Origin of the sequence: Streptomyces sp. SPB162, from assembly GCF_029504575.1 — a bacterium.
In the GTDB taxonomy this organism is placed as follows: domain Bacteria; phylum Actinomycetota; class Actinomycetes; order Streptomycetales; family Streptomycetaceae; genus Actinacidiphila.
Genome location: NZ_JAQFII010000001.1, coordinates 2,745,470 through 2,803,140 on the forward strand (window position 1 = coordinate 2,745,470; position 57,671 = coordinate 2,803,140).

The following is a 57,671-nucleotide window of genomic DNA, read 5'->3' on the forward strand; positions in this document are numbered from 1 at the left end:
CCGAGGTGGCCGGGAGGCGGCCGATGCCGCGGAACCAGAGCCAGTACGCGGCGGCGGTGTTGGCGACGGCCAGATACGCGTAGCCGGTGACCGCGCGGGCGTCGAGCGCGGGCGGGAGGCCCTCGACGAGGAGGGCGACCGGGGCGATCAGCAGGCCGCCCGCGGTGAGCTGCCATCCGGTGAAGGCCAGCGGGCCGACGCCCTCCGGGCGGCCCCAGCGCTTGGTCAGGACGGTCCCGGCCGACATGCTCGCCGAGCCGGCGACGCCGGCGAGCAGGCCGAGGCCGTCGAATCCGGCGCCCGCCCGCAGCACGACGAGGCCCACGCCGATCGCGCCGATGACCGCCGCCGTGAGCGTACGGGCGCTGGGCCGCTCGCTGAGCAGGGCCGCCGCCAGGCCGGCCACGAACAGCGGGCCCACCGAGCCGACGACGGAGGCGACGCCGCCCGGCAGCCGGTAGGCGGCGAGGAACAGCAGCGGGAAGAAGGCGCCGATGTTGAGGGTTCCGAGCACCGCCGACTTCCACCACCAGGCGCCGCGCGGCAGCGCCCGCGTCGCGGCGAGGAGCACGAGGCCCGCGGGCAGCGCACGCATCAGACCGGCGAAGAGCGGGCGGTCCGGCGGGAGGAGCTGGGTGGTGACCGCGTAGGTGGAACCCCAGGCGAGCGGGGCGAGAGCGGTGAGCGCGACGGTGGACAGGCGGGACATCTGCGGGCTCCTCACAGGATCAGCGATCAGGAAGGGGGGATTCACGCCGCCCGGACGAGGTCCGGCTTCGGGGAGGCGGCCACCGGGCCCGGCGTGGCCGGGTGGACGGCGTCCGCCGACAGGTGCGGCTCCAGCCGGACCAGCAGGAGCGCGGCCCCCAGCGTGGTGCCGATGAGGAGCAGCCACGGGAGGCGGCCGTCGACGGCCATCAGGCCGGTGAAGAGCGACGGGGCGAGGGCCCGCACCAGTTGCCAGGAGAACTGGTAGGCGGCCATGTACCGGCCGCGTACCGCGTCCGGGGCGGCGGCGATGGCCAGCGCGCCGGCCGACGGGTTGTGCACCATCTCGCCGACCGTGTGCACCGTGATGATCACGGCGAGCCCGGCGCCGATCGCCCAGCCGGCCTGCGGCCGTACCGTGCCGAGCACGATCTGTCCGGCGAAGGGCCGCCGCGAAGAGCACCGCGCCGAGCGCCGCGGACCGGTTGCGGCGGGCGCCGCGGCGGCGCACGAAGGAGGCGACCAGGACGCCGCCCACCGCGCACAGCACGGTGTTGACGGTGAAGGCGGCGCCGGTCAGGGACTCGGGGCCGTGCAGCCAGGTGGAGATGTAGAGCGGGTACAGGACGGGCAGGGCGGTGTAGCCCAGGGCGATCAGGAAGTTGGCGGCGGTGAGCCCGAGGAACGGGCGGTCGCGGAGCACCAGCCGGTATCCGGCCTTCTGGCGGGCGACGGCGGCCGCGTCCCGGACCACCACGGCCGGGCGGACCCGCCACATCAGCATCGCGGAGAAGACGAAGCTGGCCGCGTTGAGCCAGGCCGCCGCGGTGAAGCCGGCGTCCCCGCCGAAGCCGACGACCAGTGAGGCGAGCAGCGCGCCCGCGCCCATGCCGCCGTTGCTGAGCGCCCGGGAAGCGGCCTGCAGCCGGTCCCGGTCGGCGCCGCGGGCAATCTCGCCGAGGAAGGACTGCTGGACGGCGGGGAAGGCACCGTCTCCGATGATCGTGACCAGGGCGACGACGGCGAAGGCGGGCACCGACTGCGCGAACGGGTAGAGCGCGAAGCCCACTCCCCGTACCCCGAAGAGCGCCAGTTGCACCCGGCGCGCTCCCCAGCGGTCGACGGCCGTGCCCGCCAGCGGCAGCGTGGTGAGCCCGATCAACCCGGCCACCGTGAGCACCGCGCCGACGGCGGCGAACGACAGGCCCGTGACGTGGTGGAAGAAGATCAGGGTGAAAGGGAGGTACATCCCGGAGCCGACCGCGTTGACGGTCATCGCGGCGAGCATGGACCGCTCGCCCGGTATCCGTGAGGTGCTGGGCATGACTGGCTCCTGGGAGATCGTCGCTGAAGTAGCTCGATGGTGATTAGCTTACTACTAAGCGACTTACCGTCAAGCTACTTTCTTGCAAGCGATCGTTCTTCGTCCGATACTTCTCCGTATGACCACGCCCCCGGACCCGCGCGACGCACCGGACCTCCTCGACGCCCCGGATCCGCTGGACCGGATCACCGCGCAGTGGAACGCCGTCCGCCCCGACCTCGACACCGTGCCGATGGCGATCTTCGGCCGCATCTACCGCATCGCGAAGGCGGTCGGCGACCGGATGGAGAAGGAGTACGGCCGGTTCGGCATCAGCCGCGGCGAGTTCGACGTGCTGGCGACGCTGCGCAGGGCGGGTGAGCCGTACACCCTGTCACCGCGCGAACTGTCCTCGGCCCTGCTGCTCACCACCGGCGGCATGACGGGACGGCTGGACAAACTGGAACGTGCGGGGCTCGTCGAGCGCAGCCCGGACCCGCACGATCGGCGCGGTCTGCGGGTGACCCTCACCGAGCAGGGCCTCACGTTGCTGCACGAGGCGGTGGGCGCCGGGCTCGCCGTGCAGAAGGCGGCTCTCGGCCCGATGGACGACGAGCAGGCGGCGCGGCTGTCCGATCTGCTGCGTCAGCTGCTCGGCTCGTCGGAACAGCACTGAGTTACAGCACTGAGTCCCCCCAAAGCCGAGTCCCCACCGCACACGGAACCGCGTCCGCACAGCACTGAGCCCCCTGCCGCGCACGCGGTGCAGGGGGCCGGGCGGAGAAACGCGTCAGGCGCGCTCTCGCTGCTGCTTACGGGTCTTGTCGGTCGCCATCACCACGCCCGCGATGATCGCGAACAGCGCGATCGGCGCGAGCACGAACAGTCCGAGGGTCTGTACGACACTCAGGCCGGATCCCGGGTCGTCGCCGTCGTCGCGGGTGAGCGCGAACGCGGGGGACGACATCAGCAGCATCAGCGTCGTTCCGGCGGTGATGACCCCGGCGCGCAAGGCGTTCTTGTTGAGCTTCTTGTCCACGCCCTCAATGTAGTGAACGACCTCCGGGCCCGCACGCCCGGGGTGTCCTTATGGGTGTCCTTGGCCGCGGCTCTACCGGCCCATGCCCGCGACCTGCGGTGACACCCGACGGCGGGGCGCCTTCAGGGCAGCAGCCGTTCGGGGTCGGGCGCCAGCGCGGCCCGTACCTCGTCCAGCAGGGCGTACAGCCGCGGCGATCCGGCCAGCTGCTCCAGGGTGACCGGCCGGCCCGCGGCGTCGGCCACCGGCAGCCGCCAGTTCGGGTACTGGTCCCAGGTGCCCGGCAGGTTCTGCGGGCGGCGGTCGCCGACCGCGTCCGGCAGCCAGACGCCGACCATCGCCGCCGGGGTACGCGCCAGGAACCGGTGGACGGCCTTGACGACGGCCTCCTCGTCCGCCGCCCCCTCCGGCAGCAGCCCCAGCCGGCCGAGCAGCGCGACCCACTCCGCGACCTCCGCCGTGTCCTCCGCCTGCTCCTGTGCCAACGGCCGGGTCAGCAGCCCCAGCCGGTAGCGCAACTCGACGTGCTCGCCGGTCAGCCGGGCCGCCGTGCTGGGCAGGTCGTGCGTGGTGACGGTGGCCAGGCAGGCGGGCCGCCAGTCCTCCGGCGCCAGCGGCTTCCCGTCCCCGTCGTGGTCCCGCTCGAACCACAGCACCGACGTGCCGAGGACGCCGCGGGCCGCCAGTTCCTCCCTGACGCCGGGCTCCACCGTCCCGAGGTCCTCGCCGATCACCACCGCGCCGGCCCGGTGCGCCTCCAGGGCGAGCACCCCGAGCATCGCCTCCGCGTCGTACCTGACGTAGGCGCCCTCGGTCGGCGGGCGGCCCTCCGGCACCCACCACAGCCGGAACAGCCCCATCACGTGGTCGATCCGCAGCGCGCCCGCGTGCCGCAGCAGCCGGCTCAGCAGATCGCGGTACGGGGTGTACCCGGTGGCCGCCAGCGCGTCCGGCCGCCAGGGCGGCAGGCCCCAGTCCTGGCCGCGCGAGTTGAACGCGTCCGGCGGCGCGCCGACCGACATGCCCCGTGCCAGGGCGTCCTGCATCGCCCACGCGTCGGAGCCCGACGGGTGCACTCCGACGGCCAGGTCGTGCACGATCCCGACCGGCATCCCCGCCGCCCGCGCGGCACGCTGCGCCGCGCCCAGTTGATCGTCCGTCAGCCACGTGAGCCAGCAGTAGAAGTCCACCCGGTCGAGCAGTTCGCCGCGCGCCCGCGCGACCTGCGGGGAGCGCGGATCGCGCAGCCCGGCGGGCCACGCGTGCCAGTCCGGGCCGTGCGCCTCCGCGAGCGCGCACCAGGTGGCGTGATCGTCGAGCGACTGCCCCTGCTCGGCCAGGAAGTCGGCGTACTCGGCCCTGCGCCCCGGCTGCAGCGGCACCTTCCGCACCAGCCGCAGCGCCTCCAGTTTCAGCTCCCACACCGCGTCCCGGTCGATCAGCGCGTCCTTGTGCAGCACGGCCGCGCGCAGGGCTGCGGCCCGGCCGGTCAGCTCCGCGGCCCGCGCCCGGTCGTCGACGGCGAGATACGCGTACTCCGGCACGTCCTCGACCCGCAGATAGACCGGATCGGGAAACCGCCGGGACGACGGGCGGTACGGCGACGGGTCCGTCGGCCGCCCCGGCACCGCGATGTGCAGCGGGTTGATCTGCAGGAACCCGGCCCCCAGCGCCCGCCCGGACCACGCGGCCAGATCCGCGAGATCGCCCAGATCGCCCATTCCCCAGGAGCGGTCCGACAGCGTCGAGTAGAGCTGCGCCATGAACCCGAACGTGCGGCCCGGCGGACCGGGCAGCCGCTCGGGCGCGATCACCAGGTCGGCCCGCGCCGTCCGGCCGTCCGGCGCGGTCGCCCGCACCACATGCCGGCCGAGCGGAATGCGCTGCCAGTCGCCGTCGTCGAACACCTCGCCGGACTCCGCCTCGATCAGCACGCGGGTGCCGTCCGGCAGGCCGAGCGGCAGCGGGCGGCCCTGGCGCACGACCGTGCAGGGCGCCAGCAGCCGCTGCCGGTCGCGGTGCTCGTACGCGGCCAGCGCGTCCCGCACCGCCTGCGGCGTCGAGGCGTCCACGCCCAGCGCGGCCAGCACGGCCACCACCGTCTCCTCCGGCACCCGGACCTCCCGGTCGGGCCCAGGGCGGTACGTCGTGTCCACGCCGTGCAGCGCGGCCAGCCGCTCCCGGTCCATCGAGCCTCCAAGATCACAGTGCGAGGTGGGGATCATTCGAGCCTTACCCCGCCGGACGCCCCGTCAGACGCCGCCGCCACGCCGGGGGCCCGCCGCCGGCACCGCTACCAGCCCGACGGCCGGCGCTCCCGCCACGGGGCCGCGGCCTCGACCTGAGCCGCGAGCGCCAGCAGCGGGCCCTCGGCGCCGTGGGCGGCGCCGAGCATCATCCCGATCGGCAGCCCGCCGTCCGTCCACTCCACCGGCAGCGACACCGCGGGCAGACCCGCGATGTTCCATGCGCCCGTGAACGGCGTGAACGCGTACTGCGCCGCGAAATCGCCCACCGGGTCCGCGTCGTCGCGCAGCGCGCCCACCGGCTGCGGCAACTGGGCCAGCGTCGGCGTCAGCACCGCGTCGAACGGCGCCACGGCCGCCGCGAACTTCCGTCCCACCGCCTGCATCGCCCCCAGCGCCCTCGCGAACCGCTCTCCCGAGGCCGCCCGGCCACGCTCGCGCAGCCACCGGGTCAGGGGCATCAACTCCCCCTCCCGCCCGGCGGGCACCGGCGCCAGCAGCGCCATCACCTCCCACACCGGATCGAACGAGCCGTGGTCCCCCGGCCCCAGCGGCTGCTCGACGTCCACCACCTCATGACCCAACCCCGCCAGCAGCACGGACGTCCGCTCGTACGCCGCCAGCACCACCGGATCCACCGGCACGTCGACGTCGGGCCGCGCCCACCGCCCGATCCGCAGCCGCCGTGGCTCCCGCTCGCACCACTCCAGGAAGGACGTCTCCGACGCCGCCACCGACACCGGCTCCCCCGGCACCGGCCCCGCCATCACATCCAGCAGCGCCGCCGTGTCCCGCACGTTCCGCGCGATCGGCCCCGCCACCGCCAGCCCCGTCGGATCGCCGAACGGCGCCGGGCTCACCCGCCCCCGGCTCGGCTTCAGCCCGACGACTCCGCAGCAGCTCGCGGGGATACGGATCGACCCTCCCCCGTCATTGCCGTGCGCGGCGGGCGCCAGTCCGGCGGCCACGGCCGCCGCCGCTCCGCCGCTCGAACCGCCGGCCATCAGCTCCATGTCGAACGGGCTCCTCGCCGGAGGGGCGATCCGGCCCTCGGTGTACGCGGGCAGCCCGAACTCGGGCGTATTGGTCTTCCCGAGCAGCACGGTCCCGGCGGCCCGCAGCAGGTCCACGACGTGCGTCCCCGACTCGGCGATCCGGTCGGCGAACACCGCGGATCCCGCCGTCCACCGCACGCCCGCGACCGGCGTCAGATCCTTCACCGGCACCGGCACGCCCAGCAGCGGCGGCAACACCCCGCCCGCCGCCAACCGCCGCTCCGCCCGCCGCGCGTCCTCCGCCGCCCGCTCGGGCGTCACGGTCACATACGCCCCCACGGCGTCGTTCAACCGCTCGATCCGCCCGAGATAGTGCCGAGCCAACTCGGTCGGCGACAGCGACCCGTCCCGAACAGCGGCGGCCTGCTCCAGCATCGTCAACTCATGAGGTTCGCCCATCCGGGCAGGTTAGTTCGCGTGGGGCGGGAGCGCGGGTACGCGGGCGCCCGCGGGGTCGTCGTGCCTGCGGCGCACGACGTGTCCGGGCACGTCGACACGGGGCGTCGACACCGTGCTGGGCTCGGCGCTCAGCACCGCGTGCCGCGAGGAGGATGCGTACCACCCCTGCGCGGCAGATCAGCCGTGGCCTTCCTCGCCGACTCCCAGCGTCACCCTCGCCGCCGCCCCGGTCGTGCCGGTGCGCGTGTCGGTGCCGCCCGGCTCGGCGCCGGGTCCGTACTCCATCCCGGTACGTTTCACGGTGGAGGGCCGTTCGGCCGAACAGTGGATCGCCGTACGGGCCCGGCCGTGGAGGCGTACGCGGTCGTGCCGTGACCGGGAGCGGCGAGCGACACGGCGAGGTGCCGGCCGGGCCGCGGCCCGGCCGGCACCACCCGTACCGCGTCCGCGGTAGCCGTCTCCGCAGACACGAAAGCCCGGATATCAGGCAGAGATGCCGTCAATCCGGGCCAGGGCGTCGTCCGCGCCGAATGGTTGCAGGTACGGCAGCCAGCGCGGGTCTCTGTGTCCCGTCCCGATGATCCGCCAGGCCAGGCCCGCCGGTGGTGCGGGCGTATGGCGCAGCCGCCACCCCAGCTCCGCGACGTGGCGGTCCGCTTTGACGTGGTTGCAGCGTCTGCACGCGGCGACGACGTTCTCCCAGGCGTGCTGACCGCCGCGGCTGCGCGGGATCACGTGGTCGACGCTGGTTGCGGCGGCTCCGCAGTACGCGCACCTGCCGCCGTCGCGGGCGAACAGCGCCCTACGGGTCAGCGGGACGGTGCCTCGAAAGGGGACTCGCACGAATTTGGTGAGTTTGACGACACTGGGCGCCGGAAGAGCGCAGGACTCGCTGTGCAGATAGGCGCCGGTTTCCTCGAGGCACACGGCCTTCTTGTTCAGTACGAGGACCAACGCACGGCGGAGCGGTACGACGCCGAGCGGCTCGTACGACGCGTTGAGGACCAGGACATGCGGCACGGGTGCCTCCTTATACGCCGGCGGCGCGTGGCTCGCGCCGGGACGATCTGCCCTCAGTCTCTCCGGAAGCCGGGTGGCTGCGCCACCATGACCAGGTAACGGACTCAGGGTGTTTTCGACCACACTCCTTTACTTCCCCACCTTTCGGGCCGTTGGCCCTCGAACAGCGCAACGAGGCATATCCCTTAGCCCGTTAGTGTGGAGGGTCTGCCCCACACCGGAGGTCTTCCACCGTGTCCACCCCCGCACCGTCACCGAGTGCTCCCGTCACCAGCTTCGACGACGCCCAGAAATCCGCGACCGAGGCCGCGGGCTGGGTCGAGGCCAACTGGGCGGACTGGCTCGGCGCGGGCCTGCGCATTCTGCTGATCATCGTCATCGCGCTGGTGCTGCGCGCTTTGGTCCGGCGGACGATCAGCAAACTGATCGACCGGATGAACCGCGGCGTGGAGGTCGCGCAGGGCACCACGCTGGGCGGCCTGCTGGTCGTCAACGCGGAGCGGCGCAAGCAGCGCAGCGAGGCGATCGGGTCCGTGCTGCGCAGCATCGCCTCGTTCACGATCCTGGGCACCGCCGCGCTGACCGTGCTGTCGGTGCTGCAGATCAACCTGGCGCCGCTGCTGGCGAGCGCCGGGGTCGCCGGCGTCGCCATCGGTTTCGGCGCCAGGAACCTGGTGACGGACTTCCTGTCCGGCGTCTTCATGATCCTGGAGGACCAGTACGGCGTGGGTGACGTCATCGACGCCGGCGTGGCCAGCGGCACGGTGATCGAGGTCGGGCTGCGGGTGACGAAGCTGCGTGGCGACAACGGTGAGATCTGGTACGTCCGCAACGGCGAGGTCAAGCGGATCGGCAACCTGAGCCAGGGCTGGGCGACGGCCGTGGTGGACGTACAGGTCGGATACGCGCAGGATCTGGACCGGGCGCGCGCGGTGATCGAGGCCGCCGCCGAGGACATGGCGAAGACCTCCCCCTGGGACGAGGCGCTGTGGGAGCCGGTGCAGGTGCTGGGCCTGGAGTCGGTGAGCGCGGACTCGGTGGTCATCCAGGCGCAGGCCAAGACGATGCCGGGCAAGGCCACGGCGGTCGCGCGGGAGCTGCGCTGGCGGATCAAGCGGGCCTTCGACGAGGCGGGCATCACGATCGTGGGCGGCACGCCGACCGCGGCCGTGGACGACTCGGGGGTGCCGGCCGACCCGATGGTGGCGGTGGCGGCCCCGTCGGCGCTCGCCAACCCGGATTCTCCGCAGGCGCTGGCGACCCGTCCGGTGCCCCAGCAGGGCGCGGAGAGCGCCAAGTAGCACACCGCCGCTCGGCCGCGTGGCCAAGCGCCCCTTGGCATCCGCCGCTCGGCGGTCTTGACGGACACGGCCTCCGGCCCCTGGCGCACCGCGCCGGGGGCCGCTTTCATGAGGTAACGCTTTGGTCCACCTGTGGGCGGCACCCCTTGACGCTCCGCCGACAGCGGGCCTACCTTTCGTTTCACCAATAGGAAAGTTTCCTAACAGTGAACTGAGGGAGGATGGCGCGCATGGCTGGCACCCCTGGAACCCCGCGCGTACTGCGCGCCATGAACGACCGCGCGGCACTCGACCTCCTCCTGGAGCACGGACCGCTGTCGCGCACCCGGATCGGCAAGCTCACCGGCCTGTCCAAGCCCACCGCCTCCCAGCTCCTGGCCCGGCTCGAAGCGGCGGGACTCGTCCTCGCCACCGGCACCACGGCCGGCCGCCCCGGACCCAACGCCCAGCTGTACTCGGTGAACCCGGCCGCGGCGTACGTCGCCGGACTGGACGTGACGCCGATACGGATCAGGGCCGCCGTCGCGGACATCACCGGCCGCACCGTCGGCGAGTTCGAACTGCCGACCCCCGGCCGCCGCGCGCAGGGCACCGTCGAACAGGTCGTCCAGGCGGTGGACGAGGCCGCCAAGGCGGCCGGGCTGAACCGCTCGGACCTGCACCGCGTCGTGATCGGCACCCCCGGCGCCTTCGACCCGAGCACCGGCCGGCTGCGCTACGCCAGCCACCTCCCCGGCTGGCACTCCAGTACGGTGCTCGACGAACTGGCCGCCGCCCTCGCCGTACCGCTGGAGTACGACAACGACGTGAACCTCGCGGCCGTGGCCGAGCAGCGCGTCGGCGCCGCCCGTGACCACGAGGACTTCGTCCTGCTGTGGAACGAGGAGGGCATCGGCGCCGCCATCGTCATCGGCGGCCGGTTGCACCGCGGCTGGACCGGCGGCGCCGGCGAGGTCGGCTTCCTGCCCGTGCCCGGCACGCCCCTGGTCCGGCAGGTGGCCAAGGCCAACAACGGCGGCTTCCAGGAACTGGCCGGCTGCAACGCGGTGCTGCGCGTCGCCCGGGAACTCGGCCTCACGATCCCCGGCGGCGGCCCGCTCCAGGACCAGGCCGCCGCGGTGCTCGCCACCGCCGCGCGGATCGCGGAGGCGTCCGAGGCGTCGGAGGCGGACGGCGCACCCGGCACCGGGCAGCACGCCGAACTGCTGGCGCAGATCGCCACCGGGCTCGCCGTCGGCCTGGCCTCGATGGTCGCCGTCCTCGACCCCGAACTCATCGTCCTCACCGGCAGCGTGATCGTCGCCGGCGGGGAGCCGCTGCGCGCCCTCATCCAGGCCGAACTGGCGGACCTCGCCGTCCCCAGACCCCGCCTGGTGATCGGCGCGGTACAGGAACACCCCGTCCTGTGCGGGGCGCTGCAGAGCGCCCTCGCCACCACACGCGACGAGGTGTTCGACACCTCGCGCTGACCCCCGCTCCCCCGCCGACCACACGACGCACCACACACCAGAGCGTCACACCCCGTTCCGGACCGGCCCCGACGGCCGGCCCGTCGGCCCCGCACACCCTTCTCCTGCCTCTCCCGCTCCGCCCCGACCCCTCTCATCCCCCGGAGGAAGCGCAGTGTCCCGTACCAAGAAGGTGGCCGCCGCCGTCGCGGCCACGGCCGCGATCACCCTGCTGGCCGGCGCCTGTACCGGCCAGAGCACCACCCAGGCGAACGATGACGCCACCAAGGACGTCAGCATCACCTTCTGGCACGGGTGGACCGCGCCCAACGAGCTCAAGGCGATCAACGACAACGTCGCCCGCTTCGAGAAGGCGCACCCGAACATCCACGTCAAGGTGCAGGCGAACATCACCGACGACAAGATCAACCAGGCGCTGCGGGCCGGTGGCGCCACCGCCCCCGACGTCGTGTCGTCGTTCACCACCGACAACGTCGGCAAGTTCTGCTCCTCGGGCGCGTTCGCCGACCTGGCGCCGTTCCTGAAGAAGGACGACATCGACCCGGCGAAGGTCTTCCCGAAGCCGATGCTCGAGTACACCCAGTTCCAGGGCAAGCGCTGCACGTTGCCGCTGCTCGGCGACGTCTACGGCCTCTACTACAACCAGAAGGCCTTCAAGGAGGCCGGTATCGCCGGCCCGCCGAAGACCCTCTCGGAGTTCAAGGCCGACGCGATCGCGCTGACGAAGTCCACCGGTGCCTCGTACTCCCAGCTGGGCTTCATGCCCAACTTCCACGGCTACGAGTCCACCCCCGGCCACTTCGCCGCCCAGTGGGGCGCCCAGTACTTCGACGCCGACGGCAAGGCCCAGCTGTCCAAGGACAAGGGCTTCGCACAGATGCTCACCTGGCAGCAGGACATGGTGAAGTCCCTCGGCGGCTTCGACAAGCTGGAGAAGTACCGCAACACCTTCGGTGACGAGTTCGGCGCCAAGAACCCGCTGCACACCGGCCAGGTCGCCATGGGCATCGACGGCGAGTGGCGCCTCGGCATGGCCAAGGACGCCAACGCCACCGCCGACCTCGCCGTCGCGCCGTTCCCGGTCCCGGACGACCAGAAGGACACCTACGGCCGCGGCTACCTCTCCGGCACCATCGTCGGCGTCTCCAACACCAGCACCAAGAAGAACGCCTCGTGGGAGCTGGTCAAGTTCATGACCACCGACACCCAGGCCGTCGTCTCCTTCGCCAACGCGATCCACAACGTGCCGTCCACGTTCGAGGCGCAGAAGTCGCCCGAACTGACCGGCGTGCCGAAGGTCTTCCTCGACATCGCCCAGAACCAGTACAGCAACACCACCCCGGCCAGCGTCAACGGCGGCGCATACCAGGTGACGCTGCAGGACTTCGGCTACGCCTTCGAGTCCGGCAAGAAGACGGATGTCCAGGCCGGTCTGCAGGGTGTCGACGCTCAGGTCGACAAGGACATCGCGCAGGCCAAGTGATGACCGCCATCCACCCCCTGCTCAAGGCGAAGCGCAGGAAATCAACGCTCAGGACCCTCGGCTTCATCTCGCCGTGGCTCATCGGCTTCAGCGTCTTCTTCGTCTACCCGCTGCTGTCGACCCTCTACTTCTCCTTCATGAACTACGACGGGTTCAACGCGCCGACGTTCGCCGGCGCCAAGAACTGGTCGTACGTCTTCAACGACTACCCGCTGTTCTGGCCGGCGCTGCGCAACACCCTGTGGCTGGTCATCGTCATGGTGACGCTGCGGGTGGTCTTCGGACTCGGCATCGGCCTGCTGATCACCAAGATCAAGACGGGTGCGGGCTTCTTCCGTACGGCGTTCTACCTGCCGTACCTGGCCCCGCCGGTCGCCGCGACCATGGCGTTCGTCTTCCTGCTCAACCCCGGCACCGGCCCGGTCAACCACATCCTGGAGTCGGTGGGCATCCCGACACCCGGCTGGTTCACCGACCCGACGTGGTCCAAGCCGGCGCTGACCGTCCTGGCCGTGTGGGGCATCGGCGACCTCATGGTCATCTTCATGGCGGCGCTGCTCGACGTCCCCAGGGACCAGTACGAGGCGGCCGAGCTGGACGGCGCCGGCCCATGGGCGCGGTTCCGCTTCGTGACGCTGCCCAACATCTCGCCGATCATCACGTTCGCGGTGGTCACCGGCGTCATCCAGACCATGCAGTACTACACACAGCCGCTGGTCGCGGGGAAGGTCGCCTCCGGCATCATCGGCAACTCGGGACAGCAGTTCGAGCCCGGCTACCCGGACAAGTCGACCCTGACCCTGCCCCAGCTCGTCTACAACCTGGGCTTCCAGCGCTTCGACTACGGCTCCGCCTGCGTGATCGCACTGGTGCTCTTCGTCCTGGCGATGGCGTTCACGGCGCTGCTCATGCGACGCCGCAACGGCTTCCTGTCGGCGGAGGACTGATCCACCATGACCCAAGCGACTCTCGCCCCGCCGGCCCAGGCGCCGGCCCCGCACCACTCGGCGGCCGCGGCCAGAAAGACCGCCAAGCGCAAGGACGCACTGCACTGGATCGCCGTGCACTCGCTCGGCATCGCCGCGGCGCTGTTCTTCGTCCTGCCGTTCGTCTTCGTCTTCCTGACGGCCGTGATGAGCGACAACCAGGCGCTCAGCCGCGACCTGTGGCCGCGCGACTGGCAGTGGAGCAACTTCCGACAGGTCTGGGACACCCCGGGCTTCCTGACCTGGTGGCGCAACACCCTGGTGTACGCGGTCTCCGGCACGGTGCTGACCATCGTCTCCAGCCTGCCCGTCGCCTACGCGCTCGCGAAGTTCCGCTTCCGCGGCCGCAACCTGATGATGGTGCTGGTCATCTCGACGATGATGCTGCCGCCGCAGGTCGTCATCATTCCGATGTACCTGTTCTGGACCCGGCAGATGGGCATGGACGGGACCCTGTACCCGCTCATCATCCCGATGGCGTTCGGTGACGCGTTCACCATCTTCCTGCTGCGCCAGTTCCTGCTGACGATCCCGAAGGAGTACACGGAGGCCGCCAAGGTCGACGGTTGCGGCGAACTGCGCACGCTCCTCACGGTGATCGTGCCGATGATCAAGCCGGCCATCGCCGCCGTGGCGCTGTTCCAGTTCTTCTACTGCTGGAACGACTACTTCGGCCCGCAGATCTACGCCAGCTCCAACTCGGCCGCCTGGACCCTCAGCTACGGCCTGGAATCGTTCAAGGGCGCACACCACACCAACTGGAATCTCACGATGGCAGCCACCGTTCTGGTGATGGCGCCCGTGATCGTGGTCTTCTTCTTCGCCCAAAAGGCCTTCATCGAAGGCGTGACCCTGACTGGAGTCAAGGGATGAAACTGGCAGTTGTCGGCGGTGGGTCGACCTACACCCCCGAACTGATCGACGGGTTCGCGCGGTTGCGCGACACGCTGCCGATCGAGGAGCTGGTGCTGGTCGATCCGGCCGCCGAGCGCCTCGAGCTCGTCGGCGGACTCGCCCGGCGGATCTTCGCCAAGCAGGGACATCCCGGAAAGATCACCACCACCGCGAACCTGGAGGCCGGCGTCGCCGGCGCCGACGCGGTACTGCTCCAGCTGCGCATCGGCGGACAGGCAGCGCGCAACCAGGACGAGACGTGGCCCCTGGAGTGCGGCTGCGTCGGCCAGGAGACCACCGGGGCCGGCGGCCTCGCGAAGGCGCTGCGCACCGTCCCGGTCGTGCTCGACATCGCCGAGCGGGTGCGCAGGGCGGCACCCGACGCCTGGATCATCGACTTCACCAACCCCGTCGGCATCGTGACCCGCGCCCTGCTGCAGGCCGGCCACAAGGCCGTCGGCCTGTGCAACGTCGCGATCGGTTTCCAGCGGAAGTTCGCCGCGTTCCTCGACGTGGCCCCCGACCAGGTCCACCTGGACCACGTCGGCCTGAACCACCTCACCTGGGAGCGCGGGGTGCGCCTCGGCGGGCCGGGCGGCGAGGACCTGCTGCCCAAGCTGCTCGCCGAGCACGGCGACGCCATCGCCGAGGACATCCGCCTGCCCCGGGTGATTCTGGACCGGCTCGGCGTCGTCCCCTCGTACTACCTGCGCTACTTCTACGCGCACGACGAGGTGGTGCGCGAGCAGAAGATCAAGCCGTCGCGGGCCTCCGAGGTCGCGGCGATGGAGAAGCAGTTGCTGGCGATGTACGGCGACCCGACGCTGGACGAGAAGCCCGAGCTGCTCTCGAAGCGCGGCGGCGCCTTCTACTCCGAGGCGGCGGTGGCCCTGGCCTCGTCCCTGCTGCGGAACACCGGCGACATCCAGGTCGTCAACACGTACAACAACGGGACCCTGCCGTTCCTCCCGGACGACGCGGTGATCGAGGTCCCGGCGACGGTGGACGGAACCGGCACCACGCCGCTGCCCGTCGCCCCGTTGGACCCGCTGTACGCGGGCCTGATCGCCAACGTCACCGCCTACGAGGACCTGGCGCTCCAGGCCGCCGTCCACGGCGGCCGGGACCGGGTGTTCAAGGCGCTCCTGTCGCACCCGCTCATCGGCCAGTACGAGTACGCCGAGGCGCTCACCGACCGTCTCGTCGCGCACAACCGGGAGCACCTGGCGTGGGCCTGAACGAACCGCTCGTGCCGGGTGGCGTCCTCGCCATCGACGCGGGCAACAGCAAGACCGACGTGGCGATCGTGGCCGCCGACGGGACGGTGCTCGGCACCGCCCGCGGCGGCGGCTTCCAGCCGCCGGTCGTCGGTATCGACTCCGCGGTCGCGTCGCTGGCGGCGATCGTCGCCAGTGCCGCGGCCGCCGCCGGCCTGGCCTTCGGCGACCGCCCGCTGACCGAGCACACCTCGGCCTGTCTGGCCAACGCCGATCTGCCGGTGGAGGAGCAGCAACTGGAGCTGGCGGTGCACGCCCGGGGCTGGAGCCTGAGCACCCGGGTCGCCAACGACACGTTCGCGATACTGCGGGCCGGGGTCGACGAGCCGCGGGGGGTGGCGGTGGTGTGCGGCGCGGGGATCAACTGCGTCGGCATGCTGCCGGACGGCAGGACCGCCCGCTTCCCGGCGATCGGCAAGATCTCCGGCGACTGGGGAGGCGGATCGGGTCTTGCGGAGGAGGCCCTGTTCCACGCCGCCAGAGCCGAGGACGGCCGGGGCGGCCCCACCGAGCTGGCCGCCGCGCTGCCCGCGCACTTCGGTCTCACCTCGATGTACGCGCTGATCGAGGCGCTGCACCTGGAGCACATCGCTCCGGCGCGCAAGTACGAGCTGACGCCGGTGCTGTTCCGCACCGCGGACGCGGGGGACGCGGTGGCGCGGGAGATCGTCAGCCGGCAGGCCGACGAGATCGTCGCGCTGGCGAGCGTGGCGTTGGGGCGGCTGGGGCTACTGGACGAGGAGGTCGACGTGGTGCTCGGCGGGGGTGTCATGGCGGCGGGGAATCCGACGCTGATGGACGCCATCGCCGCCCGTCTCGCCGGCCGCGCGCCGAAGGCGGTGACGCGTGTGGTGAGCGCGGCCCCGGTGCTGGGCGCGGCGCTCCTGGGCCTGGACCACGTCGGCGCGGAGTCCGAGATGCACGCCAAGGTGCGCGCGCACTACGCGTAGCGCCGTCCCGAGACGCCGGACGGGCCCGTTGAGCGGGCCCGTCCGGCGTTTCGGCGGGCGCCCCGGAACCGAACAGGGGTCCGCGGCGTGATGGGATACGGGTGACGTTCGTACGGCAGGGCCGCATAGCGGGCAGTTCGCGCAAGATCCACGCAATCCCTAGGTGGATGACACCGCCTACGGCCATACTGCTGGCCATGAGCTCGACTGCCGTGCGCAGGGGAGTTGTTCCGGGGGAGGATCAGTGACACACACGCCGACGGGGAGCGGAACCCCGGCCGCGCTGGGCTACGGCGCCCCGCCCGCGCCGCACGTTCCCGCACCGCCCGTGAGGCTGCCGGCCGTACCGCCTCCCCCGCTCCCGCCGCCGCCGCGGCGGCGGGCCTGGAGCGAAGGCGTGGACCGGCTGCGCGCGGCCGCGACGACGGAGCCCGGCCGGCTGCGGATCATCGGCGCGGCGCTGGCCCTGCTGGTGGTGGCGTTCGGCGCGGTGACGGCGTGGCAGATCACCGACCGCGCGTCGGCGGCGAGCGACGTGGTCAACCACAGCGCACCGCTGAGTGCCAAGGCCGCGGAGATCTACCGGTCGCTGGCGGACGCGGACACCACGGCGTCGGGCGGCTTCCTCATCGGCGGGCAGCAGCCGAAGTCCGTCACGGACCGGTACGACACGGATCTGCGGACGGCGTCCCGGCTGATCGCGGAAGCGGCGGGCAACGCGCAGGGGTCCGCGAAGACCCTGGAGCAGATCTCGCTGCTCAACCAGCAGCTCAAGGGGTACACGGAGGAAGTGGCGCGGGCCGGCGTCAACAACCGGCAGGGGTTCCCGGTGGGCGGCGCCCATCTGCGGTACGCCAACGAGCTGATGCGGCAGGACGGCGGCCTGCTGGACACCGCCGACAAGCTGTACAAGGCGGAGACGGCGCGCCTGGGTGAGGACTACGCCGCCGCGAAGCAACTGCCCTGGGGGGCCTGGGCGCTGGGGGTGGTCGCGCTCGGCGCGCTGCTGTGGGCGCAGCGCCGCTCGTACCGCCGTACCAACCGGGTCTTCAACCAGGGGATGCTGGCGGCGAGCGCCGCTTCCGTGGTGGTCCTGCTGTGGTCGGTGGTGGGCCACACGGTCGCGGCCTCGCAGCTCGACGCCTCGTACGATCACGGGGCGAAGTCCCTGCAGGTGCTCAACACCCGCCCGGATCGGCGTCCTGCAGGCGCGCGGGGACGAGAACCTGACGCTGGTGGCCCGCGGTTCGGGCGCGTCGTACGAGACCAACTTCCAGGGCGGCATGTCGACCCTGGCGGGCCAGGACCCCCAAGGGGTCGGCGGCGAGATGGCGCAGGCCCTGGCCCTCGCGGACGACGAGGCGGGCCGCGGCCCGGTCAATGACGCGATCAAGGGCGTGCAGGCCTGGCGGGGCCGGCACACGGCGGCGCGCGCCAGCGACAACGGGGGCAACTACGCGGACGCCGTCGCCCAGGTGATCGGCGGCAAGAACCAGCGGGGCGAGGTGGTCACCGCGACCACCGGCCAGTGCTTCGACGTGGTGGACGCCAGCCTGCGCAAGGCCGTCGACCACGAGCAGCAGGAATTCGTACAGGCCGCGAACGACGGCCGTGGGGCGCTGACCGGGCTCCCGGCGGGCGCCGCTCTGCTGGCCGTGCTGGCGGCGGTCGGCGCCGCACTCGGCATCGGGCGCCGGCTGTCGGAGTACCGGTGACCGGCGTGACCGGCCAGGCCGGTGGAGGGAAGCGGACCATGGGCGAGGACATGCCGCGGACGCGGCGGACGCGCCGCAGCTGGCGCGGGTGGGGCGGGGTCGCGGGGATGGCGGCGGCCTGCGCGCTGGTCGTCACCGCGGTGGCGGTCCCGCTGCGTGGTACCGGCGCGGCGGACGAGGGGCGACCGTCGGTCCCCGGGGGCGTCCTGAGCGCCCAGTACGCCTCCACCGAGGACACCTGCGAGCACCCGGAGGCCAGCGGTCAGCGGCCGTCGACGGTGGACGGTGCCGCGGTCCGGCGGATCAAGGAGCACGGCAAGCTCGTCGTCGGCGTGGACCAGAACAGCTACCTGTGGGGCTTCCGCGATCCGGCCACCGGGCAGATCACCGGTTTCGACATCGACCTGGTGCGTGCCATAGCGAAGGACATCCTCGGCGACCCGGAGAAGGTCCAGTACCTGACGGTGCCGACCGACCAGCGCATCCCGATGATCAAGGCGGGGAAGGTGGACATGGTGGTGCGCACCATGACCATCAACTGCTCGCGGCTGAAGGACGTGGCGTTCTCCACCGCGTACTTCGAGGCCGGGCAGCAGCTCCTCGTCCCGCTGGCGGGCACCTCGGTCACCGGGTTCGACAGCTCGCTGAACGGCCGGACGGTCTGCACGGCGAAGGGCTCCACGGGTGAGGCCAAGCTGAAGGAGGAGTCGCACGGCGCGAAGGTCGTCCTCGTACCGAACCAGCTGGACTGCCTGGTGCGGCTGCAGCTGAACCTGGTGGACGCGGTGTTCACCGACAACGCCCTGGCGGCCGGGCAGGCCGCGCAGGACCCGTCGGTCCACCTCATCGGCCAGAAGGTCACCTCGGAGCCGTACGGCGTGGCGATGAACCTCGAGGACACCGATCTGGTGGCCCGCGTCAACAAGGTGCTGGAGGATTACCGCAGCGGCGGCGTCAACAGCCCGTGGATGCAGGCGTACCGTCACTGGCTGGCCGCCAAGCTGCCGGACGTGACGGGCCCGCCCGCGCCGCTCTACAAGGACTGAGCCACCGGGGTCGGTCCGCGGGGACCGGCACCGCCAGAATGAGCTCCGCGCACGACGTGCCGGCTACGGGAGAGAAGGTTCGATGGCGGAGGGGGCACCATCCGGGCCGGTGATGGGCCGGGAGGAGGTGGACCGTGCTCTGGCGCGGCTCGGCGCGGACCACGAGGCGATCGAGTCCTCGCTGCTCGCCTTGCAGGACCACTCCGGCCGCCGGCTGCTCGAGGGTGCCGAACTGACCGGCGTCACGAAGGAGCGCTGGGCGCGGACGGATTCGGCGATCACGCTGCTGTGGTCGCACTTCGAGGCGTACACCGCGGCTCTGAACACCGCGCGCGAGCTGCGGGGCCGCCGCCGCTGGCCCACCCAGACGGATCTGAACGCGCTCACCGAACTGCTGCGCGGCAACGGCGTCTCGGTGTCGGGCGCCGCGGTCCCGGACGCGGCGCGCAGCCTGACGGGCCCCGCCGTGCTCACCGAGCGGTTCAGCCTGGAGCAGCTGCTGGACCGGATGAACGGCTGGTACGAGCAGGCCATGGCGATGGTCGCCGCCGCCGACTCCGTCTGGTCCGCGCTGCCCGCCCGCATCGACCTGCTCGCGGCGGACGTCCAGCGCGTCCGGTCGCTGGCGCACTCGGTGGGGGTGCGCCCCGGCACCCACCCTTCGGGGGACGAGCTGGAGCGGCTCATCGAGGACCTGACGGTGCTGCGCGCGCAGGTGGTCTCCGACCCGCTGGCGTTCTGGCTGCCGGAGCCGAAGCCGGGGCGGGCGGACACCACCCGCTACGAGCAGGCCGGGCGCCGGCTGGAGGAGCTGCGCCGCGAGGTCGACGCCGTGCTGCACGTGCGCGACGACGCCGACCAGCGGCTGCTGCACCTGCGGGACGTGCTCTCCCGGGCGGACCGGACGCTCACCGAGGCGCGCAGCGCGCGCGTCGAGGTGCTGGCGAAGATCGCGGCGTCGGAGGTGCCGGCGGTCAGCGGCCCCGCGTCGGCGCTGCACGAGCGCCTCGCGGCGGCCGACGAGTACCACAGGACCGGCCAGTGGCACCGGTTGTCGCCGCTGCTGGACGGTCTGGAGCAGCACGCGGAGGACGAGTTGCTGCGGGCGCGGGAGTCCCTGACGGCGGTGACGGCGCCACTCGCGGTCCGCGCCGAGCTGCGCGGGCGGCTGGACGCGTACCGGGCGAAGGTGGCGCGGCACGGTATGGCGGAGGACCCGCTGCTGATCGAGCGGTACGACCAGGCGCGCCGCATGTTGTGGAGCGCGCCGTGCGATCTGCGGGCCGCGGAGTCGACGGTGCTGCGCTACCAGCAGGCGGTGGCGGAGACCTTGGGTCCGCGCCAGTCCCAACCCGCGGACAGGCGGGACCACTGATGCGGGACCATCGGACCACGGGATCACCAAAGAGGGCTGGAAGGCCGTCGGACGGCCGCACGAGTGAACGAGGGGGGACACCGTGAGCACATGCCAACGGCCCGGCTGCGGCGGGGCTCTGGAGGACATGGGTGGCGGCGAGCTGTACTGCGACACCTGCGGGCTGGCTCCGGTGGCCGTCGCGCCGGCGAGCGGCTCGGCGCGGTCGGCCGCCGGGGGCGGCGCCGACTCGGGACGCGCGTCGGCGCCCTCCTCGCGGTCGGCGCGTTCGTCCAGGGCCTCCTCGCGCTCCTCGCGCCGCTCGGTGTCGGGGCGGCTGTCGCGCGCGCTGAGCGGCGCGACCAGCGGCCGTTCGGTGTCGGTGCGCAGCTCGCGCAGTACCGGCAGCGGTTCGAGCCGCGGCAAGCTCGGCGCCGGGCTGGTCTCCGTGCCGCCCATCCCGCGGCCGGATCCGGCCGCGGCCGTCCTGGAGAACCCGCAGGTCCCCGAGCGCAAGCGGTACTGCAGCAAGGGTGACTGCGGGGCGCCGGTGGGCCGCAGCCGCGGTGACAAGCCCGGTCGCACGGAGGGTTTCTGCACCAAGTGCGGGCACCCGTACTCCTTCTCGCCGAAGCTGCGGGCGGGCGACGTGGTGCGCGGGCAGTACGAGGTCGTGGGCTGCCTGGCGCACGGCGGGCTCGGCTGGATCTACCTGGCGGTGGACCGCGCGGTCTCCGACCGCTGGGTGGTGCTCAAAGGCCTGCTGGACACCGGGGACGAGGACGCGCTGGCCGCGGCCGTCTCGGAGCGGCGGTTCCTCGCCGAGATCGAGCACCCGAACATCGTCCGCATCTACAACTTCGTCGAGCACCTGGACCAGCGCTCCGGCACCCTCGACGGCTACATCGTGATGGCCTACGTGGGCGGCAAGTCGCTCAAGGAGATCGCCAACGACCGGCGCGGTCCCGACGGCAAGCGGGCGCCGCTGCCGGTGGCGACCGCCATCGCGTACGCCATCGAGGCACTGGACGCGCTCGGCTACCTGCACAGCCGCAACCTGCTGTACTGCGACTTCAAGGTCGACAACGCCATCCAGCAGGAGGACCGCCTCGAACTGATCGACATGGGCGCGGTCCGCCGGATGGACGACAACGACAGCGCGATCTACGGCACGGTCGGCTACCAGGCCCCCGAGGTCGCCGAGCTGGGCCCGTCCGTCGCCTCCGACCTGTACACCGTCGCGCGCACGCTGGCCGTGCTGACCTTCGACTTCCAGGGCTACACCAACGTCTTCGCCGACAGCCTGCCCGACCCGGACAACATCGACGTCTTCTCCCGCTACGAGTCCTTCTACCGGCTGCTGGTGCGCGCCACCGACCCGGACCCGGACAAGCGCTTCGCGTCCGCGGAGGAGATGTCGGATCAGCTGCTGGGGGTGCTGCGCGAGGTCGTCGCGCTGGAGACCGGCAAGCCGCGGCCCGCGCTGTCCACGCTGTTCGGGCCGGAGATCCGGGTGGTGGACACGGAGTTGGTGCACCCACTGCCGGGCGACGCGTCCCGGCTCGGCGCCGACCGCCGCCGCAAGGCGGCCGCCGGCAACGGGGCGCCGCCCGTGTTCATCCCGCCGCAGGCGGGCGTCCAGGCCGGCATCCCGCAGGCCGGTGTCCAGCAGCCGGTCCTCGCGGGCGGGCCGGGCACGGCCGCCCTGCCCTCCGGCGCCCCCGTCCCGTACAGCGCGACCGTCATCGGGGTGCCGGTGACCCCCGCCGCCGGTCCTGGTGCGGCGGGGCAGGCGGGTGGGACCCCCGCGGCCGGCTTCCCGTCGGTCACCCGGCTGGACGCGCCCGCGGCCGTCCTGGCGCTGCCCGTGCCGCATGTGGATCCGTCCGATCCCAACGCCGGCTTCCTGGCCGGCCTGTCGTCCGCGGCGCCCACCGAGCTGATCGCCGCGCTGCAGTCCTCGCCCGTCGAGTCGGTCGAGCGGCGGCTGCGCGATCTGCGGGCCCGGCTCGAACTGGGCGACGGCGCCGCCGCGCTGTCCGTCCTGCAGGGTCTGGCCGACGACGACCTGGAGGACTGGCGCGTCGTCTGGCACCGCGGCCTCACCGCGCTGAGCACCGGCGACCACGAGACGGCCGCACTCTCCTTCGACGCGGTCTACGACGCGTTCCCGGGCGAGTCCGCGCCCAAGCTCGCGCTGGGCATCTGCGCCGAGGTGCTGGGCCAGTTGGACAACGCGACCGAGTACTACCGCCTGGTGTGGAGCACCGACCAGAGCTACGTCAGCGCCGCCTTCGGCCTCGCCCGGGTGCGGCTGGCGGCGGGCGACCGTCCCGGCGCCGTGCGGGTCCTGGAGTCGGTGCCCGAGGCGTCCATCCACTTCACGGCGGCCCGGGTCGCGGCGATCAAGGCCCGGCTGCGCGACCGCTCCCCGCACGAACCGCTGCTGGACGACCTGATGGCCGCCGGCCTGCAGGTCGAGCAGTTGCAGCAGCAGGGCCTCGACGCCGACCGGCGCGAGCAGTTGTCCACCGAGGTGCTCGGCAGCGCGCTCGACTGGGTGCTGGCCGGCGGGCAGGGCACGCCGTCCGCCGTCGGCGCCCGCCCGGCGCTGCTGGGCAGCGCGCTGGACGAACGTGGGCTGCGCTTCGGTCTTGAGCGCTCCTACCGGGTGCTGGCCCGGCTGGCCCAGAAAGACCGCACAAGGATCGAACTGGTGGAGCGGGCCAACCGCTTCCGCCCCCGGACGTGGGTGTAACCGAATGCCAGGACTGCCGGAGTCGGCCCAGTCAGCTCAGTCGATCAGCTGCCCCAGCTGTGCGGAACCGCTGGAGGAGGGCGACAAGTTCTGCGGCGTGTGCGGCACGGACGTGACCGTGCCGTTCTCCGCCGCGGGCTCCGACCTGCCCGGAACCGGGCCTTCCGGCAACGGCTCCGCGGCGTCGGGCGCGGTGCCGCGCAACGGCGAGTACACCGATCCCTTCGCGCTCGCGCCACCGCGGAGCCCTGCCGCGCCGCCCGCCCCGCCCGCGCCTCCCGCCCCGCAGCCCGCGGCGGAGGTCGCCGATCCCCGCGAGGAGTTGCTCGCGGTGCCGGCGCCGCAGGGGCCGACCTGCGTGGCGTGCGGGGTCGGCGGGGTCGACGCCGACGGGTACTGCGAACACTGCGGGCACGCGCAGCCGCGGGTGCGCGACCACCAGGAGCGTGAACTGGAGGGCGTGGCCGCGGTCAGCGACCGCGGTCTGCGGCACCACCGCAACGAGGACGCGTTCGCGGTGGCGGCGACGTCGCTGCCGGACGGGACGCCGGCGATCATCGCCGTGGTCTGCGACGGCGTCTCGTCCGCCTACCGGCCCGACGACGCCTCGGCGGCGGCCGCCGCGGTGGGCAGCGAGAAACTGCTCGACGCGCTGGAGCACGGCAGTCCGCCCGAACAGGCCATGCACGACGCCCTGCTGGCGGCGGCCCACGCGGTGGCGGTGCTGGCCGAGGAGGACGACGACCGGCAGGGCCCGCACCACAACGCCCCGGCGTGCACCTGCGTCAGCGCGGTCGCGGCGGGCCCGGTCTTCACCGTCGGCTGGATCGGCGACAGCCGGGCGTACTGGATCCCGGACGACCGCGACACCCCGTCCGCCCGCCTCACCGAGGACGACTCGTGGGCGGCCCGGATGGTGTCGGCGGGGCTGATGTCGGAGGCCGAGGCGTACGCGGACGAGCGCGCCCACGCGATCACCGGCTGGCTCGGCGCCGACGCCGTCGAAATCGATCCGCACACCGCTTCCTTCCAGCCGGAGGGAACGGGTGTAGTGGTCGTGTGCACCGACGGGCTGTGGAACTACGCCGAGTCCGCGGCCGAACTGGCGGCGGTGGTACCGGCCGACGCCCGCGCCCGGCCGCTGCACTGCGCGCAGACGCTGGTGGGCGTGGCGCTCGACGGCGGGGGCCACGACAACGTAACAGTCGCCGTACTTCCGTTCCCGGCCACGGTGGGGCGGGCAGGATCCGAACCTGCGTAGAACCGGTCCCTCGTCGGGGGATGTTGTTGTGGACTGAGGAGCGCGAGGAGCTCACGCGATGGCCAATTTCTCCAAGTCGAACGTGCCGCAGTTTTCGGTCGACATCTATCAGAACGAGTACCTGCCCGAGGGCGGCCGCGAGGTCAACGCCATCGTCACGGTGACGTCGACCGGCGGCGGCACCTCCGGCGGTCACCCGCTGGCGGCTCCCGGGTACGCCGTCGACGGCGCTCCGGGCGGAGCGGTGGTGATCATGGTGGACTGCTCCGGTTCGATGGACTACCCGCCCACGAAGATGCGCAACGCCCGTGACGCGACCGCCGCCGCGATCGACACGATCCGCGACGGGGTGGCCTTCGCCGTGGTCGGCGGCACCCACCAGGCCCGCGAGGTCTACCCCGCCAACGGCGGCCTCGCCATCGCCGACGCGCAGACCCGCGGCCAGGCCAAGCAGGCGCTGCGCAAGCTCACCTCGGGCGGCGGCACCGCGATCGGCACCTGGCTGCGGCTCGCGGACCGGCTGCTGGCCACCGCGGACGTGCCGATCCGGCACGGCATCCTGCTGACCGACGGCCGCAACGAGCACGAGAAGCCGGAGGACCTGCGGGCCACCCTGGAGGCCTGCGCCGGGCGCTTCACGTGTGACGCGCGGGGGGTGGGGACGGACTGGGAGGTCAAGGAGCTGACCGGGATCGCCTCCGCGATGCTCGGCTCCGTCGACATCGTCGCCGATCCGGCCGGGCTGAAGGCGGACTTCCAGGCGATGATGGAGACCGCGATGGGCAAGGAGGTCGCGGACGTGGGACTGCGGCTGTGGACCCCGCAGGGTTCCGAGATCCGGTTCGTGAAGCAGGTCGCGCCGACGGTCGAGGACCTGACCGCGCGCCGCACGGAGGCCGGTCCGCGGGCCGGCGACTACCCCACCGGCTCCTGGGGCGACGAGTCCCGCGACTACCACGTGTGCGTCCAGGTCCCGAACGCCGGTGTCGGCCAGGAGATGCTGGCCGCCCGTCTCTCGCTGGTCCTGCCACAGCCGGACGGCACCTCCCAGGTGCTCTCGCAGGGCCTGGTGCGGGCGGTGTGGACCGACGACATGGCCGCCTCCACCCGGATCAACCCGCAGGTCGCGCACTACACCGGCCAGGCGGAGCTGGCGTCCGTCATCCAGGAGGGGCTGGAAGCACGCAAGTCGGGCGACCTCGACGGGGCGACCGCGAAGCTGGGCCGCGCGGTGCAGCTCGCGAGCGCCTCGGGCAACGACGACACCGCGAAGCTGCTGGCCAAGGTGGTCGACGTGGTCGACGCGCCGAGCGGTACCGTACGGCTGAAGGCGAGGGTCGCGGACGCCGACGAGATGACCTTGGAGACGCGCTCGACGAAAACCGTCCGCGTCAAGAAGTAACCGCACTCGGAAGTAACCGCGCTCGCGGGCGGAGGGGGAGCCAGCCAGATGTCGACTTGTCCGAACGGTCACCAGTCGGGAACCGACGACTGGTGCGAGGTGTGCGGCCACCGCATGTCCGCATCCGCCGTGCCGTCCGCCTCCGTCAACTCCGGGGCGGCCCGCCCGGTGGCCTCCGGCTACGATCCGGACGCGACGGCGGCGGCGGAGCCGTGCCCGACCTGCGGTACCCCCCGGGAGGGGCGGGCGCTGTTCTGCGAGGAGTGCCGCTACAACTTCCAGACGCACACCGCCACCACCTTCGTCCCGGCGCCCGCCCCTCCCTCGCCGCCCTCACCAGGGTTTCCGCCCTACCAGCGGTACGAGTCGCAGCGCTCGCGCCCGTCCCAGATGAACCGCCCGGCCGAGCCGCTGGCTCCCGAGGCGGTCACTCCGGGCGAGGAGGGCGACTCGGGTGACTTCCTGCTCACCCCGCCGAGCGCGCCCTCCACCCCGGCGGCGCCGTCCCGGCCCGAGGCCGCCGCCGCGCCGGAGCCGCTCGCGCCCGAGGTGACGACGTGGGTCGCCACCGTCGCCGCCGACCGCGACTACTTCACCGCGATGATGGCCCGCAGCGGCCCGGACGCCACCGGCCTGTACTTCCCGTCGTACTCCCCCGAACTGCGGCTGCCGCTGATCGGCAACCAGATCACCATCGGCCGCCGCCGGCACAGCACGGGCGAGGCTCCCGACATCGATCTGTCCCGCGCCCCCGAGGATCCGGGTGTCTCGCACCAGCACGCCGTCCTGGTGCAGCAGCCCGACGGCGGCTGGTCCGTCGTCGACCAGGACTCGACGAACGGCACCACGGTGAACGGCGCGGCGGACCCGATCCAGCCCTACCTCCCGGTACCGCTCAAGGAGGGCGACCGCGTCCACGTGGGCGCCTGGACGACGATCACCGTCGGCCGCGGCTGACCTCCGCCCGTCACGCGGCCGGGACCGCCCAGGTGTGGGGGCCGTCCGGGTCGTCGAGCCAGGTCCACTGGCGGCCGTCCCTGACGGACAGGCCGTAGCGGTCGCGCGTCGGCCGGGACGCCTCCTGCCACAGGTCGTGGGCGCTCTCCACGATCGCCCACAGATCGCGGGGGCCGGCCGGCAGGACCGTGCCGTTCCCGTCGGCCCGGGCGCTGGAGCCGTCCGGGGCCGCGACGGCGACGCCGCGGTCGCCGGAGTCCCAGCCGACCTCCAGCGGGCCCGCCCGGAGGGTCAGCAGGAAGCGGAAGAGGCTGTCCTCCAACACCTCCGGCGGCGTGCCCGACCTCCGAACGGGGGCGCCGGCCGCCCTTTCCTCCGGTCCCGGATCCGGCCGGCGGGCCGCGGCCGGGCCGCGCAGCGGGACGAAGTAGGCCGAGGTGCGCAGGAAACGCCCCTCCGCGCGGTCGGGGCCGGTGACGGTCAGCAGGATCAGCCCGCCCGCGAACGGCGCGAGGATCCGGCCGCCGGGGCGGCACTGGCGCAGCCAGGCGGGCGGCACGGAGGGCAGCTCGCAGGTCGCGACGATCCGGTCGTAGGGCGCCCGGTCGGGGTGGCCCAGGGCTCCGTCGCCGGTGACGACGGCCGGCGCGGCGCCCACCGTCGCGAGGTGCGCGCGGGCCGCGTCGGTGATCACCGGGTCCAGGTCGACGGTGGTGACGGCGTCGTCACCGAGGCGGTGGGCGAGCAGCGCCGCGTTGTAGCCGGTGCCGGCGCCGATCTCCAGCACCGTCTGCCCGTCGCCCACCCGCAGCGCCTCGGCCATCGAGGCCATCAGGGACGGCTGGCTGCTGGACGAGATCAGCCGCCCGTCGCGCACGTGGGTGACCAGCGGAACGTCCTCGTAGGCGCCCGCCAGCCAACGGGCACGCCGCCGCGGGTCGGGGTCGTCCCCGGTGAGGCGCTCGTAACCACCGGGCCGCGGAGTGAAGTACTCGGGGACGAACAGGTGGCGCGGCACCTGCTCGAACGCCGCCCGCCACGCGGGGTCGGCCAGCCCGCCCGCCGCGACGATCCGCCGCACCAGCAGCCGGCGCGCCGCGTCCGCCGCCTCGGCGTGGCGATCCTCCCGGTCCGCGTCACCCATACCTCCACTGTGCGGCGGTGGGGCCCGATGCGCGACGCCCCCGGGTGCCGGCCGGCAGCGGGTAGGAGGTCCCAGGTCCTCCGCCGGACCGTCTGAGACCATGGAGGAGTGCCGCACGCTTCCGGGGGCGACCCCGGCGCCGCGTACGCGCACCCCGTCGACCGGCGCCGGGCCGGTGCGACATCTTGAGGTGGAGCTGAGTGAACGAGACCCCGCAGGACACGGCGCCGCAGCAGACGTTCTACGACGCCGTCGGCGGCGAGCAGACGTTCCGGCGTCTGGTGCGCCGCTTCTACGAGGGTGTCGCGGGCGATCCCGACCTGCGGGCGATGTACCCGGAGGAGGACCTCGGCCCGGCCGAGGAGCGGCTGACGCTCTTTCTCATGCAGTACTGGGGCGGCCCGCGCACGTACAGCGACAACCGCGGCCATCCGCGGCTGCGGATGCGGCACGCGCCCTTCCAGGTGGACCAGGCCGCGCACGACGCGTGGCTGCGCCACATGCGCGACGCGGTCGACGACCTCGCGCTCGCGCCCGACCACGAACGGCAGTTGTGGGACTACCTGGTGTACGCCGCCGCGTCGATGGTGAACACCGCCGGCTGAGTGGAGCGCCCATGACGTCCGGGCTGTCCGCTGACCGGACAGCGGGTCTCGGACATCGGGTCACGATCGCATTGCGACAATTTTCTGCACTTCCTCACGCCCTACCTGTTTGAGATCATCCGAACAGCGGGCGAACGGGGGATCGGCGTGACGGGGTTTGTGTTTCTGCGCGTCCGCGCGCACCGACTGCTGCTGACAGCGGCCCTGCTCACCGTGGTTCTCACCACCAGCGTGCTGGCCACCCTCGCCGCGTTCACCAGTGCCATCGGCGATGCCGGACTGCGCCGCACGCTGGAACACCAGTCGGCCGCGCGGACCACCGTCAACGCCCAGCTGACCGTCACGGCCGACACCTGGCGGACCACCGACTCCGCGATACGCGCGAACCTGGCAACCGCCTACGACGGGCTGACCGCGCGGGTGCGCTCCAGCACCCGTTCCGGGCCGTACGCGCTGCCGGCCGCGCTGGGCGGCGGCACGTCCGGCACCCGCAAGAGCGCCGACCCGGACCTGACGCTGCTCGCCACGTTCGACCGGGCGCGCGTGACGCTGGTCCAGGGCGGCTGGCCGACCGCCGTCGACCGCGGCACCGGCGTCGTGCCGGTGGCGGTCCCCGAACCCGTGGCGCGCTCCCTGGGCGTGCGGCCCGGCACCCTGGTCGATCTGACCAGCCGGCTCGACGCCCCGGTGCTCCACATCCGGGTCACCGGCACCTACCGCCCCACCGACCGCGCCGACCCGTACTGGCAGCTCGACCCGATGGGCGGCCACGGCATCAGGACCGGCTCGTTCACCACCTACGGGCCGCTGCTCGCCGATCCGAGCGTCTTCACCGCCGGCCGCCTCACCCCCGCCGAGATGTCCTGGCAGAGCACCGCCGACTTCCGGGACCTGGACACCGCCGGGATACCCGGGGTGCGGGACGACGTGCTGCGGAGCATCGACACCCTCTCCAGGAACCCGGCGAACGCCGGCATCCAGATCTCCTCCGAGCTGCCCGACCTGCTCACCGGCGTGCAGCGGACCCTGCTGGTGACCCGCTCCACCCTGCTCATCGGCGCGCTGCAACTACTCATCCTGGCCGGCTTCGCACTGCTGCTCGTCGCCCAGCTGCTGTCCGAGGAGCGGGCCGGCGAGACCGCGCTGCTGCGGGCCCGCGGCGGCTCGCGCGGCCGCGTCGCCCGGCTGGCCGCCACGGAGTCCCTGCTGCTCGCGGTGCCCGCGGGCCTGGCGGCGCCGCTGCTCGCCGGGCCGGTCATCCGGCTGCTGGCCGGGCAGGGCGCGCTGGCCAGGTCCGGCACCGACCTGGGCGGCGCCATCGGCGCCACCGCCTGGTGGGTGGCCGCCGGAACCGCGCTCGCCTGCGCCTTCGCCGTCATCGTGCCCGCCCTGCGCAGCCCCGGGAGCTACGTCGCGGAGCGCTCGGCACGCGCCAGGCGCGGGGCGCTGCCCGCGGCGGTGCAGGCCGGGGCCGACCTCGGGCTGCTGCTGCTCGCCGGGATCGCCTACTGGCAGCTGTCGCGCCGCGCCAAAGACAGCGGGGTGCTGAGCGCCGACACCGGCGGCAGCCTCGGCGTGGACCCGGTGCTGGTCGCCGCGCCCGCGCTGTGCCTGCTGGCCGGCACCGTCCTGATCCTGCGGCTGCTGCCGCTGGCCGCCCGGCTCGGCGAGCGCAGGGCTGCGCGGGGCAGCGGGCTGGCGCTCGCCCTCGCGGGCTGGCAGCTCTCCCGGCGGCCGCGGCGCGGCGCCGGAGCCGTCCTGCTGCTCGTACTGGCCGTCGCCATGGGGATGTTCGCGATCGGACAGGGCGCCAGCTGGGACCGGTCCCAGCGCGACCAGGCCGACTTCACGGTGGGCGCGGACCTGCGGGTGACCGGCTCCACCACCCCGCCGTTCGGACAGGCGGGGGTGTACGAGCACACCCCCGGCATCGCCACCGCCGCACCGGCCGCACGCGCCCAGCTGATACTTCCCGAACAGCGCGTGGCCTCCGTCCTCATGATCGACACGGCGAAGGCCGGCGAGGTGATGCGGTTCCGCGACGACCTCGCCGACCGCCCGCTGACCGAACTGCTCCAGCCGCTGCGGAGCGGCCCGTCCGGCGGGGCGAAGAAGACCGGCGCGGTGCAGGACACCGGCGGTTTCCCGGTCGACGAGACCGCCCGGCAGCTGCGCATCACCGCGCGACTCGACTCGGACGGGCAGGGCGGGGTCGTCGACTCCCTCACTGCCGTCCTCAAGGACGGCAACGGCGTCACGTACCCCTTCCCGCTCGGCGACGTGCCGGCCGACGGGAAACCCCACCTCCTCGTCCTGGACCTCACCGACGCGGCGGGCCGTACGGGCGGGTCGCCCGCCGGCCCGCTGCGGCTCACCCGCGTCGAAGTGGACTACGCGGCACCCGAGTCCACCGAGAAGCACCGGCTGACCCTCGCACCCGCGATCGTCTCCACGAACGGCACCGTCCGCCCGTTGACGGCCGCAGCCGGCTCGTCCTGGGCGGCGAAGGCCCAGATGCAGCGGGACGACGCCACGTTCGGCGGCGACCCCGGCCTGCGGCCGAACGCCGGGACCGTCACCAGCGCCGCCGCGGGCGACGCGCTGACCGTGGAGTACTCCACCGGCGCCCTGGACGTGGCCCTGGGCGACGCCCAGAGCGCCCACCTCTCCGTACGCGTCGCCGAACCGGCCGCCCCGGCGCTCGCCGGGGTCGCCACCGACGCCTTCCTGCGGACCACCGGGAGCAAGGTGGGCGGCGACGTCCGCGTCGAACTGAACGGCGTCGAGACGGCCGTACGCATCACCTCCGTGATCCGCGCCCTGCCCGGCACCACCGCGCCGGCCTCCTCCACGAAGGACGGCGGAGCGCTACTGCTGGACCTGCGCGCCGTGAACCTCCTGCTCAACGCGACGGGCGGCCGTGGCATGGAACCCGGCGAGTGGTGGCTTTCGGCCGAGCCGGGCGCCACCGCGCGGGTCGCCGCCGCGCTGCGCGACCGGGCCGACATCGACTCGCTGCTGGTGCGCGACGAGACCGCGTCGGAGATGCGGGCCGACCCGCTCGGTGCCGGGCCGCAGTCGGTGCTGCCGGCCGCTGTGATCGCCGCCGCCGTGCTGGCGGCGGTGGGCTTCGCGGTCAGTTCGGCCGGCGCGATCCGCGAACGCAGCGGGGAGTTCGCGGTGCTGCGGGCGCTGGGAGCGCCTCGCCGCAAGCTGGCCCGGATGATGGCCGCGGAGCAGGGGCTGCTGGTGCTGCTCGCCCTGGTGGTCGGGGTGGCGCTGGGCGCGCTGCTGACGCGGCTGGTCGTACCGCTGATCGTGCTGACGGCGCAGGCGTCCCAGCCGGTCCCGACCCTGCTGGTCACGCTGCCGGTGGGGCCGCTGGCCCAGCTGATCGCCATCGTGCTGGTCGTACCGCTGCTGGTGGTCGTCCTGACGGCGGTCCGGCGCGGCGACCCGGTGACCGCGCTGCGCAGGCAAGGGGAGGACTGACATGACGAACGGGACCGAAGGCCTGCCCGGCGCTACGGAACGGGACGGCGACGGAACCGGGCGCGCTCACCGGATCGCCGCCCTCCCTTGGGTGCGGGTCCGGCTGCGCGCCGCTCCGGCCGCCGCCCTCGCGATGGCGCTGCTTGTCCTGGTCACCGCCTTCCTGGCGGCCGCACTGCCGCGCGCGGTCGACCGCTACGAGGTCAAGGCGCTGCGCGGTTCCCTCGCCGACGCCAAGCTGCGCGACCGCAGCCTCACCCTCAGCGAATCCTCGTCGGGTCCCGACACCGAGGGCGCGGCCGGATCCTCGCGGTTCGCACCGGAGTGGATCGCCGGCGTCGAGGCGGAGTTCCAGAAGCTCGTACGGCCGCCCCTGCGGCTGCTGCCTGGCCAGTCCGTCTTCGGCGTCAGGACCGGCAGCGACTCCGCGGCGCTGGATCCCGCGCTGCCCCGGCCGACCAAGGCGCTGCACCCGAAGGCCGACCTCGTCGCCCAGCAGGGTCTGGAGCAGCACTCCCGGCTGGTGGCCGGCAGCATGCCGCGCGGCCCCGCTCCCACCGACGCGTCGGGCGGGTCGAACCGTGTCGACGCGGCCGTCACGGAGCAGACCGCCAAGGTGATGGGCCTGCGCCCCGGCTCCGAGATCCACCTCAGCACCCTGCGCACGACGTTCGTAGTCCACGTGACCGGGGTCGTCTCGCCCACCGAACCGGGCGGCGCGTACTGGAACGAGGACCCGGACGTCCTCACCCCCCAGTTGACGTCGCCCCCGCCGGCCCCGGCGACCTCCCCACGTTCTACTGGCACTTCACCGTGCTGATCGCGCCCGAGGCGGCACCCACCCTGCTCAGTCTGGGCAAGGGCGCGTCCTTCTACTGGCACCACCCCGTCGACGCCGGCCGGCTCACCCCCCAGGACGTCGCCCCGCTCCAGACACGGCTGGCCTCGCTCGACAGCGGTCCGGACGCCACCACGCTGCAGACGGGCACCGGGAGTTACATCCGCGCCACCACCGGACTCGGCCGGGTGCTCACCTCCTTCGAACGCGACCGAACGGCGACGCTGCCGCTGGTCCTGGTCGCCGCGATCGGTGTCGGCGCCACCGCGTTCGCCGTCCTGCTCATGGCCGGCGGCCTCGCGGCCGAGCGGCGGCGGAACGAACTCGCCCTGCTGCGTTCGCGTGGCGGCTCGATGCGCGGCATGTTCGGACGCCTGCTCGGCGAGACGACGGCGGCCGCCGTGCCGGCCTCGATCACCGGCATCGTGCTCGCGCTCGTCCTGCTGCCGGCCGACCGCTACCTGCTGTCCGTACTGCTCGGCTCCGCCGTGGCCGTGACGGCCTCGCTCGCCCTGCCGCTGCGGGCCGTCGCCGCCCACCGCCGACCGCGCCCGGCCGCACGCGAGGACATGGCCGCGGCCCGGCCCTCCCGGCGCCGTACGGTGGTCGAGCTCACGATCACCGTGCTGGTGGCCGGCGCGGTGGCCGCCCTGCGGCGGCGGGGCACCGTCAGCGGCGCCGACCCGTTCCTGGCGGCCGCGCCCGTCCTCGTCGCCATCGCCGCCGCCATCCTCCTGCTGCGCCTGTACCCGCTGCCACTGCGGCTGCTCGCCCGGCCCGCGGCCCGGCTCACCGGCGCCGTCACCCACCTCGGCCTCGCCCGCGCCGGCCGCTCCCCCGCCAGTGCCCAACTGCCGCTGCTCGCCCTGCTGATGTCCCTCACCGTCGCCTCGTTCGGCGGCGCGGTACTCGCCGGGGTCGCGGACGGCCGTGACGAGGCGGCCCGCGCGGCGATCGGCGCGGACGCCAGGATCGACGCCAACTTCGTGCTGCCGGAGAAGCTCGCGGCCACCATCCGGAAGGTGCCCGGCGTCGCCGGGACCCTCGGCGTCCGGGTCGAACCCACCGCTTCCACCGCCGGCTTCGGGATGCCGTACAGCCTGCTCAGCGTCGACCCGGTCGCGTACGCCGCGCTGACCCGTTCCAGCGGGCTCCCCGCCTTTCCCGCCGACGCGCTCCTGCACGACGACGGCACCGGCCCGATGCCCGCCGTCGTCTCCCGGAACCTCGCCGCGAAGCTCGCGGGCGGGACCACCTCGGTGCAGCCCGCCATCGGAACGACCGAGATCAGGGCAGCGGCGGTACTGGACCTCACCGCGGCCGCGCCCAACACCGACTTCGTGATCGTCTCGTCCGCGCAACTCGTCAAGCGGCACCCGGACATGAACCTCCGGCAGTTCACCGGGCCCACGGTGCTGATGGTCACGGCGGACGGCCCGATCGACGGCAAGGCGCTGCGCGCCGCCACCGCCGCGACCGGCGGCGACCTGTTCGTGTCCCTGCTGAGTGAGGAGCGCGGCACGCTCTCCGACTCGGCGCTGCAGTCCGGGGCGCGCGGCATCTACCTCGCCGCGGTCGCGGGCGGCGCCGGCTACAGCGCGCTCGCGCTGCTGCTGTCCCTGCTCCAGGCCGCCCCCCAGCGTGCCGCGCTGCTCGCCCGGATGCGCATGATGGGGATGGGCCGGCGCGACGGGCGACGGCTGGTGTTCCTGGAGATGCTGCCGCAGGCGCTGCTGGCGGCGGTCGGCGGCGTGCTCGTCGGCCTCGCCGTGATACCGCTGCTCGGACCCGGCGTGGACATCACCGCGCTCGCGTTCGGCAGCGACCCGGGCACGACCGTTCCGGCCGGCCTCGGGCTGCGGGTCGACCCGCTCTCGCTGGCCCTGCCGTCCGCCGGGCTGCTGGCCCTGGCCTACGTGGTACTGCTGGCCCAGGTGTGGGTGACGGGACGGCGCCGTGAGAGTACGCACCTCAGAGTAGGAGACCGCTGATGACCGACACCACCGCGGGCGGCGCCACGATCACCCTGGCCGATCTGGAGCAACGGGCGGCCGCCCGCCGGGAGCAGGCCGCCTATGGCCAGAACGCGCTCATCACCTGCGACCGGCTGGTACGGATCTTCACGGCCGACGGCGTCGAGGTCCAGGCACTGCAGGGCCTGGACCTGCTGGTCGCCCAAGGCGAGCTGATGGCCCTGGTCGGCGCGTCGGGCAGCGGCAAGTCCACCCTGCTCAACATCCTCGCCGGACTCGACGTCCCGACCGCGGGCGCGGCCTCCGTCGGCGGCTACGACCTACTGGACATGGACGCCAAGTCCCGGCTGCGCTACCGCCGGGAGGTCGTCGGCTTCGTGTGGCAGCAGACCGCGCGCAACCTGCTGCCGTACCTGACGGCGGCCCAGAACGTCGTGCTGCCGATGCAGTTGTCCGGCCGCGACGGATTCCGTGCCAAGCGGCTGCACGCCGCCCGCGCCACGGAACTGCTCACCATGCTCGGCGTCGGCTACTGCCACGACCGGCACCCCCACCAGATGTCCGGCGGCGAGCAGCAGCGCACGGCCATCGCCGTGGCGCTCGCCAACTCCCCGTCCCTGGTGCTGGCCGACGAGCCCACCGGCGAGCTGGACTCGGCCACCGGCGAGCAGGTCTTCGCCGCGTTCAGGACCGCCAACGAGGAGCTCGGCACGACCGTCGTCGTCGTCACCCACGACCACGCGGTGGCCGACGCCGTACGGCGCACGGTCGCGATCAGAGACGGGCGTACGGCCTCCGAGGTGCTGCGCCACACCGAGATCGACGAACACGGGCAGGAGTCGGTCGTCGCCCGCGAGTACGCCACCGTCGACCGCGCCGGACGGCTGCAGCTCCCGCGCGACTACACGGCGGCGCTCTCCATCGAGAACCGGGTGCTGCTGGAACTGGAGTCCGACCACATCGGCGTGTGGCCGGACCGGGCGGCGGCGCCGGAGGAGGACTGAACCGAAGGCCGCGGGCGTGACGGTCAGGCCGGCAGGAAAGTCAGGCCCGCGTGACCCTCACGTCTGCGTGACCCTCAGGCCGGCGTGACCCCCACGTCCGCGTGACCCTCAGGCCGGCGTGACGGTCAGGCCGGAGCCGAGGGCGGTGCGCCGTACGGCGACCGACCCGTAGGGCGTGCGCAGCCGCAGCCAGGCCCCCGCCGTCAGCAGCGGGAACGGTTCGGTGCCGGCGCCCCGCAGAAACCCCAGCGCCTGTGCCGCGTGCACGGCCCGCATCGGCAGCACCGTGTCCCCGACCGGCCGGGACCAGACTTCCTCGGCGAGCGCGTCCAGCTCCGCCCGCGTCCGCCGCTCCGGCACCAGCACCTCGGTGCGGGAGCGGAACTCCCCCACCAGCTGTCGCGCGGCGGCCCGTACGTCCTCCGGCGCGAACTCCGCGACCCGCTGCCAGCCACCGCGCGGCGGCAGCAGCCCGGCCCACGCGGGGCCGGTCACGGACGGCGGGACCACGACGGCGTCGCCGCCCGTGCCGGTGCCCGCCCCAGTGCCGGAACGCTCCTCGATGCCCTCCAGCAGCTGCCCCGCCGAGACGGTGGCGTCGAGGTCCGGCGACTCGCGGAGCGGGGCGGTACGGACGGCGAGCACCCCGCCGAAGGGCGGCTGGCCGAACACCGCCAGCACCCCCTCCGCGGAGCGCAGCCGCACCACGGCGGCCTTGTCCCAGCGGACCAGCCGGCCCAGGAAGGCGGCGAGGCCCGCCGCCTCCCCGGCACCGGCGATGAGCAGTCGCGTCATGCGGCGACGGCCTCTTCCGCCGCGGCTTCCGCCTTCTTCTGCGGTTCGTCGCGGTACTCCTCCAGGAAGGACCGTTCCTCCGCGGTGATCCGCCGCGGCCGCCCTTCCGCCAGGTTGTACGGGACCACGACCGTGGAGGCCCGCACGTACACGGTCTCCTCGTCCTTGATCTCGTACGCGACGGTCATCGAGGCCGCGCTGATCTTCGTCACCCACGACTCGATGGTCACCGGGGCGTGCCGGTGGACCAGCGGTCGCAGGTAGTCGATCTCGTGCCGGGCCACGACGGACCCGCCCGTGAACGACGCGCTGCCCTCGCCCGGCGCCAGCCGGAACATGAAGTCGATCCGCGCCTCTTCCAGGTACCGCAGGAAGACCACGTTGTTGACGTGCCCGAAGGCGTCCATGTCCGACCAGCGCAGCGGGCAGCTGTAGATGTGCCGGGCCATCAGCCGCGGGTCAGCTTCTTGTAGGTGGCGCGGTGCGGGCGGGCCGCGTCGGCGCCGAGCCGCTCGACCTTGTTCTTCTCGTACGACTCGAAGTTGCCCTCGAACCAGTACCACTTGGACTCACCCTCGTACGCGAGGATGTGGGTCGCGACCCGGTCCAGGAACCACCGGTCGTGGGAGATCACGACGGCGGCACCGGGGAACTCCAGCAGCGCGTTCTCGAGCGAGGACAGGGTCTCGACGTCGAGGTCGTTGGTGGGCTCGTCGAGGAGCAGCAGGTTGCCGCCCTCCTTGAGCGTGAGCGCCAGGTTCAGCCGGTTGCGCTCACCACCGGAGAGGACGCCGGCGGGCTTCTGCTGGTCGGGGCCCTTGAAGCCGAACGCGGAGACGTACGCCCGCGACGGCATCTCGACCTGGCCGACGTTGATGTAGTCCAGCTCGTCCGACACGACCGCCCAGAGGGTCTTCTTGGGGTCGATGTTGGCGCGGCTCTGGTCGACGTAGCTGATCTTGACCGTGTCGCCGATCTTGACCGAGCCCGAGTCCGCGGGCTCGAGGCCCTGGATCATCTTGAACAGCGTGGTCTTGCCCGCGCCGTTCGGGCCGATGATGCCGACGATGCCGTTGCGCGGCAGGGTGAAGGAGAGGTCGTCGACCAGAACCTTGTCGCCGAACGCCTTCGAGAGGTTGTTGACCTCGACGACGATGGAGCCCAGACGCGGGCCCGGCGGGATCTGGATCTCCTCGAAGTCCAGCTTGCGCACCTTGTCGGCCTCGGCGGCCATCTCCTCGTAACGGGCGAGGCGCGCCTTGGACTTGACCTGGCGGCCCTTGGCGTTGGAGCGGACCCACTCCAGCTCTTCCTTGAGGCGCTTGGCGCGCTTCTCGTCCTTGCGGCCCTCGACCTTGAGGCGGGTGGCCTTCTTCTCCAGGTACGTGGAGTAGTTGCCCTCGTAGGGGATGGCGCGGCCGCGGTCGAGCTCGAGGATCCACTCGGCGACGTTGTTCAGGAAGTACCGGTCGTGAGTGACCGCGACGACGGCGCCCGCGTACTTCGACAGGTGCTGCTCCAACCAGTTCACCGACTCGGCGTCGAGGTGGTTGGTGGGCTCGTCGAGGAGGAGCAGGTCCGGGGCCTCGATCAGCAGCTTGCAGAGCGCTACGCGGCGCTTCTCACCACCGGAGAGGGTGGTGACGGGCCAGTCGCCGGGCGGGCAGCCCAGCGCGTCCATGGCCTGCTCCAGCTGTGCGTCGAGGTCCCAGGCGTTCGCGTGGTCCAGGTCCTCCTGGAGCTTGCCCATCTCGTCCAGCAGCGCGTCCGAGTAGTCGGTCGCCATGAGCTCGGCGACCTCGTTGAAGCGCTTGAGCTTGCCCATGATCTCGGCGGCGCCGTCCTGCACGTTCTCCAGGACCGACTTGGACTCGTCGAGCTTCGGCTCCTGCATGAGGATGCCAACGGTGAAGCCGGGCGACAGGAAGGCGTCACCGTTGGAAGGCTGCTCCAGGCCGGCCATGATCTTCAGCACCGTGGACTTACCGGCACCGTTGGGACCCACCACACCGATCTTCGCGCCGGGCAGGAAGCTCAGCGTCACGTCGTCAAGGATGACCTTGTCGCCGTGTGCCTTGCGCGTCTTGCGCATCGTGTAGATGTACTCAGCCAAGAGAAACCGTCCGGCAATCGATGTGTGGGCAGATACACCCCATCTTGCCGCACGTCCACCCCACGGGGCGAACGGGTAGGTCAGGGCCTCGCCACCTGCGCCTTAGCCGCGACGGGGCGACCGGTCCCTGTCGTCCCTAGTCGTCATCCGTCGTCCCCGAGCTCCCTCGGACGGCCCACAGACGGCCCGGGAGGGGCCTGCGGGAGCCACTTCCGATAGCAGGCCAGGCCGCTAACGTTAGCGGCTGCAATAGCGGCCCAAACGGCTCCTGAGCAGGCCACTAGCAGATGGCAGCCCCACCACCCCGAACCGGCTCAGACGCCCTCTGAGGGTCTTCGACGCCTCCCCAGCCGCTATCGCCCTCCCCCGCCGGCCGAACATGCCGCGGCCGGTTTCCGAGCAAGGGCAAGCAGGACCGCCCTCCGGGCGGGCGGTCCTTTCTACTCGCCTGCACACCCCAATACGGCCGTCGAACGCGACTGCGGGGGCGTTTCGGAGCGGGGAGGCGCCGGGGAGGCGCCGGGGAGGCAGGGAGTTCTCCCTGAGTGCCTCCCCGGCCTGCCTCCCCCGGGCTGAACTGCGGAAAGTGCCGTTCAGGGAGGCAGGGAGGCACGGCTCCGGACAGTCTGAAACACCCCCGAAAACGGGTTGTCGACCCTGCCACCTGCCTCCCTCCCCGGCACCCGTCGCGAGAAGCGCGGGCCAGAGAGCGTTTCAGCGGGGGGTTGGATGGGCCCTGTGTGACGGCTCTTAAGCGGGGGACACGGAGTGGCCGGGCAGCTCGCCCCCTGAAAAGCCGTCTGCGCCGAGCGCTCTGCCAGCCGATCCCTGCTAGCCGTCCTAGAGATTTAAGGGGAGACAGTGTCCGTAGCGTCCAGAACACTGTTCGCCCACCTTCTGACCTGCGGAGATCCTGCGGACGCTAAACAATTTGTATAGCGTCCGCCAGCGTCCGCAGTGTCCGCAGTGTCCGCAAGATCCAGACCCCTTAAGAGCATCACCCCAGCTCACAGGCATCCAGGGCGGGAGAGACTGCGGACGCTTCGAACACCAAGCGAGTAGCGCAGCGGTCGGCCAACAGCGCGCGCATGCAAGAAGAGCACGCCCCGGGGGTGCTCTTCTTGCATGTGCGCGCTGTTGGCCAGCGCACGGCGAAGAGACCACCCCGTCCGGCGCGAGTTGGTCTCTTCAGCCCGACTCGCCGCCCCTAGACGATTAGGTCAGAAGGAGGCATCCACCGCCGACCCCGCGTGGGATCAGGCGGACGGCCGGCCCAGTCCGCACACTGCCGAGAGGGCCTACTTCAACACGGTCCCGCCCCTGACTGCTCCCCGCCTCGCTACGGCGAGCGGGTGGCCTTGGAGGAAAGCGTGGATTCGCTGTACAAGGCCCTCATCGCTGCGGCTGTCACCAGCATTCTCAGCCTGTTCGGCTTCGTGATTCAGGACCAGCTCGGGCGCCGCTCTCGGCTCGAACGCCGAAAGACGCTGCTTGAGGACGCAGCGCGTCGGGTTGCCTTCACAACGGATTGGTGGAAGGCGATGGAGCTGCTGAGTCCGCCACCCGACGAACTGACCGAGGCCAGGGCCAGGAGCCTCGCCTGGCTGAACGATGCCTCGACGATCGCCGCCGAAGCCAAGCAACCACCTGTCGCCGAGCGACATCAGCTGTCCCTGAGCAGAATGCTGCTGATCTATCGCTTCGAGCGTCGATCCGCGAACGTCATCCGGCTCTGCTTCTACCTCACTCTGGCCTTCCTCATCATATTCGCGACCGCCATCCCCTCCGACAGCGGCACGAGCTACTTCGCTGACGACTTCTGGGTTTTGGCCGTGTTCGCCCTCTTCGCCCTGATACTGCGCGCGTGGGCGGTCATGGCCGATAAACGTCCTCCGAGCCAGGCCCGGAACCCGACCGCTCCAGGCTCGGGCTGGGGCTCGGGTTGGGGCCCGGACTCGGACTCCTGACCGTCCGCCGCATAAGGCGACATCGTTGCTTTGTGCAGCACTTGCGAAACGCGATGAGGGACCTCGTGGAGTCGGGCCGCGTGACCGCACCTGTCACCCAACCCTGCATCAGACCCCAGCACGCTTCGTCGCGGTTGACCCGGCGGTGACGGAGCATGCGGAACGCTTCCGTCACCGCCGCAGCGTCGACAAGATGAAGCCAGATTCAGGGCTCCGAGCAACGGAGGGGGAAGAGTGGGCAGTGGAACGATTGCTTTGTTCGCTGCGATCGTTGGGGTAACGGGAACCCTGTTCGCGCCTGTGCTCTCGCAGAGGCTCGTTGCTCGGGTTCAGAGAGAGCAGTTCGAGCGACAGCAGCAGCTGACCCATGGGCAATGGCTGCGCGAGCAGGGCCAGTCTGAGCTGGCTCAGAAGCGTGCGTGCTACGTAGCAACCAACGCTGCCTTCCGTCGCTACCGGATCGAGCTCATGAACTTCTTGTGGCACGTTCATCGAGGCGATGTCACTGCCAGAGCGCAGGAGGCGTTGGAAGCAGCACGCCACGGGCACGGCGCGGCCTTCGCCGAGGCGCAGATGATCGCGTCCGCGCCGGTATTGGGAGAGTTGGACATCAACGCTAAGGCTTTGTCTTCGGCCTACCGCAAGATCAAGTACCTGGAGGAAGGTAATCCAGAACCGACCGGCTCCTTCGAGGAGATCGGGGTAGATCTGGCATGGCTCTGGGATCGGTGGAAGGTGATGCGGGGCGTGATGCGTCAGGACTTGGGCATCAACGATGCTGCGACGCCTCCCTCTGGCTGACCACCAGCCAACGGCCTTGGCGCATGTGCCCTGCCACGCGTGAGGGCCTACAGGCGGCCCAGGCGGCGCCATACGGCCCCTTGTGGGGGCTTTATCACAGGTGAGGGGCGGTTTTCCCTGATCGCTGAGCTAGTAACACCCTCTTGCCGCACGTCCACCCCACGGGGCGAACGGGTAGGTCAGCGAGCGGCCGCTCGGGCTCTGCCTGCGGCTTCTCCCGCGTTCTCCCGCCCTGTCCCGCCCTGTCCCGTCTTCTCAGTTGAGCGGGCGGGGAACGGAACGGGGGCGGGACTCCAAGAGTCCCGCCCCCGTCACTTCGGCTGCCGCGGTCGCATCGACCGCTCCAGCCGTTGGCTACTGCCCGCTGCTACTCGGCTGCGGGAGTCGCGGACGCCTTCTTCCGGCGGAGGAAGAAGACCGCGCCGCCGCCGATCACGACGAGCGCGACGGCGATGCCCGCGATCATCGGGGTGGCGCTGCTGCCACCCGTCTGAGCGAGGTCGCCGCCGGTGGTGCCGGTGGTGCCGGTGGTGCCGGTGGTGGTACCGGCCGAGGCCGGGCTGGGCTGGGTGGACGGGGTGGCGCTGGGCGTCGGGGTCGGCGTGCCGTTACCCGTCGCCTTGCAGTCCAGAACACCGGTGAAGGTCTTCGTGGTGCCGTCCGGGAGGGGAACGACGATCGTGTAGCTCGCGTCCTCCTTGGCCGGGACGGTCACCGTCTGGGACTTGCCCGCTTCGATCGTGTAGCTCTTGCCGCCGAGCGGGAAGGTGAAGGGCTTGTCACCCTCGTTGGCGACGGTCACGTCCACACCGCCCGCGGCGCAGTTGACCTTGGCGGAGACGGCCAGGACCGCGCCCTTCGAGGCCCAGGTGGCGGAGGCCGGAGCGGAGACGCTGCTCTCGCTGGAGCCGGCGAGGATCTGGGTCTGCTTGCGGACCTCACCGACCGAGGTGAAGACGCGGCCGACCGGGATCTTGGTGGCCGCTTCGACGACGAGCTTGGTGCCGCCGTCGGCGCTGCCGGCCGGCACGTCGAAGAACAGCTCGGCGCCGTCGGTGACGTTGGTGACCGGCTTGCCGGCCTTGTCGACGACCTTGACGCCGTCAGGCGCGTCACCGGCCAGGCGCACCTTCGCCGAGGCGGCGTTGGTGTGGACGGTGACCGGGCCGAGCTTCTCGCCGGCCTTGCCCGAGACGGCGGTCGGCGTCAGGGAGATCGACGCCTTCGGCTCGGTGGCGACGGTCGCCTTCTTCGCCTCGTCCGTCAGGTAGTCGGCGAGCTTCTCCGCCTTCGGGTTCTTGGCGGTGACGTCCGCGTGGTCCGAGAAGCGCCAGATGGCGACCTGGGTGCCGGTGGCGGCGGTCTCCGGCGTCAGCTTGTGTGCACCCGACGTCTTCGACAGCGCGGCGAGGTCGTTCACCTGCGGGTACGAGTGCTGCAGGATCCAGTTGATCTTGTTCGCGGTGTCGGCGTCGTGCAGCGACGAAGCACCCCAGGAGGCTTCCTGGTAGTTGGCCCCGGGGGCCGTGTGGGTGCCGATGTCGATGCAGTACGTCTGCAGCGTGCCGCCGCCCGTGGCGTCCATGCGGAACAGGCCGGCGGAGACGGTCTGCTTCCCACCCTTGCCGTCCTTGTAGACGGCGTCGCCGAACTGGCCCGGCTGAAGGCCCGACAGGACGGCGGTCGCGCCACCGGCGGCCGGCGCGACGTCGTCCGCGAGTGCGGTTCCCGCGCCGGATATCGCACCAGCGGCGAGCAGACCCGTGACCAGGCCCGCGGCGGCGAGGCGGGCAACGCCTCGCCTCTGAATCTTGAACATGGAACTCCCCTTCGGGCGAAGCCGGGTCGTGAGGGTGGCCTCGCCTGCGGCTCCGAGAGCATCCGAGCCCCCGCAGTACCAAAGGGATCCTAGGAAGCAGAGGTATCCGGGCCACCAACAATCCCCTCCGCTAACCATTTCGAATCGCAATCGTTATGCGATGAAGGGGTAATACCGTGATTGTCGATAAATCCCCTCTCGAGTGCGCCCACATAAAGCGGACAGCACCTAAAGAAATGGGCTGCAATCTGCGGATAACCGGCCGGTTCTGGATATGTCCATCACTCGTGCAGGTGAAATCCCGACCCGGAGACTTGGAGGCCCGGAGACCGTAGACCCCTGGCCCTGGCCTCCGCGCCGGTGCCCGCGAAACCGTCCGGGCACCGGCCTCAGCCCCCGGCCACCACCGCGTACTGCTCGCGCACCTCCCGGTAGCGCAGCAGTTCCGCCGCGACCGGTTCCAGCACCCGCGCCCGGCCGCAGTCCGCCGCGGCGGCCCGCAACCGGCGCTCCGCCAGTTGTCCGTGGCGCCGGGCCGGGCCGCGTGCGGCGATGCGGCAGGCCCAGGCGAGCGCCTGCCCGCCGAGGGCACCGACCGCGAGGAATGTGACCGGCAGCCACCACGAGGCGTCGAGCGAGTCCACCGCGATCGCGACCAGGCACACCGCGCCGGCCACCGCCAGGCTCATCAGCAGCCACTGGACGGCGCCCACCGCCGACCACCAGGCGGGCCGTTCCGGCTCCCCCGGATCCGCCCGGGTCGCCGCCGTGTCCAGCGCCGCCGGCAGTCCCTCGCCACCGCGTCGCGCCGCGTCCCGCACCGCCCGCGCCCACGGGACGGGCAGGCCCAGGGCGGCGTCGTCCGCGAGCGCCCGCACCGCCTCGTCCACGGCAGGACGGGACGCGGCGAGCCCGGCCGACCCACGGGTGCCCATGCCCGCCCCGCCCTGGTGGTCGGCGGTCAGCCGCCCCCACGGGGTGCCGCAGGCGGCCTCCGCGGCCCCCGCCCACGCGCGTTCCGCCGCCTCACGGGCGCCCGTGACTCCCACCGCGTCGGCCAACCGGTCGACGAACTCCTCGCGCGCGGGATCCGTCAGGCCCACCACGCCGTCGCCCACGTACAGCGACTGCAACCGGCCCGCGGTGCGGTCCACATCGGCCGCGAGCCGCCGGTTGGCCGATCCCCGCTCCGCCACGATCTGGCCGAGGCAGGCCCGCAGATCGGGCACGCCGAAACCGTTGAGCGCGGAGACCGCGAGCACCACCGCGCCGGCGTCGCCGTGCTCGCCGACCGCGAGTCCGTCCTCGTCCAGCAGCCGCCGCAGATCGTCGAGTACCTGGTCGGCGGCGTCGCCGGGCAGCCGGTCCACCTGGTTGAGCACCAGCAGCGTGACGTCCGCATGGCCGGCCAGCGGCCGCAGATAGCGTTCGTGCAGCGCGGCGTCCGCGTACTTCTCCGGGTCGAGCACCCACACCACGACGTCCACCAGCCGCAGCAGCCGGTCCACCTCGTCTCGGTGGCCGGGCGCGGCCGAGTCGTGGTCCGGCATGTCCAGCAGTACGAGCCCGGCCAACCGCTCGTCCGTACCGGGCACGCGATCGGCGCCGTCCAGCACACTCCGTCGGGCGTAACGATCCTGTGGGGCGATGCCGAGCCGGTCGAGCAGTCCGGCCGCGCCCGCCGGGTCCCATGAGCAGGAGACCGGTGCGGCGGTGGTCGGCCGGCGGACGCCCGTCTCGGAGAGCTCCAGTCCCGCGAGCGCGTTGAACAGCGTCGACTTGCCGCTCCCGGTGGCACCGGCCAGCGCGACGACCGTGTGGTCGAGCGACAGCCGCCGGCGTTCACCGAGCCGTTCCAACAGCGCTCCGCTCTCCGCCAGTTCGTCCGGGCTGACGCGTGCCCTGGACAGCCCCAGCAGCTCCCCGAGCGCCTCGGCCCGGGCCGCGAGCGGATCGGGGGCGCGCCCAGCCCCGTAGGAGCCGCGCGTCCCCCCGGCGCTGCCGCTGCCGGTTCCGCCGGTTCCTGCCGTGGAAGCCACCGCGGTCACCTCTCCTTCTGCAGTAGGGATAGTGCGGCGATCAGTGACGACTGCTGCCGCGCGGTCACGTCGAGGGCGTCCACGGGCGCCAGCCGCCGTTCGCGCTCACCACGCAGCAGTTCGGTGACCCCGTCCTCCAGCCGCTCCCGCGCCCGGTCGCGCATCCGCAGCGCGGCCTGCGCCCCGACGGTGTCCGCGAGCCGTTCGCCGGCCCCGCTCCCGCGCCGGCCGCCGAGCAGGACGGTGGCCAGCAGCGCCGCCGCGTCCTCCGGGTCGGCGGCGGCGCGGTCCGGGCCGCGGGCGGCCCGCACCTCGGCGTACGCGAGGTCGGTGAGACCCTCGCGCCAGGCCGTGACCGCGGCGTCGATCCGGTCCGCGGCCGCCGCCCGGTCCGGGCGCATGTCGGGTTCCGCGAGCAGCGCGGCCCCCGCGCGGTCCCGCCGCCATCCGGCGGCGACGCGTTCGTCGGCCGCGTCGATCTCGGAGCGCAGCAGCGCCGCGAGCCCGTCGGCCAGCGCGGACTGCAGCGCCTCGCGCCCGCAGTACGGGTACTCCAGCCAGCGCGCCAGCGCCTCGCCGGCCAACGGCACCCCGGCCGCCACCGCGCCGTCGATCCGTTCCGCCGCCTCCGCGTAGGCGTCCTCCACGCCGCGGGCCAGCCGTACCGCCGCCGCGTGCTGGACAGCGGACGCGGCGGCCAGCGCCGGCATCCTGGTGCGCATCGAGTCCAGGACACCGACCGCGGTGCGGTGTGCCGCCCGGCGGCGGGCGGCGGGGTCCTCTGCGTTGTGCGCCAGCCACTGGCGCAGCGCGGCGACCGCGGTCCGCGGCAGCAGCCCGCCGGCCCCCGCCGATTCGGGCAGCTCCGGAACGGTGAACCGCGGTACGTCCCCGAGCCCGGCCTTCGCCAGCAGCGCCGCGTAGTGCCGCCCGACGTCCTCGGCGATCTGGTGCGGCACCCGGTCCAGCACGGTGGCCAGCGTGACGTTGTACTCCTTGGCGGTGCGCAGCAGGTGCCAGGGCAGCGCGTCGGCGTACCGCGACGCGGTCGTGACCAGGATCCAGATGTCCGCCGCGCAGATCAGCTTCGCGGCCAGCTCGCGGTTGCGCGCGACCAGCGAGTCGATGTCGGGGGCGTCCAGCAGCGCGAGCCCCCTGGGCAGCGCGTCGTCGATCTCCAGCCGCAGCAGTTCGCCCTGCGCGCCGCCGTCCTCGTCCTCGTCCCGCGTCCCCGGCCGCGCGGACCAGGCCCGCGCCAGGCCCGGCAGGACCCGCGAGTCGGCGAACCAGGCCCGGTCCGCGGGGTGGCACACCAGCACCGGCGTGCGTGTCGTGGGCCGCAGCACCCCCGCCGCACTGACCCGACGCCCCACCAGCGAGTTGACCAGCGTGGACTTCCCCGCCCCCGTCGATCCGCCGATCACCGCCAGCAACGGCGCTTCGGGGGTCCGCAGCCGGGGCGCGAGATAGTCGTCGAGCTGCGCGATCAGCTCCTGGCGGGTACGGCGGGCCCGTGCGGCTCCGGGAACAGGGAACGGAAACCGCGCGACGTCGACACGGTCGCGCAGCGCGGACAGCGCGTCGAGCAGATCAGGCCGTACGTCCAAGATCGCCACACCGGCAGAATGCCCCATTTTGGCGCATTTTTGAAGCGTATACCGCCCAGTTCACACCTTTTCAACCCGCACGCACCCGATACGGTGCCCATGGTGCCGGCGAGACCGGGGCATAACGAGTGCACAACAGCCGTCGACTGAGGCGGAAAAAGCGGTGCAGCATTCCTACCTGCCTGCGATTATCGGACCGCTTCACTGAACCTCCACAACGTGTCACGGAGGTGAAGCAACCGGTAGCCGGTCCACCGCGCCCTATCCTTGACCCCGGCCAGGTCACGGAACCACCCAGGGGCGGAGACAGCCGCGGCCACTGTCCGGCCCCCATAGCTCAGTGGATAGAGCAGGTGCCTTCTAAGCACTTGGCCGCAGGTTCGAGTCCTGCTGGGGGCACCACAGCACCACCCGCCCGGCGTACGCCCAAGGGGAAACCTTTCCCCAGGTCAGCGCCGGGACGCCGCAGCGGATACGCCCCGGGCACCAACCGCTCCTCAGGGCAAGTGCCTGGCGGCTGCGCCCGGCTGTGACCGGGTTCCCGCGGGTGGCCGCGGCGAATACGCGGCGAAGTTCTGACGCGACCACTCCTGGCCATGGCCGGCAGGTAGGGACCCCAGCTTCGCTCCACGGCAAGGGCGCCGCTCGGGCGGAGCATCGCCTCCGCAGTCCGTGTCCCGGCACGCGTCGACCCCGCCCGTCGCCATCGACGCCGTGCTCGAGCCCTGCTACGTTCCCGCACCCCATCGCGTGAGCCGATCTACCGCGCCGGAGGGGGCTTTGCCTGTCCAGCCCACCTGGCCCGGCGACCCGGCGACAGGGCGACCCGGCGAGCTACGGCGGGGCCATCCCACTCTTGCCGTAGCGGAGATCAGCCGTCTGGCGACGACATCTGCTTGGTTGTCGGAGAAGCCGCCTTCTGCAGTTCTTCACCTTTACTGTCGACGAGTCGAGTGAACAATTGTTGCGAATACCCGAAAATTACCGCGTAGGCAAGTATCTGCCATTGCGACTCCAAATGGATGCCGGGCGCCGCGAAGAGCAGTAGCAGCCCGAGAACGGCCGTGATGCCACCTAGGGAGACCTTCAAAACCGCCTGTGCGACATGAACCATGTAGGGGTCTTCGACACTCCGGGAGCGAGACAGTGAGACGACGGCCGACATCGCCGCGCCGGCCGCTCCGATCAGTTCGACGATGAAAACATCGCTTGGGTTGCTGCTACTTCCCAGTGGGCATATTTCGCCCACCCCGTTCAACGCCTTCGTGCATGTCAAACTGGAAGGCCAGCTCGCATCAATGAAACCCAGGAGAAGAGTCAAACCCATCAGCACGAAGGCCGCAACAAGCAATATCTTGTTGAACTGCCGGAGGCGGCCACGCGTGAATCCATTAGTTACATACGCCCCCCGCAGTGCACCCTCTATCCGATAACGGCCGGCCCCTTTGTCCGGCCCTGTCCCAGCCGCAACGTTAGCCGGCACAATTCCAGCCGGGTCTGGGTGCTTTGCGTCGTACTGGGCCGGATCCTCGAGATATTGGCGTCGTGGGTCATCGACAGGCAGGTAATGCTGGACCGTGTCCCGGATTCTGGGAAGCTCCCCCGCAAACATGGCATCCGGTAGCAGGCCGACCAGGGCGGTGTCAGCCGCCTGCATGCGAGAGATGGCCATGTCCGCATATCCCGGGTATCGCCAAAGCTGAAGCCCTTTAGTTTGCGCAGCCTGTATGGATCTCGTTGCGTTATATACAACACTGTCATACAGGAGTTTGTATTCTTGGGCTGTATCTCCTACAACGTCTTCCGTTTCCGGGTCAATCTGGCCACCTCGGACGGCTATGGCCATTCTTGCCTGATTGATCATCCAATCCGATCGATTCTCACACGAGACACGCCATCTCGAGGACGCGAAGCTTTGAAAAGCACGCTTCTCTTGTCTGGCAGCTCTTCTTTGCGATCGAGCTTCAGAGCTGATCCAGGACATGACAGTCCCCCATGCCACAAGATGGTCAGGAAACAATTCCGCTCCGCCGGTCGGCCGCCCAGCTTTTCCACGGACCCGACACCGATCGCAGTCGACGTACCGGTCCAAGCATGGTGACAGTCGTGCGTCTTTCCTGCTTTCCATTCTGCGACTCGTCATCGAGGTGTGCAAGCTGATCCTTGGCATTACCACCGGACGGGCAGTCCCGCCTCGTGGCGCACCTGCTCCCCTGAGCGGCGAATGCGGAAGGGCCTGGAAATCTTCCGTTGTCTCCTCGGAACAAAAGGTCGCCACCATCGTGCTCCAGCGCGGGACGTACCCATTCGGCCCTGTGGTGGGTTTCGGGGGCTGCGGGGCGGGGCCAGTCTTGTGGGCGAGCCGGGGGTGGCTCCGGATGCAGGGCGGGGCGGGCTCGCCTAGCGTCGATGCGGGGGCATACCTGCGATGGACGGAGTTTCCGTGGCGACTGCACGCGACATCATGCACAAGGGTGTGGAGAGCATCTCCGAGCACGAGACGCTGGACGTGGCTGCCAAACGGATGCGGGACGCGGGCATCGGCGCGCTGGCCATCACCGACTCGGACGGCGGGCTGCGGGGTGTGCTGACCGACCGGGACATAGTTCTGCGGTGTGTTGCCACGGGGCACAACCCGTCGGCCGTGCGGGCCGCCGAGCTGATGAACGGGGTGCCGCTGACGGCCAAGGCCGATGACCACACGGACAGCGTCGTCGCCGCGATGGCCGCCAAGCGCGTCCGCCGGATTCCCGTGCTGGACGGCGACACGCTCGTCGGCATGATCAGCGAGGCCGACATCGCCCGCAAGCTGGGCGCGGCCGAGGCCGGAGCGCTGGCGGCGGCTATCCGCGCCAACTAGTGATCGTCAGGGTCACGTGGCGGCCCGTTGGGATCTCCGGGAGAAGAACGCGGGCTGTGCCCGCCGCCTGGTGGACGACGGCTCTGCGGGCGCCGGTGACGGACACCCTGGCGCCGTGTGGATACGCCGCGGCGGGCAGCCGCAGTTCTGTCCAGGCGCGCCGTGAGACCGCCGTGGTGGTCAGCGCGAGGGTGTACGTGTGGGTGGCGGCGTCGTAGGACTCGGCTCCGGGCGTCCCGGCGATCGCCGGCGCGTAGGCGGCGAACGCAGGCTCCTTGCCGGGCGCGGGGCGGCCGTCGGCGTCGTAGGCGCAGTAGCCACCGCCGTTCGCGGCGTGGCAGTCGTACCAGAGCGCCCAGCCGGTGGCGAAGCCCCGCATGGACGCCGTCTGGCGGCGTATCAGCTCGGCGTTGCCGCTGCCGGTGGCCTGAGCGGGACCCCATTCGCCGACCAGGACCGGCATGCCGTGAGCGGCCGGATAGGCGCGGACGACGGCTTCGTAGGCCTCGATGAAGCCGTCGGCGGGATCCCAGTCGGCGCCGTTCTCGACGGCGGTGTCGTAGTAGTGCGGGGCGTAGCCGATGCGGTCGGAGCCGTGTCGTGGATCGTTGAAGCCGGGGAGTTGGGTGGGGACGCCCTGGCCGATGAGGACGGTGGGCTCGACGAAGAGCCAGGCGTCCTGATCGGCCGCGCGGACAGCTGCGATCAGCCGCCGGTAGAGGTCGGCGAGCCGGCCGCGCTCCATCGCGGCGGAGTTCTCCCTTTGCGTGGCCGGGTCGGTGGGATCACCGCTGAACGGGCCGAACGGTTCGTTGAACAGGTCGTAGCCCAGGAGGGACCGGTGGCCACGCAGGGCCACGGCCACCTTGGTGTAGGCGGCGGTCTGGGCGGACCGCAGATCGGTGTCGTCGTAGAGGTGTTGGAAGGCCGCGCCGACCGCCGGCTGGAAGTAGTTGGCGAACCAGTCGTCGCCGGGCAGTGGTTCGTAGGGGATGCCGTCGGTGCGGGTGGCCCAGGCGGGGACGCCGTTGAAGCCGAAGGCCGGCCCGAAGACGTCCTGGTGCCAGTCGACCAGGACCAGGAGGCCGTACCGGTCCGCCCAGCCCATGACCCGGTCGAGGTAGCGCAGGTAGGCGGTGTCGTAGTGGCCGCGCTCCGGTTCGACCTTCTGCCACTGGATGTTGAGACGGACGAGGTCGAAGCCGCCGGCGGCCAGCTCGGCGATACCGGCTTCAGTGACGGTGTCGGTCTTGCCGAGGTTGAGGCCGTGCAGCTGCATTGCGCGGCCCTGGCGGTCGGCGAGATAGGTCCGGCCGTCGGGTGTGGTGACGGTGCCGGTCGCCACGGGAGCGGTTCGGCCGGCCTGAGCGGTGGCGGGGAGGCTTCCCGCGCCCAGGAGGGCGGCGCTGACGGCGAGTGCGATGACGGTACGGCGCAGGCGCATGGCCCACCTCTCAGGCTCGGGCTCCGTACGGATGGCTGCCGATACTCTCCGGTAGCCATCACAGGAGCAAGGGCTCGAACGGGACTTCCTGGCGGTCAGCCGATGGCCTCGGACGGCCGGACCCGCAGCGCGAGCCGGCCCGGCACGGCGGTGGCGAGCAGGGCGAGTCCCGCCGCCAGGGCCACGATCAGCGCGTATTCGGCGAGGTCGAGGCGCGGAGCCGCAGTTCCCGTCATCCCCACGCTGAACGCGGTCAGAGTGGCCACGGCTATCGCGGTGCCGAGCACCGCCCCGAGGATCACGACCGTCAACGCCTCCAGCCGCACCATCCGCAGCACCTGCCGGCGCGTGGTACCCACGAGTCGCAGCAGCGCGAACTCGCGGTACCGGTCCGCGGTGGACATCGCGAGCGTGTTGACGACCGCGATGGCGGTGAAGGCGAGCACCAGGGCCATCGCCAGGTAGTTGACCTCGGCGTTGGACTGCCGGACCTCGGCCTGGACCTCTCCCGCCTCGTCGTGGTCGAGGACCGAGACGCCGGGGAACCCCTTCACGGCCGCATCGAGTGCCGCGCGGTCCGCGCGACCGTCGGTGGCGACGAGGACGGCCGATGCGAGCGGATTGTCGACATGTCGCGCGATCAGGTCGCCCCTGCGGGCCCGCAGGGTCTGCAGTGCGTAGCGCACCATCAGGACCACGCTCCCAGGCGCGTCATACGCTCGGCCACACGGTCGGCGGTGGGCTCGTCGTCACGGCCCTTGCCCGATCCGGACGGTCCCATCACCGCGGTGAACGAGCCGCGCGGAATGGTGACGTCGACCGCGTCCAGAGCGCGTACGGCACGGGGACCCCGGCCGTAGGTCCTGGTGACGGCTTCCAGCCGGATGGCAGGTGCGACCGCGAGGCGGTCGCTGTCCAGGGTGAAGGAGTTCATGAGGGGCCCCCGTTCATGGTGTCGTCGGTCGGGTCGTCTGCCGGTGCCGGGAAGGTGAGGAAGCGGGTGAGCACGTTCCGTGCGCCCTCCGGTAGTTCGCCGTCGGCCCGCTTGTACCGGTTGACCAGGGCGATGTACTCCTCGAAAAACTCCCGCAGTTCGGGGAGGGTCACCTGGATGGACCCTCGGGAATACCGCTGACCGTCCGCCCATACGCCCTCGATCTCGCGCTGGGAGCGCTCGAAGAGCGCGAGGTCGGCGGCGAACGCGAGGCGGTTCATCTCGTCGACGACCGGCCGCATCTCCTCGTTCTGCTCGGGCGTCGCGGGAAGCACAGGTCGGCGGGCGCCGCTTGCCACCAGCGCTCGCGCCCCTTACCCGTCCCCTCGGCCGCTTCGACGAAGCCGTGCCGGCCCAGCTCCCGCAGGTGGTAGCTGGTGGCTCCGGTGTTGAGTTCCAGGGCTCGGGCAAGGGTCGCCGAGGTGGCCGGCCCATGCAGCGCCAGATGTTCGAGGATCTGCTGACGGCGGGGGTGCGCGAGCGCCTTGAGCGCCCCGAGATCGCCGATCTCCTTGATCTGTCGTTGCTTCGGCATGCGTACACAGTGGTCTGTGCACACTCACTTGTGCACTGGCGCAGCCCCGCGAACAGCCACGGGGGTTAGCCCTGCCCTGGTGCCGATCGTCACCTGTCTGCCACGTTTGTCACTATTACGCGGGTTCCGTGTCACAGACGATCAACAGGCCCATGCGCCCCTCAGGACAAATCGTTCACAGGACAAGGGTTACTGATCAACAGCCACCCCACCGTAGGGAGGTGCGTGACATGACCGACCGAACCCTGTGGTCGTACGCAGAGATCGCCGCACACATCCGGGTCCAGACCGATACCGTGCGCTCGTACCGCAAGCACGGGCACCTGCCCTCTCCGGATGTCGTGGAGAGCGGCAGACCCTTCTGGTACGCCGACACCATTCGAGCCTGGAGTTCCCGGCGGCCCGGAAACCGGGGCCGCCGGGACCCTGACTGACACCCACGACGTCTCCCCGCACCGGCCCCTGACCGGCCGTCGGCTACCGGACCGGCTCGGGGTCCCGCTCCTGATCACGCCGCGGAACGCGAGCCGTCTCCGGCGCGACTCCCCCGCCGCCCTCGCTTATGCCGAACCGGTCATGGAACCGGCGCAGCGCGGGCGGCGCCCACCACGTCGCCTTACCGGTCAGTCGCATGACGGCCGGGACGAGCAGGGTGCGGACCACCATGGCGTCCATCAGGACGGCAAGGGCGATACCGAGGCCGAGCATCTTGGTGTTGGCCACCCGCGAGGTCCCGATGGCCACCATCACGACCGCGAGGATCACCGCGGCCGCGGTGATGAGTCCGCCGGTACGCCGCACGCCGAAGACGATCGCTCCCTGATGGTCTCCGCTGCGGTCGTACTCCTCCTTGATGCGTGAGAGCAGGAAGACCCCGTAGTCCATCGACAGTCCGAAGGCCAGGCAGAACATCAGGACCGGGAGAGTGGTCTCGATGCTGCCCGTCGCGGTGAACCCCAGGAGCCCGGACAGGTGTCCGTCCTGGAACACCCAGACCACCGCTCCGAACATCGCGGTCAGGCTCAGCGCGTTGAGCAGCACCGCCTGCAGCGGTATCACCACGCTTCCGGTCAACAGGAACACCAGAAGGAGGGTGACGACGGCGATCATTCCGACCGCCCACGGCAAGCGGTCGGCTATGGCCTTCTGCGCATCGACCAGGACGGCGGCCTGGCCGGTCGCCGAGGTCCTGAACGGGGCGTCCACCGCTCGGATCTCACCCACCAGATCCTGGGTGGCCGCGTCCACGGCCTCGGTCCGGGGCAGCACGGTGAGGTACGCCGCACCGCCGGAAGGAGAGGCGAAGGGTCCGTCGACGGTGATGACTCCCGGCAGCGCGGCCAGCTTCCCCTTGTATCCGGCCAGCGCGTCCCGATCGAGGCTTCCCTCGGCGAGCACCGTGATGCCGCTGCCCGGCTTGCCGGGGAAATCGTCCCGTATGTGCTGCTGGACAGCGTGCGACTCGGCTCCGGCCGGGAGCTGCCGATCATCGGCCGTGCCGAACTGGACCTGCAGGAAGGGCAGTCCGAGCAGGAGGAGTCCCGCGGTGGCACCTACGGCGAAGAGCGGAGCACGCCGCATCACCAGCCGGGCAAGCGCCGCGTACCCGGCTCCGGGCTCGCGCGGCTCCACGGCGGGGACCCGTCGCCGCCACAGCTTGCGCAGGTCCAGTGCGTTGACCCGGTGCCCGAGCAGCACCAGGGCCGCGGGCAGCACGATCAGCGCGGCGCCGGCCGCCAGCAGCACCACCGCGATCCCGGCGTAGGCGAAGGAGCGCAGGAAGTACTGCGGGAAGAGCAGCATCGCCGCGAGCGCAGCGGCGACCGTGAGCGCCGAGAACAGCACCGTGCGACCGGCGGTGCGCAGCGTCGCGCCCACCGCTCCCAGCGGATCGTCCCGGTCCGCGAGCTCCTCGCGGAAGCGGCGCACGATGAACAGGGCGTAGTCGATTCCCAGCCCCAGCCCGAGCACGGTCGTCAGACTCTGGGCGAAGAGGGACACGTCGGTGAAGGACGTGATGAGGCGCAGTACCGCGTTCGTCCCCAGGATCGCGATGATGCCCACGCCGAGGGGCAGCAGGGCGGCAACCGCGCTGCCGAAGACCATCACCAGCAGCACGAGCGTGACCGGCAGCGCGATCATCTCGGCGCGCAGCAGGTCCTCCTCGATGGTGCTCTGCAGCTCGTGCCGGACCGCGGCCACTCCGCCGATCCGTACGTCCACCGCACCCTGAACGCCCCGGTAGGCGGGCGCTATGCGCTCGACCGCGGCGCCCACCGCATCGTCGCCACCCACGATCCGAGCCGCGATCATGGCTTCGCCCCCGTCCCTCGCCCGCAACGCGGGCGCCCCCGTGCCCCAGTACGACGTGACGCCGGCGATGGAGGGGTCAGCGGCGAGCCTGCGGGCCAGATCGCGTCCCGCCGCGGCCACCTGCGGGCTGTCGACACCCGCCCCTCGGCTGTCCACCAGCAGGACGAGGTTGGGCTGTGAGGCGGGGAAGCGCCCTTCCAGGGCCTTGGTCGCGTAGGACGACTCCGAATCCGGAGCCTCCCACCCACCGCCGCTCAGCCGGTCCGCGACACCGCTGCCGGCGACCACGGCGAGGGCGGTGAAGAGCAGCGCGAGCAGCAGCGTCAGCCTGGGCCGGGCGGTGACCGCCCGGGTCCAGGCCCCGACGGCGCTCTCGCGGTTGACATCGGGCATCACTGAGGTGTCCCCTCCCCGTAGAACGAGCTTAGAATGAAAAACACGAGCAGCCACTCGCGTTTTCAAGAATGCGAGCGGTCACTCGTGTTTGTCAATCATGATTGGGGCCTACACGTGTCCGAGGTGGAGGAGAAGCCGCGCCGTCGCCAGGCGCGCGGGGAGCGACGGGTGACGCAGCTGCTGGAAGCGGCCGCGAGCGTGTTCTGCACGTCCGGCTACCGGGCCGCGAGTACGAACGCCATCGCCCGCGAAGCCGGTGTCTCGCCGGGCACGCTCTACCAGTTCTTCCCCAACAAGGAGGCCATCGCCGTCGAACTGGGTGGCCGGCTCATCCAGCAGATGCAGGAGGCCCACGGCCTGGTCTTCACACCCGAGAACGCCGCGCTGCCGCTCTCCGAGATGATCGACCGGATCCTCGACCCGTTCATCGAGTTCAACTGCGCCAACCCGGCGTTCCTCGCCCTGATCAAGGGTCCCGACATCCCGGGCGAGGTCACCGACGGGCACGACCAGCTGCACGCCTCGCTCTTGGAACGGGTCGACCGGCTGATCGAGCTGCGCGCGCCGCTGCTCTCGGCCGCGGACCGCGCCCGCATCGCCGAGATCGCGTTCGCCGTGTTCAAGACGGGTCTCGAGCTCGTCCTGGCGCAGCAGGGCGCGGAACGGAACGCGTACATCGAGGAGTTGAAGGGGCTGCTGTACCGCTACCTCGCCCCGTACGTCGGAACCGAGTCCCGCCCACCGCTCGGCCACCACTGAGCCGCGCCGGGAACGCCGCCGGCGCGGTCCCCGGGCACACCGCCGGCGCGGTCCCCGGGACGGCCGCGCGGGCGGCTGAGGGCTGTCCCGTAATCCCTGGTGGAGCAGCGCGCGGCGTCAGATGCGGTCCATCGCACGGCGGAGGGGCACCCGCATACCGGATGTATTCGGGCGTTCCGACAACGCAGCGAGGTGTCGTAGCTGTCGTCGGGCGCCCGCCAGAGATTACGGGACACCCCTTAGGGCGCAACACCCTTTAGTGGCCCCGGCCGGCGGCTTCGCAGAAGGTCTCGTCCAGGACGCTCGCCGGCCGGGCCGCAGAGGCCGGAACGAAGGCGGCCGCCGGCAGACCGGCGGCCGGCAGGGCCGCGGGAACGGAACCCGGCAGTTGGCGGCGTTCCCTGGTCCGCGAGGCCCATTGGGCCAGCACGCCCACGCCCGCGACCAGCAGGGAGACACCGAGGCCGAGGCCGACGGCGTACAGCGAGTTGGAGGCCGCGCGGCCGCTGATGTAGCCGACGCCGACGGAGTACGTGGCCCACACCGCCTCGGCCACACCCGCTCCGGCCAGGTAGCGCCGTGCCGGATAGCGGACGACCCCCGCGGCGAGGCCGCCGATCAGGCGTCCGCTCGGCAGGAAGCGCACCGCGATGACGAAGGGCACCCCATGCCGCTGTATGCGCAGCGCGGCCCACCGCAACAGGGCTGCCTGCCGCGGTCTGCGGTGGATACGGGACACGACGCGGCCGCTGACGGCCCGCCCGGTGCGGTGGATCAGCATGTCCCCGACCAGCGCGCTCAGCGCGACGACCAGGAGGACGAGGGTGAGGTCCAACCGGCCCTGGGCAGCCAGCACTCCGCCGGTGACCAGCAGCACCACGTTGGGCACGAGCGGCGGCAGCGTGGTCGCGCCCAGCAGCACGTAGGCCCACGCAACGTTTCCACCCCGCAGGTGCTCGACGAGACCCGCGGTGAAGTCGAGTGACGACACAAGCTGTGCAACGTCCATCGGACTGCCCCTCTTCCCTCCCGTCCAAGCTGGCAGGGGCGACTGGAGCGCTGCAAGAGAGTTTCGTGCTGATGGGGGGATTCCCAGGGGATTGCCAGGATCACGTCATCCCCAGGGACCGGTCCGCCTCCACCTGTGGTCGCAGGACCGGGAACCGCCAGGGCCCCGCGGAGTACCGAGGACCGTGCGGAGCATCGAGGTCCGTGCGGCCCCTTCCTCCGCCGAGCGCCTCCTACCGGCCGAGCAGTTCACCGCCGTTGCACTGCAGGATCTCGCCCGTGATGAAGCCCGCCTCGGGCGAGGCCAGGAACACCACGGCGGCCGCCACGTCCGCGGGGCGACCCACCCGGCCGACGAGGGTGCGGCCGGCCCGGCGTGTCAGCTCCGCGTCGTCGAGCCGGGCGCCGAAGAACTCGGTGCCGGCGACGGTTCCCGGGGCGACGATGTTGCAGGTGACGCCCTGCGGGCCGAGCTGGGCCGCCAGCGAGTGGTTCCAGGCGTGCAGGGCGGCCTTGGACGCGCCGTACGAACCGCCGCCGCG

At 71.9% G+C, this 57,671-nt stretch carries 46 protein-coding genes, 1 tRNA gene and 2 pseudogenes (2 of these 49 running past the window's edge); 27 read left to right on the top strand and 22 right to left on the bottom strand.

Going from position 1 to position 57,671, the window contains the following annotated elements; all coding sequences use genetic code 11:
- Both M2266_RS12585 and M2266_RS12590 read right to left on the bottom strand, forming a co-directional pair.
- Positions 1-709, bottom strand: partial view of an EamA family transporter gene (locus tag M2266_RS12585; RefSeq protein WP_277441176.1) — the 5' portion only. The gene continues 239 nt to the left of window position 1, outside the view; only the first 709 of its 948 coding nucleotides appear in the window; the start codon lies at positions 707-709; the stop codon falls past the left edge of the window.
- Between the two features lie 504 nt (positions 710-1,213).
- Positions 1,214-2,032: pseudogene (locus tag M2266_RS12590) on the bottom strand (MFS transporter); the annotation flags it as partial.
- 118 nt (positions 2,033-2,150) lie between these two features.
- On the opposite strand from M2266_RS12590, the gene M2266_RS12595 reads away from it, so the two are divergent.
- On the top strand, positions 2,151-2,687 hold the full coding sequence (locus M2266_RS12595) for a MarR family transcriptional regulator (protein WP_277438281.1): 537 nt from the start codon (positions 2,151-2,153) through the stop codon (positions 2,685-2,687).
- 114 nt (positions 2,688-2,801) lie between these two features.
- On the opposite strand, the gene M2266_RS12600 is transcribed toward M2266_RS12595, so the two are convergent.
- The 4 genes from M2266_RS12600 to M2266_RS12615 all read right to left on the bottom strand — a co-directional run bounded on the left by M2266_RS12600 (position 2,802) and on the right by M2266_RS12615 (position 7,770).
- Positions 2,802-3,050, bottom strand: a complete 249-nt coding sequence (locus tag M2266_RS12600; RefSeq protein WP_277438282.1) for a hypothetical protein — start codon at positions 3,048-3,050, stop codon at positions 2,802-2,804.
- A gap of 122 nt (positions 3,051-3,172) precedes the next feature.
- Positions 3,173-5,239: a 4-alpha-glucanotransferase gene (malQ, locus tag M2266_RS12605; RefSeq protein WP_277438283.1), complete on the bottom strand. Its 2,067-nt coding sequence runs from the start codon at positions 5,237-5,239 to the stop codon at positions 3,173-3,175.
- 104 nt (positions 5,240-5,343) lie between these two features.
- Positions 5,344-6,750 carry an amidase gene (locus tag M2266_RS12610; RefSeq protein ID WP_277438284.1) on the bottom strand — a complete coding sequence of 469 codons (1,407 nt, stop codon included), beginning with the start codon at positions 6,748-6,750 and terminating at the stop codon, positions 5,344-5,346.
- A 483-nt stretch (positions 6,751-7,233) separates the two neighbouring features.
- Positions 7,234-7,770, bottom strand: coding sequence for an HNH endonuclease (locus M2266_RS12615; protein WP_250975937.1), 537 nt, complete (start codon positions 7,768-7,770; stop codon positions 7,234-7,236).
- A 233-nt stretch (positions 7,771-8,003) separates the two neighbouring features.
- On the opposite strand from M2266_RS12615, the gene M2266_RS12620 reads away from it, so the two are divergent.
- The 15 genes from M2266_RS12620 (at position 8,004) to M2266_RS12685 (ending at position 26,623) form a co-directional block, all read left to right on the top strand.
- Entirely contained in the window at positions 8,004-9,071 is a 1,068-nt protein-coding gene (locus M2266_RS12620) for a mechanosensitive ion channel family protein (RefSeq protein ID WP_277438285.1), read from the top strand.
- A gap of 230 nt (positions 9,072-9,301) precedes the next feature.
- A complete protein-coding gene (locus M2266_RS12625) occupies positions 9,302-10,540 on the top strand; it encodes an ROK family transcriptional regulator (protein WP_277438286.1) in 1,239 nt (412 codons plus the stop codon).
- Between the two features lie 154 nt (positions 10,541-10,694).
- Entirely contained in the window at positions 10,695-12,023 is a 1,329-nt protein-coding gene (locus M2266_RS12630; protein ID WP_277438287.1) for an extracellular solute-binding protein, read from the top strand.
- Positions 12,023-12,970, top strand: coding sequence for a sugar ABC transporter permease (locus M2266_RS12635; protein WP_277438288.1), 948 nt, complete (start codon positions 12,023-12,025; stop codon positions 12,968-12,970). Before M2266_RS12630 ends, M2266_RS12635 begins: the two co-directional genes overlap by 1 nt.
- A gap of 6 nt (positions 12,971-12,976) precedes the next feature.
- A complete protein-coding gene (locus M2266_RS12640; RefSeq protein ID WP_277438289.1) occupies positions 12,977-13,882 on the top strand; it encodes a carbohydrate ABC transporter permease in 906 nt (301 codons plus the stop codon).
- Entirely contained in the window at positions 13,879-15,141 is a 1,263-nt protein-coding gene (locus M2266_RS12645) for a 6-phospho-beta-glucosidase (RefSeq protein ID WP_277438290.1), read from the top strand. The genes M2266_RS12640 and M2266_RS12645 overlap by 4 nt, the downstream gene beginning before the upstream one ends.
- Entirely contained in the window at positions 15,132-16,130 is a 999-nt protein-coding gene (locus M2266_RS12650) for a BadF/BadG/BcrA/BcrD ATPase family protein (RefSeq protein WP_277438291.1), read from the top strand. Before M2266_RS12645 ends, M2266_RS12650 begins: the two co-directional genes overlap by 10 nt.
- A gap of 244 nt (positions 16,131-16,374) precedes the next feature.
- Positions 16,375-17,514, top strand: a complete 1,140-nt coding sequence (locus M2266_RS12655) for a hypothetical protein (protein WP_346780884.1) — start codon at positions 16,375-16,377, stop codon at positions 17,512-17,514.
- Positions 17,459-17,845 carry a hypothetical protein gene (locus M2266_RS32315; RefSeq protein WP_346780885.1) on the top strand — a complete coding sequence of 129 codons (387 nt, stop codon included), beginning with the start codon at positions 17,459-17,461 and terminating at the stop codon, positions 17,843-17,845. Before M2266_RS12655 ends, M2266_RS32315 begins: the two co-directional genes overlap by 56 nt.
- Positions 17,846-17,895: 50 nt before the next feature.
- On the top strand, positions 17,896-18,891 hold the full coding sequence (locus M2266_RS12660; protein WP_277441177.1) for a glutamate ABC transporter substrate-binding protein: 996 nt from the start codon (positions 17,896-17,898) through the stop codon (positions 18,889-18,891).
- Between the two features lie 82 nt (positions 18,892-18,973).
- Complete coding sequence (locus M2266_RS12665; RefSeq protein WP_277438292.1) at positions 18,974-20,266, top strand: hypothetical protein; 1,293 nt, start codon at positions 18,974-18,976, stop codon at positions 20,264-20,266.
- Between the two features lie 127 nt (positions 20,267-20,393).
- Positions 20,394-23,003, top strand: coding sequence for a tetratricopeptide repeat protein (locus M2266_RS12670; protein ID WP_277441178.1), 2,610 nt, complete (start codon positions 20,394-20,396; stop codon positions 23,001-23,003).
- Positions 23,004-23,007: 4 nt separating this feature from the next.
- On the top strand, positions 23,008-24,264 hold the full coding sequence (locus M2266_RS12675) for a PP2C family serine/threonine-protein phosphatase (protein WP_277438293.1): 1,257 nt from the start codon (positions 23,008-23,010) through the stop codon (positions 24,262-24,264).
- Positions 24,265-24,322: 58 nt separating this feature from the next.
- Entirely contained in the window at positions 24,323-25,666 is a 1,344-nt protein-coding gene (locus M2266_RS12680) for a VWA domain-containing protein (RefSeq protein WP_277438294.1), read from the top strand.
- Positions 25,667-25,714: 48 nt separating this feature from the next.
- Positions 25,715-26,623 carry an FHA domain-containing protein gene (locus M2266_RS12685; protein ID WP_277438295.1) on the top strand — a complete coding sequence of 303 codons (909 nt, stop codon included), beginning with the start codon at positions 25,715-25,717 and terminating at the stop codon, positions 26,621-26,623.
- A 10-nt stretch (positions 26,624-26,633) separates the two neighbouring features.
- Here M2266_RS12685 and M2266_RS12690 read toward each other — a convergent pair whose 3' ends face one another.
- Positions 26,634-27,767 carry a methyltransferase domain-containing protein gene (locus M2266_RS12690; protein ID WP_277438296.1) on the bottom strand — a complete coding sequence of 378 codons (1,134 nt, stop codon included), beginning with the start codon at positions 27,765-27,767 and terminating at the stop codon, positions 26,634-26,636.
- A gap of 200 nt (positions 27,768-27,967) precedes the next feature.
- On the opposite strand from M2266_RS12690, the gene M2266_RS12695 reads away from it, so the two are divergent.
- The 5 genes from M2266_RS12695 to M2266_RS12715 all read left to right on the top strand — a co-directional run bounded on the left by M2266_RS12695 (position 27,968) and on the right by M2266_RS12715 (position 35,679).
- On the top strand, positions 27,968-28,372 hold the full coding sequence (locus tag M2266_RS12695) for a globin (RefSeq protein WP_277438297.1): 405 nt from the start codon (positions 27,968-27,970) through the stop codon (positions 28,370-28,372).
- A 147-nt stretch (positions 28,373-28,519) separates the two neighbouring features.
- On the top strand, positions 28,520-31,864 hold the full coding sequence (locus tag M2266_RS12700) for an FtsX-like permease family protein (RefSeq protein WP_277438298.1): 3,345 nt from the start codon (positions 28,520-28,522) through the stop codon (positions 31,862-31,864).
- Between the two features lies 1 nt (position 31,865).
- Positions 31,866-32,684 carry a hypothetical protein gene (locus M2266_RS12705; protein WP_277438299.1) on the top strand — a complete coding sequence of 273 codons (819 nt, stop codon included), beginning with the start codon at positions 31,866-31,868 and terminating at the stop codon, positions 32,682-32,684.
- Complete coding sequence (locus tag M2266_RS12710; protein WP_277438300.1) at positions 32,678-34,693, top strand: FtsX-like permease family protein; 2,016 nt, start codon at positions 32,678-32,680, stop codon at positions 34,691-34,693. Before M2266_RS12705 ends, M2266_RS12710 begins: the two co-directional genes overlap by 7 nt.
- Positions 34,693-35,679 (top strand): ABC transporter ATP-binding protein, encoded by a 987-nt coding sequence (locus M2266_RS12715; protein WP_277438301.1) that lies wholly within the window; start codon positions 34,693-34,695, stop codon positions 35,677-35,679. Before M2266_RS12710 ends, M2266_RS12715 begins: the two co-directional genes overlap by 1 nt.
- A 108-nt stretch (positions 35,680-35,787) precedes the next feature.
- On the opposite strand, the gene M2266_RS12720 is transcribed toward M2266_RS12715, so the two are convergent.
- From M2266_RS12720 to ettA, 3 genes are read right to left on the bottom strand one after another with little or no spacing between them, the layout of a single operon-like run.
- Positions 35,788-36,474, bottom strand: a complete 687-nt coding sequence (locus M2266_RS12720; RefSeq protein WP_277438302.1) for a hypothetical protein — start codon at positions 36,472-36,474, stop codon at positions 35,788-35,790.
- The gene (locus M2266_RS12725; protein WP_277438303.1) at positions 36,471-36,923 is read right to left on the bottom strand and encodes a thioesterase family protein; all 453 of its coding nucleotides are present in this window, start codon (positions 36,921-36,923) and stop codon (positions 36,471-36,473) included. Before M2266_RS12725 ends, M2266_RS12720 begins: the two co-directional genes overlap by 4 nt.
- Entirely contained in the window at positions 36,923-38,587 is a 1,665-nt protein-coding gene (ettA, locus tag M2266_RS12730) for an energy-dependent translational throttle protein EttA (RefSeq protein ID WP_277438304.1), read from the bottom strand. Before ettA ends, M2266_RS12725 begins: the two co-directional genes overlap by 1 nt.
- 1,370 nt (positions 38,588-39,957) lie before the next feature.
- On the opposite strand from ettA, the gene M2266_RS12735 reads away from it, so the two are divergent.
- Together M2266_RS12735 and M2266_RS12740 are read left to right on the top strand one after the other, a co-directional pair.
- Complete coding sequence (locus tag M2266_RS12735; RefSeq protein WP_277438305.1) at positions 39,958-40,554, top strand: hypothetical protein; 597 nt, start codon at positions 39,958-39,960, stop codon at positions 40,552-40,554.
- Positions 40,555-40,788: 234 nt separating this feature from the next.
- Positions 40,789-41,355 carry a hypothetical protein gene (locus M2266_RS12740; protein ID WP_277438306.1) on the top strand — a complete coding sequence of 189 codons (567 nt, stop codon included), beginning with the start codon at positions 40,789-40,791 and terminating at the stop codon, positions 41,353-41,355.
- Between the two features lie 367 nt (positions 41,356-41,722).
- On the opposite strand, the gene M2266_RS12745 is transcribed toward M2266_RS12740, so the two are convergent.
- From M2266_RS12745 to M2266_RS12755, 3 genes are all read right to left on the bottom strand, one after another.
- The gene (locus M2266_RS12745; RefSeq protein WP_277438307.1) at positions 41,723-43,174 is read right to left on the bottom strand and encodes a thioester domain-containing protein; all 1,452 of its coding nucleotides are present in this window, start codon (positions 43,172-43,174) and stop codon (positions 41,723-41,725) included.
- A gap of 389 nt (positions 43,175-43,563) precedes the next feature.
- Positions 43,564-45,213: a GTPase gene (locus tag M2266_RS12750; protein WP_277438308.1), complete on the bottom strand. Its 1,650-nt coding sequence runs from the start codon at positions 45,211-45,213 to the stop codon at positions 43,564-43,566.
- A 5-nt stretch (positions 45,214-45,218) separates the two neighbouring features.
- A complete protein-coding gene (locus M2266_RS12755; RefSeq protein ID WP_277438309.1) occupies positions 45,219-46,829 on the bottom strand; it encodes a dynamin family protein in 1,611 nt (536 codons plus the stop codon).
- A gap of 317 nt (positions 46,830-47,146) precedes the next feature.
- Between M2266_RS12755 and M2266_RS12760 the strand changes: the two genes are divergently transcribed.
- Positions 47,147-47,222 (top strand) — tRNA-Arg (locus tag M2266_RS12760).
- A 469-nt stretch (positions 47,223-47,691) separates the two neighbouring features.
- Here M2266_RS12760 and M2266_RS12765 read toward each other — a convergent pair.
- On the bottom strand, positions 47,692-48,492 hold the full coding sequence (locus tag M2266_RS12765) for a hypothetical protein (protein WP_277438310.1): 801 nt from the start codon (positions 48,490-48,492) through the stop codon (positions 47,692-47,694).
- A 771-nt stretch (positions 48,493-49,263) separates the two neighbouring features.
- Between M2266_RS12765 and M2266_RS12770 the strand changes: the two genes are divergently transcribed.
- The gene (locus M2266_RS12770) at positions 49,264-49,680 is read left to right on the top strand and encodes a CBS domain-containing protein (protein WP_277438311.1); all 417 of its coding nucleotides are present in this window, start codon (positions 49,264-49,266) and stop codon (positions 49,678-49,680) included.
- Here M2266_RS12770 and M2266_RS12775 read toward each other — a convergent pair.
- The 5 genes and pseudogenes from M2266_RS12775 to M2266_RS12795 form a co-directional block, all read right to left on the bottom strand.
- Positions 49,664-51,124: a cellulase family glycosylhydrolase gene (locus M2266_RS12775; protein ID WP_277438312.1), complete on the bottom strand. Its 1,461-nt coding sequence runs from the start codon at positions 51,122-51,124 to the stop codon at positions 49,664-49,666. The genes M2266_RS12770 and M2266_RS12775 overlap by 17 nt on opposite strands.
- A gap of 95 nt (positions 51,125-51,219) precedes the next feature.
- Positions 51,220-51,771, bottom strand: a pseudogene (locus M2266_RS12780) (ABC transporter permease); the annotation flags it as partial.
- A gap of 41 nt (positions 51,772-51,812) precedes the next feature.
- Positions 51,813-52,058, bottom strand: coding sequence for a hypothetical protein (locus M2266_RS12785; protein ID WP_277441427.1), 246 nt, complete (start codon positions 52,056-52,058; stop codon positions 51,813-51,815).
- Entirely contained in the window at positions 52,055-52,417 is a 363-nt protein-coding gene (locus M2266_RS12790; protein ID WP_277438313.1) for a hypothetical protein, read from the bottom strand. The genes M2266_RS12785 and M2266_RS12790 overlap by 4 nt, the downstream gene beginning before the upstream one ends.
- Entirely contained in the window at positions 52,336-52,653 is a 318-nt protein-coding gene (locus tag M2266_RS12795) for a helix-turn-helix domain-containing protein (protein ID WP_277438314.1), read from the bottom strand. The genes M2266_RS12790 and M2266_RS12795 overlap by 82 nt, the downstream gene beginning before the upstream one ends.
- A 230-nt stretch (positions 52,654-52,883) precedes the next feature.
- On the opposite strand from M2266_RS12795, the gene M2266_RS12800 reads away from it, so the two are divergent.
- Positions 52,884-53,087, top strand: a complete 204-nt coding sequence (locus M2266_RS12800) for a MarR family transcriptional regulator (protein ID WP_277438315.1) — start codon at positions 52,884-52,886, stop codon at positions 53,085-53,087.
- A gap of 43 nt (positions 53,088-53,130) precedes the next feature.
- On the opposite strand, the gene M2266_RS12805 is transcribed toward M2266_RS12800, so the two are convergent.
- The gene (locus M2266_RS12805; RefSeq protein WP_277438316.1) at positions 53,131-55,359 is read right to left on the bottom strand and encodes an MMPL family transporter; all 2,229 of its coding nucleotides are present in this window, start codon (positions 55,357-55,359) and stop codon (positions 53,131-53,133) included.
- A gap of 171 nt (positions 55,360-55,530) precedes the next feature.
- Here M2266_RS12805 and M2266_RS12810 point away from each other — a divergent pair, with 171 nt between their 5' ends.
- Entirely contained in the window at positions 55,531-56,121 is a 591-nt protein-coding gene (locus M2266_RS12810) for a TetR/AcrR family transcriptional regulator (RefSeq protein WP_277438317.1), read from the top strand.
- Between the two features lie 256 nt (positions 56,122-56,377).
- On the opposite strand, the gene M2266_RS12815 is transcribed toward M2266_RS12810, so the two are convergent.
- Both M2266_RS12815 and M2266_RS12820 read right to left on the bottom strand, forming a co-directional pair.
- Positions 56,378-57,130, bottom strand: a complete 753-nt coding sequence (locus M2266_RS12815; protein WP_277438318.1) for a VTT domain-containing protein — start codon at positions 57,128-57,130, stop codon at positions 56,378-56,380.
- Between the two features lie 232 nt (positions 57,131-57,362).
- On the bottom strand, positions 57,363-57,671 hold the 3' end of the coding sequence (locus M2266_RS12820) for an SDR family oxidoreductase (RefSeq protein WP_346780886.1). Its footprint extends 396 nt past the window's final position; only the last 309 of its 705 coding nucleotides appear in the window; its start codon lies beyond the right edge, outside the window; the stop codon is at positions 57,363-57,365.

Excerpts from the sequence above, each read along its gene's own strand:
- M2266_RS12660 (WP_277441177.1), top strand. The coding sequence starts at position 17,896 with ATGCCGCGGACGCGGCGGACGCGCCGCAGCTGGCGCGGGTGGGGCGGG.
- M2266_RS12675 (WP_277438293.1), top strand. The coding sequence starts at position 23,008 with ATGCCAGGACTGCCGGAGTCGGCCCAGTCAGCTCAGTCGATCAGCTGC.
- M2266_RS12715 (WP_277438301.1), top strand. The coding sequence starts at position 34,693 with ATGACCGACACCACCGCGGGCGGCGCCACGATCACCCTGGCCGATCTG.
- M2266_RS12685 (WP_277438295.1), top strand. The coding sequence starts at position 25,715 with ATGTCGACTTGTCCGAACGGTCACCAGTCGGGAACCGACGACTGGTGC.
- M2266_RS12795 (WP_277438314.1), bottom strand. The coding sequence starts at position 52,653 with ATGCCGAAGCAACGACAGATCAAGGAGATCGGCGATCTCGGGGCGCTC.
- M2266_RS12645 (WP_277438290.1), top strand. The coding sequence starts at position 13,879 with ATGAAACTGGCAGTTGTCGGCGGTGGGTCGACCTACACCCCCGAACTG.
- M2266_RS12640 (WP_277438289.1), top strand. The coding sequence starts at position 12,977 with ATGACCCAAGCGACTCTCGCCCCGCCGGCCCAGGCGCCGGCCCCGCAC.
- M2266_RS12745 (WP_277438307.1), bottom strand. The coding sequence starts at position 43,174 with ATGTTCAAGATTCAGAGGCGAGGCGTTGCCCGCCTCGCCGCCGCGGGC.
- M2266_RS12610 (WP_277438284.1), bottom strand. The coding sequence starts at position 6,750 with ATGGGCGAACCTCATGAGTTGACGATGCTGGAGCAGGCCGCCGCTGTT.
- M2266_RS12805 (WP_277438316.1), bottom strand. The coding sequence starts at position 55,359 with ATGCCCGATGTCAACCGCGAGAGCGCCGTCGGGGCCTGGACCCGGGCG.
- M2266_RS12625 (WP_277438286.1), top strand. The coding sequence starts at position 9,302 with ATGGCTGGCACCCCTGGAACCCCGCGCGTACTGCGCGCCATGAACGAC.
- M2266_RS12785 (WP_277441427.1), bottom strand. The coding sequence starts at position 52,058 with ATGAACTCCTTCACCCTGGACAGCGACCGCCTCGCGGTCGCACCTGCC.
- M2266_RS12635 (WP_277438288.1), top strand. The coding sequence starts at position 12,023 with ATGACCGCCATCCACCCCCTGCTCAAGGCGAAGCGCAGGAAATCAACG.
- M2266_RS12815 (WP_277438318.1), bottom strand. The coding sequence starts at position 57,130 with ATGGACGTTGCACAGCTTGTGTCGTCACTCGACTTCACCGCGGGTCTC.
- M2266_RS12690 (WP_277438296.1), bottom strand. The coding sequence starts at position 27,767 with ATGGGTGACGCGGACCGGGAGGATCGCCACGCCGAGGCGGCGGACGCG.
- M2266_RS12720 (WP_277438302.1), bottom strand. The coding sequence starts at position 36,474 with ATGACGCGACTGCTCATCGCCGGTGCCGGGGAGGCGGCGGGCCTCGCC.
- M2266_RS12765 (WP_277438310.1), bottom strand. The coding sequence starts at position 48,492 with ATGGCCATCTCTCGCATGCAGGCGGCTGACACCGCCCTGGTCGGCCTG.
- M2266_RS12680 (WP_277438294.1), top strand. The coding sequence starts at position 24,323 with ATGGCCAATTTCTCCAAGTCGAACGTGCCGCAGTTTTCGGTCGACATC.
- M2266_RS12800 (WP_277438315.1), top strand. The coding sequence starts at position 52,884 with ATGACCGACCGAACCCTGTGGTCGTACGCAGAGATCGCCGCACACATC.
- M2266_RS12725 (WP_277438303.1), bottom strand. The coding sequence starts at position 36,923 with ATGGCCCGGCACATCTACAGCTGCCCGCTGCGCTGGTCGGACATGGAC.
- M2266_RS12665 (WP_277438292.1), top strand. The coding sequence starts at position 18,974 with ATGGCGGAGGGGGCACCATCCGGGCCGGTGATGGGCCGGGAGGAGGTG.
- M2266_RS32315 (WP_346780885.1), top strand. The coding sequence starts at position 17,459 with ATGGCGCAGGCCCTGGCCCTCGCGGACGACGAGGCGGGCCGCGGCCCG.
- M2266_RS12670 (WP_277441178.1), top strand. The coding sequence starts at position 20,394 with ATGGGTGGCGGCGAGCTGTACTGCGACACCTGCGGGCTGGCTCCGGTG.
- M2266_RS12775 (WP_277438312.1), bottom strand. The coding sequence starts at position 51,124 with ATGCGCCTGCGCCGTACCGTCATCGCACTCGCCGTCAGCGCCGCCCTC.
- M2266_RS12595 (WP_277438281.1), top strand. The coding sequence starts at position 2,151 with ATGACCACGCCCCCGGACCCGCGCGACGCACCGGACCTCCTCGACGCC.
- malQ (WP_277438283.1), bottom strand. The coding sequence starts at position 5,239 with ATGGACCGGGAGCGGCTGGCCGCGCTGCACGGCGTGGACACGACGTAC.
- M2266_RS12705 (WP_277438299.1), top strand. The coding sequence starts at position 31,866 with ATGACGAACGGGACCGAAGGCCTGCCCGGCGCTACGGAACGGGACGGC.